The organism is Caulobacter sp. DWP3-1-3b2 (assembly GCF_049896325.1).
GTDB lineage: Bacteria > Pseudomonadota > Alphaproteobacteria > Caulobacterales > Caulobacteraceae > Caulobacter.
Genome location: NZ_JAFCUB010000034.1, coordinates 1 through 42813, shown reverse-complemented (window position 1 = coordinate 42813; position 42813 = coordinate 1). Strand labels below are relative to the sequence as shown.

General features: G+C 67.0%; 35 protein-coding genes, 1 tRNA gene and 2 pseudogenes. 13 read left to right on the top strand and 25 right to left on the bottom strand.

Annotated elements, in window-relative coordinates; all coding sequences use genetic code 11:
• Window positions 1-211 precede the first annotated feature (211 nt).
• From ACP7AG_RS17490 to ACP7AG_RS17460, 7 genes and pseudogenes are all read right to left on the bottom strand, one after another.
• Window positions 212-871 carry a hypothetical protein gene (locus ACP7AG_RS17490; RefSeq protein WP_426032389.1) on the bottom strand — a complete coding sequence of 220 codons (660 nt, stop codon included), beginning with the start codon at window positions 869-871 and terminating at the stop codon, window positions 212-214.
• A complete protein-coding gene (locus tag ACP7AG_RS17485; protein WP_426032387.1) occupies window positions 864-2330 on the bottom strand; it encodes an NCS1 family nucleobase:cation symporter-1 in 1467 nt (488 codons plus the stop codon). The genes ACP7AG_RS17490 and ACP7AG_RS17485 overlap by 8 nt, the downstream gene beginning before the upstream one ends.
• A gap of 95 nt (window positions 2331-2425) precedes the next feature.
• Complete coding sequence (locus tag ACP7AG_RS17480) at window positions 2426-2620, bottom strand: hypothetical protein (protein WP_426032385.1); 195 nt, start codon at window positions 2618-2620, stop codon at window positions 2426-2428.
• 178 nt (window positions 2621-2798) lie between these two features.
• A pseudogene (locus ACP7AG_RS17475) lies at window positions 2799-4729 on the bottom strand (M1 family metallopeptidase).
• A 211-nt stretch (window positions 4730-4940) separates the two neighbouring features.
• Window positions 4941-6056 (bottom strand): hypothetical protein, encoded by a 1116-nt coding sequence (locus ACP7AG_RS17470; protein ID WP_426032393.1) that lies wholly within the window; start codon window positions 6054-6056, stop codon window positions 4941-4943.
• Window positions 6057-6168: 112 nt separating this feature from the next.
• Window positions 6169-6480, bottom strand: coding sequence for an EthD family reductase (locus ACP7AG_RS17465; protein WP_426032383.1), 312 nt, complete (start codon window positions 6478-6480; stop codon window positions 6169-6171).
• Window positions 6481-6586: 106 nt separating this feature from the next.
• The gene (locus ACP7AG_RS17460) at window positions 6587-7189 is read right to left on the bottom strand and encodes a hypothetical protein (protein WP_426012883.1); all 603 of its coding nucleotides are present in this window, start codon (window positions 7187-7189) and stop codon (window positions 6587-6589) included.
• A gap of 141 nt (window positions 7190-7330) precedes the next feature.
• Between ACP7AG_RS17460 and ACP7AG_RS17455 the strand changes: the two genes are divergently transcribed.
• Entirely contained in the window at window positions 7331-7648 is a 318-nt protein-coding gene (locus ACP7AG_RS17455; protein WP_426032381.1) for a HigA family addiction module antitoxin, read from the top strand.
• Window positions 7649-7665: 17 nt separating this feature from the next.
• Here ACP7AG_RS17455 and ACP7AG_RS17450 read toward each other — a convergent pair whose 3' ends face one another.
• From ACP7AG_RS17450 to ACP7AG_RS17435, 4 genes are all read right to left on the bottom strand, one after another.
• Window positions 7666-7962: a hypothetical protein gene (locus ACP7AG_RS17450; protein ID WP_426032379.1), complete on the bottom strand. Its 297-nt coding sequence runs from the start codon at window positions 7960-7962 to the stop codon at window positions 7666-7668.
• 53 nt (window positions 7963-8015) lie between these two features.
• Window positions 8016-8450 (bottom strand): DUF2948 family protein, encoded by a 435-nt coding sequence (locus ACP7AG_RS17445; protein ID WP_426032377.1) that lies wholly within the window; start codon window positions 8448-8450, stop codon window positions 8016-8018.
• Complete coding sequence (gene murA, locus ACP7AG_RS17440) at window positions 8443-9738, bottom strand: UDP-N-acetylglucosamine 1-carboxyvinyltransferase (protein WP_426032375.1); 1296 nt, start codon at window positions 9736-9738, stop codon at window positions 8443-8445. Before murA ends, ACP7AG_RS17445 begins: the two co-directional genes overlap by 8 nt.
• Before the next feature lie 121 nt (window positions 9739-9859).
• Complete coding sequence (locus ACP7AG_RS17435) at window positions 9860-10027, bottom strand: hypothetical protein (RefSeq protein WP_426012890.1); 168 nt, start codon at window positions 10025-10027, stop codon at window positions 9860-9862.
• Window positions 10028-10116: 89 nt separating this feature from the next.
• Here ACP7AG_RS17435 and ACP7AG_RS17430 point away from each other — a divergent pair.
• Window positions 10117-10191 (top strand) — tRNA-Thr (locus ACP7AG_RS17430).
• Window positions 10192-10265: 74 nt separating this feature from the next.
• Here the strand turns inward: ACP7AG_RS17430 and ACP7AG_RS17425 are convergent.
• Window positions 10266-11243, bottom strand: a complete 978-nt coding sequence (locus ACP7AG_RS17425) for a S1C family serine protease (RefSeq protein ID WP_426032373.1) — start codon at window positions 11241-11243, stop codon at window positions 10266-10268.
• Between the two features lie 185 nt (window positions 11244-11428).
• Here ACP7AG_RS17425 and ACP7AG_RS17420 point away from each other — a divergent pair, with 185 nt between their 5' ends.
• Together ACP7AG_RS17420 and ACP7AG_RS17415 are read left to right on the top strand one after the other, a co-directional pair.
• Window positions 11429-13702, top strand: a complete 2274-nt coding sequence (locus ACP7AG_RS17420; RefSeq protein WP_426032371.1) for a transglycosylase domain-containing protein — start codon at window positions 11429-11431, stop codon at window positions 13700-13702.
• A 73-nt stretch (window positions 13703-13775) separates the two neighbouring features.
• Window positions 13776-15011 (top strand): acetyl-CoA C-acetyltransferase, encoded by a 1236-nt coding sequence (locus tag ACP7AG_RS17415; RefSeq protein WP_426032369.1) that lies wholly within the window; start codon window positions 13776-13778, stop codon window positions 15009-15011.
• A 42-nt stretch (window positions 15012-15053) separates the two neighbouring features.
• On the opposite strand, the gene ACP7AG_RS17410 is transcribed toward ACP7AG_RS17415, so the two are convergent.
• Together ACP7AG_RS17410 and ACP7AG_RS17405 are read right to left on the bottom strand one after the other, a co-directional pair.
• Window positions 15054-16595, bottom strand: a complete 1542-nt coding sequence (locus tag ACP7AG_RS17410; RefSeq protein WP_426032367.1) for a tryptophan halogenase family protein — start codon at window positions 16593-16595, stop codon at window positions 15054-15056.
• Window positions 16596-16783: 188 nt separating this feature from the next.
• The gene (locus ACP7AG_RS17405; protein ID WP_426032365.1) at window positions 16784-19156 is read right to left on the bottom strand and encodes a TonB-dependent receptor; all 2373 of its coding nucleotides are present in this window, start codon (window positions 19154-19156) and stop codon (window positions 16784-16786) included.
• 212 nt (window positions 19157-19368) lie between these two features.
• Here ACP7AG_RS17405 and ACP7AG_RS17400 point away from each other — a divergent pair, with 212 nt between their 5' ends.
• Window positions 19369-21624, top strand: a complete 2256-nt coding sequence (locus ACP7AG_RS17400; protein ID WP_426032363.1) for a beta-glucosidase — start codon at window positions 19369-19371, stop codon at window positions 21622-21624.
• 49 nt (window positions 21625-21673) lie between these two features.
• On the opposite strand, the gene ACP7AG_RS17395 is transcribed toward ACP7AG_RS17400, so the two are convergent.
• The 5 genes from ACP7AG_RS17395 to ACP7AG_RS17375 form a co-directional block, all read right to left on the bottom strand.
• Complete coding sequence (locus tag ACP7AG_RS17395; RefSeq protein ID WP_426012902.1) at window positions 21674-22732, bottom strand: LacI family DNA-binding transcriptional regulator; 1059 nt, start codon at window positions 22730-22732, stop codon at window positions 21674-21676.
• A gap of 49 nt (window positions 22733-22781) precedes the next feature.
• On the bottom strand, window positions 22782-26426 hold the full coding sequence (locus ACP7AG_RS17390; protein WP_426032361.1) for a hydantoinase B/oxoprolinase family protein: 3645 nt from the start codon (window positions 26424-26426) through the stop codon (window positions 22782-22784).
• A 96-nt stretch (window positions 26427-26522) separates the two neighbouring features.
• On the bottom strand, window positions 26523-27089 hold the full coding sequence (locus ACP7AG_RS17385) for a TMEM165/GDT1 family protein (protein WP_426012905.1): 567 nt from the start codon (window positions 27087-27089) through the stop codon (window positions 26523-26525).
• A gap of 504 nt (window positions 27090-27593) precedes the next feature.
• A complete protein-coding gene (locus tag ACP7AG_RS17380) occupies window positions 27594-28334 on the bottom strand; it encodes a DUF2793 domain-containing protein (protein WP_426032359.1) in 741 nt (246 codons plus the stop codon).
• Window positions 28335-28425: 91 nt separating this feature from the next.
• Window positions 28426-29433, bottom strand: a complete 1008-nt coding sequence (locus ACP7AG_RS17375) for an NAD(P)H-dependent flavin oxidoreductase (protein WP_426012908.1) — start codon at window positions 29431-29433, stop codon at window positions 28426-28428.
• Between the two features lie 183 nt (window positions 29434-29616).
• Here ACP7AG_RS17375 and ACP7AG_RS17370 point away from each other — a divergent pair, with 183 nt between their 5' ends.
• Window positions 29617-31062 (top strand): methylmalonyl-CoA mutase subunit beta, encoded by a 1446-nt coding sequence (locus ACP7AG_RS17370; RefSeq protein ID WP_426032391.1) that lies wholly within the window; start codon window positions 29617-29619, stop codon window positions 31060-31062.
• A complete protein-coding gene (gene scpA / locus ACP7AG_RS17365) occupies window positions 31059-33212 on the top strand; it encodes a methylmalonyl-CoA mutase (RefSeq protein ID WP_426032357.1) in 2154 nt (717 codons plus the stop codon). The genes ACP7AG_RS17370 and scpA overlap by 4 nt, the downstream gene beginning before the upstream one ends.
• 274 nt (window positions 33213-33486) lie before the next feature.
• Here scpA and ACP7AG_RS17360 read toward each other — a convergent pair whose 3' ends face one another.
• Window positions 33487-33951 (bottom strand): DUF4112 domain-containing protein, encoded by a 465-nt coding sequence (locus ACP7AG_RS17360; RefSeq protein WP_426032355.1) that lies wholly within the window; start codon window positions 33949-33951, stop codon window positions 33487-33489.
• A gap of 45 nt (window positions 33952-33996) precedes the next feature.
• Entirely contained in the window at window positions 33997-34458 is a 462-nt protein-coding gene (locus tag ACP7AG_RS17355; protein WP_426013261.1) for a DUF4112 domain-containing protein, read from the bottom strand.
• A gap of 195 nt (window positions 34459-34653) precedes the next feature.
• Between ACP7AG_RS17355 and ACP7AG_RS17350 the strand changes: the two genes are divergently transcribed.
• Window positions 34654-34971, top strand: a complete 318-nt coding sequence (locus ACP7AG_RS17350) for a heavy metal-binding domain-containing protein (protein ID WP_426012914.1) — start codon at window positions 34654-34656, stop codon at window positions 34969-34971.
• A gap of 62 nt (window positions 34972-35033) precedes the next feature.
• Here the strand turns inward: ACP7AG_RS17350 and ACP7AG_RS17345 are convergent, their stop codons facing one another.
• The 3 genes from ACP7AG_RS17345 to rlmJ all read right to left on the bottom strand — a co-directional run bounded on the left by ACP7AG_RS17345 (window position 35034) and on the right by rlmJ (window position 37846).
• Window positions 35034-35654, bottom strand: a complete 621-nt coding sequence (locus tag ACP7AG_RS17345; protein ID WP_426032353.1) for a hypothetical protein — start codon at window positions 35652-35654, stop codon at window positions 35034-35036.
• 78 nt (window positions 35655-35732) lie between these two features.
• Window positions 35733-37028 carry a chromate efflux transporter gene (gene chrA / locus ACP7AG_RS17340; protein ID WP_426032351.1) on the bottom strand — a complete coding sequence of 432 codons (1296 nt, stop codon included), beginning with the start codon at window positions 37026-37028 and terminating at the stop codon, window positions 35733-35735.
• Complete coding sequence (gene rlmJ / locus ACP7AG_RS17335; protein ID WP_426032349.1) at window positions 37025-37846, bottom strand: 23S rRNA (adenine(2030)-N(6))-methyltransferase RlmJ; 822 nt, start codon at window positions 37844-37846, stop codon at window positions 37025-37027. The genes chrA and rlmJ overlap by 4 nt, the downstream gene beginning before the upstream one ends.
• A gap of 81 nt (window positions 37847-37927) precedes the next feature.
• On the opposite strand from rlmJ, the gene ACP7AG_RS17330 reads away from it, so the two are divergent.
• Window positions 37928-38155, top strand: a complete 228-nt coding sequence (locus ACP7AG_RS17330; protein WP_426012920.1) for a DUF2945 domain-containing protein — start codon at window positions 37928-37930, stop codon at window positions 38153-38155.
• A gap of 2 nt (window positions 38156-38157) precedes the next feature.
• A complete protein-coding gene (locus tag ACP7AG_RS17325) occupies window positions 38158-39216 on the top strand; it encodes a DNA topoisomerase IB (protein WP_426032347.1) in 1059 nt (352 codons plus the stop codon).
• A 116-nt stretch (window positions 39217-39332) separates the two neighbouring features.
• Here the strand turns inward: ACP7AG_RS17325 and ACP7AG_RS17320 are convergent.
• Window positions 39333-40304: pseudogene (locus ACP7AG_RS17320) on the bottom strand (helix-turn-helix transcriptional regulator); the annotation flags it as partial.
• A gap of 83 nt (window positions 40305-40387) precedes the next feature.
• On the opposite strand from ACP7AG_RS17320, the gene ACP7AG_RS17315 reads away from it, so the two are divergent.
• The 3 genes from ACP7AG_RS17315 to ACP7AG_RS17305 form a co-directional block, all read left to right on the top strand.
• Complete coding sequence (locus tag ACP7AG_RS17315; protein ID WP_426032345.1) at window positions 40388-40732, top strand: hypothetical protein; 345 nt, start codon at window positions 40388-40390, stop codon at window positions 40730-40732.
• A 317-nt stretch (window positions 40733-41049) separates the two neighbouring features.
• Window positions 41050-41871: a flagellin gene (locus ACP7AG_RS17310; RefSeq protein WP_426012109.1), complete on the top strand. Its 822-nt coding sequence runs from the start codon at window positions 41050-41052 to the stop codon at window positions 41869-41871.
• Window positions 41872-42262: 391 nt separating this feature from the next.
• Window positions 42263-42813 (top strand): flagellin (locus ACP7AG_RS17305; protein ID WP_426032343.1); only part of this gene is annotated, 551 nt, incomplete at its 3' end.

Here is a 42813-nt window from a genome sequence, read left to right as displayed (position 1 = left end):
GGGCGGCGGCGCCTTCAAACCTTGTTGGCGTGCTGGGTGGGGGGTTTGACGGTGTCAAGGACGGCGCGGAGCGCCGCCGCCACGCGGCCGCCAGAGGCGGTCCTTGACATCGTCAGACGCCAGAGCGCCGATCCACCAAGGCTTAAAGGCGTGGCCGCATCCGGGGCGGATGCGGGCCATACCGAAGGCTTCCCGTTCGCCCATCGGGTCTCTAATTATCTTGCGGATTCAAGACCTCGATCAGCTCTATTCCCTGAAGCCCGCCACTCCACGTTTCGTGGAGCTCGATCTCTGCCGCTTTCAGGAGCCCATTCCAAATTAAGTCGATGTCCTCGTATGCAGCGTTCGCGAAATCCCAAGTCAGCCGCTGTTCATACTCAGGCTTAAAGTCGCGAAGCATCTGCTTCAGTTCGCCGTCCGTACCGACGAGTATCTTTTCACGCTCCTTAGCTCTATGTGCCTTTGGGTGAGCAAACATATTGCGAAGTTCGAACAAATCCCCGATCGTGCTGTAAGGACGCTTGTTCCAGTCAATATCGATGTCGATCATCTTCTTGATCGCCTTGATCTTGCAAACAACAGATTTGCGCTCAAAAACAGCCCAGACTTCCTGAGCCTTTTCCTTACCGGTTTGCCTTTCGATAACCCGCTGACCAATGAAGTTGGCGTAACCCTCTAAGGCGAATGCGATCATCGTCACTAATGCCATCATATCAACGAAGATGCCGTCGCTGTGTTCTTTGCTTTCAAAGGCTTTTGTCAATCGCTCGCGGAAAAACCACGCAGCGTTCGCCAAGTCGTTGTGCGGGTAGTCAACGAAGTCATTTGTCACCTTCGCGCGGATAAGAGGTTGGGCCTGCTTATCATCCATCGACCTTCGCCCCACCACCAACCCGCATCGCCGCCCAGTAAACCCCCGCCGCGATCCCCGCCCCGACGAACCACGCATAGTCGTAGAGCCCCGTCCAAAGCCCCCCGACTCCCGCCGCCGCCGGCAAACCGGCCGCCTTCAGGAAGCCCGGCAGGTTCGGCAAGACACCGAGCACGAAGCCCGCCACCGCCGCCAGGTTCCAGCCTTTGAAATAGGTATAGCGCCCCGTCCGGTCGTACAGCGCCGCGATGTCGAGCTTGGTAGCCCGCAGCAGCCAGTAGTCGACGATCAGGATCCCCGCGATCGGCCCCAGCAGCGCGCCATAGCCGGTCAGCCACACGAAGATGTAGCCCTGCGTGCTCTCCAGCAGTTTCCACGGCATGATCAGGGCGCCGATGGCGGCGGTGATGTAGCCGCCGGTGCGGTAGCTGATCCTGCTCGGCCACAGGGTCGAGAAGTCATAGGCCGGGCCGACCAGATTGGCGGCGATGTTGCAGGAGACGGTGTCGAGGCTGATGATCAGCAGGCCGACCAGCACCGCGACGCCGCCGATGTCGCCGGCCAGGGCCACCGGGTCCCAGATCGCCTTGCCGAAGATCAGCACCGTGGCCGAGGTGACCACCACGCTCATCGTCGCCATCAGGGCCATGGGCCCGGGCAGGCCAGCGACCTGGCCGACCACCTGATCGCGCTGCGTGCGGGCGAAGCGGGTGAAGTCGGGGATGTTCAGGGCCAGGGTGCCCCAATAGCCGCTCATGGCGGTGACGATGGGGCCAAAGTCACGCCAGAACCGGCCGGCTTTCGCGCCGCCGGGATCGTATGCGCTGGGTTCGTGCAGGATCGGCCCCAGGCCGCCGGCCTTGCTCAGCGCCCACCAGACCAGCAGGCCGCAGACCACGACCTTGACCGGGGCGGTCCAGGTTTCCAGCTTGCGCACCGCTTCCAGCCCCTTGGTGACGAACAAGAGCTGCATCAGCCAGAAGGCGGCGAAGGCCAGCAGCTGGCCCAGGCCGATGCCCAGGACGGGGACAATCGGCCCGACCAGGCTCTTGCCGACCATCACACCCAGCAGGGTCAACAGCGCCCCGCCGCCGATCCAGGTCTGGATGCCGTACCAGCCGCAGGCGACAATCGCCCGCGCCAGGGCTGGGACCCGCGCGCCGCCCCAGCCGAACGAGGCCCTCGCCAGCACCGCATAGGGCACGCCCCAGCGCGCCCCGGCATGGCCGATCAGCAGCATCGGCGCCAGCACCACCAGATTACCCAGCAGCACGGCCCACACCGCCTGGACGGCCGACAAACCCTGCTCGATCAGGCCTCCGGCCAGCATGTAGGCCGGCACGGCGATGACCATGCCCAGCCACAGGGCCGCGAAGTGCCGCGCGCGCCAGGTGCGTTGCTCCGGCGTGGTCGGCGCCAGGTCGGCATTCCACAGGCTGTTGTCCGTGCTCTGATCCAATGTCGCCCCCGCGATCAGGTCGAAGGGGCGAGCATGGGTCAGGGGACGATGGGCGTCACGCGCAAACTCAAATCGTGGTAAGGATTCGGAGGAGCTCAGGCCATGCCCGCATAGGCCAGGGTCGCCAGTCCGGCCCCGAACATCAGGACCATGGCGACCAGCCCCATCCGGCCCCACTGGATGCAGGGGCCGGCATGCCGAAGCTCGGCGGCCTCGGGCTTGTTGATATCGCACTTGTTGAAGAACACTGGACGCGCACGGACGCGCGTCGCGAACACGGCGTCAGCCATGGCGTTAACTCCCTAAGTTTCCCGCCCCTCTGACGGAAGCGCGAAAACCGGATTAACACGAAAACTCGCCAAAAGCGCGAGTTTTCGTGTGCATTCCGCCTAAAGCGGCGCAGAAATGCGCGTTTTTGTCGTCGAAATGACGCCTAACGATCGAAAACGCGCGAATTTCTGAAACGACCTATTTGACGATGGTGTCCACCGTCTGCCGAGTGACGGCGTGATAGAGCGGCCGGGTCTTGGCGTAGAGCGCCTTGGCGATGGGCTGGCCCCAGTCGCCCTGGGCCATCAGGTCCTTAACAGAGGCGCCACGAACTTGCGGCGGCCCTGCTCGGTGAGGAAGGTCTGCAGCGACGGCACGGCCGGGTCGTAGCGGTTGGCGACGGCCAGCTCCAGCCAGACAAAGCGGATCTCGCTGTTACCCTGGGCCGATAGACCGAAGGCCTTGTCCAGATCGGCCAGGCGTTCCTTCGACAAGGCGCGCGGCAGGCTGGTGATGAAGCGGGTGCGCTCGGGCGTGCTCCAGCCCTTCCATTTGTCGAGCGGCGCGGGGCCGCCGGTGGCGTAGGCGGCGGCCAGGGCGTCGACCGCCGGGAAGGCCGCCGACTTGATGTGCACGGCGTTGTCCGGCAGACCCACCTGATAGACCCACTGGTCGATGCCGATCGCGGCTTCCAGCTTGGGATCGCCCTTGATCAGGCTGGCGCGCAGGTCGGCGACGAAGCCGGCCGTGGTCTGCGACTGGAAGGCGTGGCGGGCGAAATAGTTCTTGAGATAGGCGTCCCATCGCGCGCGGCCGACGGCCTTTTCGATGGTCCGCAGGAAGGTCGCGCCCTTCTGGTAGGCGATGTCGGTCATGCCGTCGTCGGGATCGCGACCGGCCAGGTCGAGGTGCAGGCGGGTGTCGGCGCCGGTCAGGCCGCCGGCGTCCTTGATCGCGCCCTGCAGGTCGCTCCAGCCCAGGTCGGCCAGCATATTGGCGCGCTCCGGACCGTAGAGCTTCTCCATGATCCGGTTCTCGAAATAGTCGGTGAAGCCTTCGTTGAGCCAGAAGTCCGACCAAGTGGCGTTGTTCACCAAGTTGCCCGACCATGAATGGGCCAGTTCGTGGGCCACCAGGCTGACCAGCGAGCGGTCGCCGGCGATGATCGTGGGCGTGGCGAAGGTCAGGCGGGGGTTTTCCATGCCGCCGAACGGGAACGACGGCGGCAGCACCAGCAGGTCGTAGCGACCCCAGGCATAGGGGCCGTAGAGGCTCTCGGCCGCCTCGACCATCTTCTCGACATCGACCAGTTCGTAGGCGGTCTTCTTCATCACCGACGGCTCGGTATAGACGCCGGTGCGCTGGCCCAGCGGTGTGAAGGCGATGTCGCCGACCGCCAGGGCGATCAGGTAGGAGGCGACAGGTTTGTCCATCCGGAAGCGGTAGGCGCGGCCGCCGCCGGCGCCAAGTTTGCCGGCTAGGGGCTCACCGTTCGGAGTCAGCATCTGCGCGCTCATCACCGCCTTTAGGCCGGCCGGCGCCACGATGCGGGCAGTCCAGGTCTGGCGGACGCCGGGGCTGTCCTGGGTGGGAATCCAGGTGCGGTTGAGGATCGCCTCGCCCTGGCTGAACAGATAGGGCTTGGCCTTGCCCGCCGTCTGGGCCGGGGTCAGCCACTGCAATGCCGCGCCGCCGGGGGCGCTGTCGTAAGCGATGACGATGCGCTTGGCGCCGTTCAGTTGGACGGTCAGCGGCGCGCCGAGGATGGGGTCGGTCTTTCCCAGGGTGAAAGGCAAGGCCGCGCCCTTGGCGTCGGTGACGCCCTTGATCACCAGGCCCTTGCTGTCGAGCACGACTTCCTTCGCGCCTGGCGCGGCGGCGATGTCGAGGGCGGCCGTGCCGGTCATCTTCTGGTTGGCGAAGTCGGCGGTCAGGTCCAGGTCGATGTGGGTGACGCGGGCGACCAGGGGCTGTGCGTAGGAGTGGACGTCGCGCGCCTCGGGCGACTTGAGGACCGCCGGGATGGGCGGCTGAACGGCGGGCGTGGCGGCCATGACAGCGGTCGCGGCGGCGCCGGACAGGAGCAGCGCCAACAGGGCGGCGCGACTGGTTATGTTGATCGAGGGCATGATAGGGCGATTTCCGTGTTCGGAAGGGCGTTGGGATTGTTCTAGCCCACCGCCACGGCGGGTCTAAGGCCAATTGCTCAACTCCTCCCCCTCTGGGGCGGTGTCGGCGACGGTGGGGGGAGCAGGATGAGAAAAGATGCCACGCGTCGAGCACCGCCGGCCACTCCCCCCTCCGGCCCTTCGGGCCTCCTCCCCCACAGGGGGGAGGAGCTTAGAGATAATCCAGCAAACTCGTCCCGCCCGTATTCACGCTGCCGTCGGGATTGAACAGCGAGGCCAGCTTGTCCGACAGGTTCTGCAGCGCGACCATCTTGTCATAAAGCGCCGGAGTCCAACCCGCCGCCTGCCGCTCCTCGTCGCTCATCGCCGTGTATTGGGTGATCAGGCTCTTGCCGAAGGCCGAGTTGTCGGAGCCCTTGGTGCTCTTGTAGCTGCTGGAGATGCTGTCGCGGTTGCGGGTCTTCACCTCGGCGGCGGCCTGGGCGACCTCGTGCTCGGAGAACTGGGCGCCCTTGTTCAGCGCCACGGCGGCCAGGGAGCGGTTGTCGAACTTGGAGAAGTCGATCGTTCCGTCGTCGGGATCGGTCGCCATGCCGTCGCCCGTCGCCGCGGCATATTGCTTGTCGAGCACCGAGCGGACGTCGGAGGCGACCGCCTTGATGTCGCGGGTGCGGGGGCTGGCGACCACGCCGCCGGTGTCCTTCAGATAGGCCGCGACGGGGTCGCCGTCGATGCCGCTGGGGGCCACGCCCGGCTTGTCGGTCGCCTGCTGGAGCCCCTCGGTGAGGGCGGCCTTGTCCTTGGCCCACTGTCCCATGGCCTTTTCCTCGGGCCCGGCGGCCTCGAGATTGGCCAGGGCCGCCTTGTAGAGCCCGGCATGGTCTCCGGTCACCCGCATGGCCGAGGCCGGGGCCGACAGCGACGCGTCCCGCGTGGCCTTCATCTGCAGGGTCGCCACCACCTGCTCCTCGATCGGGAACTTACCGCCCTTGTTGCTGGCGATGGCGTAGAGGCTGCGGCGGTCCAGGCCCGCCAGGCTGATCGTCGCCTTGCCGTCCTTCAGGGCGCTGGTCGCCTTGGCGTCGGACAGCAGCTTGTCGAGCGCCGTGCGGGCCGAGGCAACCACGGTGTCGATGGTGCGGCTGTCGGTTTGGGCGGCCAAGGCGGCCTGGGCTTCCGCCGACAGGGTGACATTGACGCTGGAGCCGCTGGTCTTGGCTGCGGATGTGCTGGCGGTGTCGGCGGCGGTTGCCTTAGTGGCTGTCGTCCCGGCAGCGGCCGCAGCGTAGGGATTGGTCGCGTAGCCGGTGGTGATGCTGCTGACCATGACGCCCTCGAACCGATCGCCGCGCAATCACGAAGCACGGCGCTCCTGAACCCAAGGTCAAAGGGCGCGATCATGGTTAAGGCTGCGTTAACCATGATCGCGCCGGGCCATCTCAATCCCGTGTGCTGACCTGGGCGATCGGCGCGATCGTGGTGAAGTTGGCGACGTCGGCCATGACCTCGCCGCCGCGCGGACCGGCCAGCGAGGCCTGCATCGCGGCGGCGTCCTCGAAGGCAAGGTGCGCCATGGCCACGAAGGGCGCGGGACCACCGTCGGGCGCCGAGACGCCGACGAACACCTGAACGTCCTTCAGACCGGAGGATCCGAAGGCGTCCTTCACCAGTGGGATGTGGGTGGCGTCATAATAGGCCTGGTCGAAGCTGGCGCCGGGCGTCGCCGGATAGAGCACGCTGAAGATGACCATGTCGGCTTCCTTGATGGCGGCGCTCGCGCATCGCGGGCCGCTCCCTGACGCGATTTAAGCACGCGCCTGGCCGGGCGCCATGCGGGGCGCGGCGCCAATTACGAGGTTAGCGCGCTGACCAGAGACTGCCAGCGGCCGCTTGCAGATCTCCAGAGACGTTGCGCCGAGCCAGCGAGAGCCCTTCCAGCTCCACCTTGTCGGCGCGCAGGGTGCGGTCGTGCAGGCTGTAGCCCAGTTGATAGACGGCGCGGTCGGTCTTGGTCTGGCCATCCTCGATGAACACCGTCAGCACGCCGACCGGCACGCGACCGGTCCTGGCCTTGCCGGCATGCTTGCGCAGGCCGTTCTCGATCCAGCCGGCCTCCAGGCGCGGATTGCCGGTGGTCTCGACGCTATCGCTGCGCAGCTCGGCGGGAAACCAGATCGTCTGGGTCTGGATCACCTGCTCGGAATTGACCGAGTTCAGACGCACCGTCTCGCCCTTGTCGGCCACCGCGCCGGTCATCACGAAGGTCAGCTTCCGAGCCTGGGCCTTGGCCTCGGCCCGCCGCTCGCTGACGGCGGCGACCCGGTCGCGCTCATCGCGTTCGCGTTCGCGGTGCGAGTCCCAGAAGCCCAGGCCGGCGATCACCAAGGCCCCCACGCCGACGATCTCGGCCAGGGTCAGCCAACGCAGCTGGATGCGCTTGCGGGAGGTCTCTTCGGTCAAGTCGGTCTCCGTCGAAACAAGCGCGAATCCATGGCACGTTCCCACTCTCTAGGGGAAGTTCGCTTGGGAGGCACGGGAGACTGGACCTGACCTGTCGGCTATCTTGGTGAGCAAACCTTCGTCAGATTGGCCAAAGCCGCCATGCGCACACTTGATTTCGAGGACTTCGTCAGCCCGGCGCCCCATCCGGGTGAGCATCTGCGCGAAGACTATCTGCCGGCTTTCAAACTGACGGCCGGCGCCTTGGCTCGCGCCATGGGCCTGAAGGACCGCACCCGGATCGAGCGGCTGATCCGCGAGAAGCAGCCCGTCACCGCCGATACGGCGCTGCGCCTGGGCAAGGTGTTCGGCACGTCCGCCCAGTTCTGGATCAACCTCCAAAACGCCCACGACCTGTCCAAGGCCGCGATCGAGACGCGCGATGCGTTGAAGGCGATCAAGCCGCTGGCGGCGGCTTAGTCAGGCGAAGCAGTAGTTTAGTCACCCACCCTTCGCGCGTGCTCCCGCGCTTGTGTGTCCAGCTTGGCCTGCAAATGAGCGTCAAGCAGAGGGTCGGGATTCTGGCCAAAAAGGCTCCAGATCCCCAAGCCGACGACGGCCGCCGTGGATCCGATCGTTACGACCTCCCAGAGGCGATAATGGAAGGGCTCGTAGGCAAGTCGGCCACGCATCGCGAAGGCGTCCAAGATCTTGACCGCCGGTTCCAGGACCGGCCGCCACGTCTCCATGGCCCAAACCAATCCCGCCGCCGCGACCACCAGGATCGCGCACAAGCCGATCTTCCGAATTCGCCAAGCGGTATCGCGATCAACTCGCACGGTGATTCCTACTCCGCGTGCCCCGGCTTCCGAGACGTCGCCCAAGGCTCGGACACATCCGCCAACACCACGTCCAGGCAATCGACGGTGACGCGCAGGTCGCCGCCGCCGGCGAAGGTCAGCAGCACGGTGCCACCCGGCGCTTCGCCCGCCTCGAAGGCGATGGACAGCAGTTCGACCACCGCCGACTTGGCGTCGCGGCGCAGCTTGCGGGCCTGGACGCCAGTGACGTCGCCAAGCTGGAGGGCGGAACGCACGCGCTCACCCTTCTTGGCGCTCGATTCCCAGCGAAAGCGGTTGCAGGCCAGGGTCAGCGTCCGCGCCGAAGCGTCCCAGCGGATGTCGCCGATCTTGGCGATGGCGTCCTGCAGGGCGGCGGAGATCACCGCCAGATCGTCGGCGTCCTGGGCCAGCAGGCGTAACGGCGTAACGGCGTCACTCATGGTCATCGCCCTCGGCATCGCCCGTGATGCGGCGCACCTGAGCCCCGCAGGCGCCCAACTTTTCTTCCAGCCGCTCGAAGCCGCGATCCAGATGGTAGATGCGGCTGACCGTGGTCTCGCCGCGCGCCACAAGGCCGGCGATCACCAGGCTGACCGAGGCGCGCAGGTCGGTGGCCATGACCTCGGCGCCTTCCAGCTGGGCCACGCCGCGCACCCGGGCCTCGCCCCCGGCCACCGAGATGTCGGCCCCCAGGCGCATCAGTTCGGGGGCGTGCATGAAGCGGTTCTCGAAGATGGTCTCGCGGATCCGGCTCTCGCCCTTGGCCGTGGTCATCAGGGCCATGAACTGGGCCTGCAGGTCGGTGGCGAAGCCCGGATAGGGCTGGGTTTCCAGGTCGACGGCTTCCAGGCGGTGGCCGTTGCGCTTGATGATCACCCCGTCCTCGGTGCGAACGACGCCGCAGCCGGCCTCTTCCAGCTTGACCAGCAGGCTGTCGATCAGTTCGGGGCGAGCGCGAGTCAGCTGAACCTCGCCGCCGGCCATGGCCGCCGCCACGGCATAGGTGCCCATCTCGATGCGATCGGGGATCACCGAGTGGGTCGCGCCGTGCAGCTTGGCGACCCCGGTGATGGTGATGGTCGGGGTCCCCCCGCCCTCCACCTTGGCGCCCATGGCGTTGAGGCAGATCTGCAGGTCCAGCAGTTCGGGCTCGCAGGCGGCGTTCCTGATGGTGGTGACGCCGTCGGCCAGCACGGCGGCCAGCATGGCGTGCTCGGTGGCGCCCACCGAGACGAACGGGAAGGTGATCTCGGCGCCCTTCAGGCCGCGCGGGGCCTGGGCATAGACATAGCCTTCATGCAGGTCGATCTTGGCGCCCAGGGCCTCAAGCGCCTGCAGGTGCAGGTCGACGGGACGCGCGCCGATGGTGCAACCGCCGGGCAGGCTGACCTTGGCCTGGCCGGTGCGGGCGATCAGCGGGCCCAGCACATTGAACGAGGCGCGCATCTGCCGGACCAGCTCATAGGGCGCGAAACCGCTGGTGATCTCGGGCGCTTGCAGCACCGTCTCCGAACCATCAGGCCCTTCGCGCTCTTCGACCTGGGCGCCCAGGCGGGTCAGCAGCTTGCCCAGGAACCTGGTGTCGGCCAGGCGCGGCATGTTGGTCAGGCGCAGCGGCTCGGACGTGAGCAGGCTGGCCGCCATCAGCTTGATGGCCGAGTTCTTGGCGCCGCTGACCGGGATGATCCCGTTCAGCTGCGCGCCGCCGATGATGGCGATACGATCCAATGAAAGTCCCTCATCGCGCGGCTATTCGAGGGGGAGCGCCGCGCGGTCATCTGTGAAGAAGAGGTTCTAGCGGTTGCAAAGCCCCGCGCAAGGGGCGGCGCCGATTCCTCACCGTTCCCCCTCAGTCGGACGGCTCGCCGGTCTGTTCAAGAGCTGGTTCCGGCTTGGCGGCCGGCGCGGGGGCGACCTTCCTGCGGCGAAGATTGGTCCGTAGCGCCTGAGCCAGCCGCGCCTCGCGCGCCGCCTTTTCCCCAATGGGCTTGGTGTGAGGCTTGGGGTTGTGGCTCATGTTTCCACAGGTGAAAGCGCCGCGACGATTGGTCAACACGATTTTGGCTTTGCCAACCGCGTTTGGTTCGCTATACGCCGCTCCTCTTCGCCGCGGTAGCTCAGTGGTAGAGCGCATCCTTGGTAAGGCTGAGGTCCTGGGTTCGAGTCCCAGTCGTGGCACCATCGGGGTCCAGACCTCTCAGGTCTGGACCCCGACCACACCAGATCCCTACAGATCCTCAACACATCGCCAGCCGCTAGTTGAACCGGCGCTTCTTCAGCAGGGCGCTGCGATCGGCCGAGCGGATCTCGACCTCGAAGACGTCCTGCTCGCGCAGGATGCGCAGAGGGATCACGGCGCCCGGCGGGCCTTGCGCCCAGAGCTGCGTGTAAAATTCGGCCAGGTCGTCGACCGGCTCGCCCGCCACCGCCAGAATGAGATCGCCCGCCCGCAGCTCGGCGCGCGAGGCCGGACCGCCGGGAACGACGCCCACCAGCACGACATGCGCGCCAGACTCCTGGGCCAGCACACCCAGCCACGGACGCGGCGGATGGCCCGGCTTGCCCCGCGCCAGATCGTCGAGGATGGGCGGCAGCAACTCGGCCGGCACGAACATGTTCATGGGCCGGGGCGCGCCGCTGGACGTGCGGCCTTCCAGGCTCAACGAGCCGAGCCCCACCAGCTTTCCGGCGGCGTCGATCAGGGCCGCGCCACTCCAGTGCGGGTGGGCCGGCTCGGTCATGATGGCGTCGTCGAGCAGATATTCCCAATAGCCCGCGAACGGCATGCGGGCGAGCACGCGTCCCGCTGCGGCATGGGCGCGTCCGCCGGCCCCGGCCACCACGACGGCGCTGCCGGCCTTCAGCCCCTGCGACGAGCCGAGCGGCAGCACCGGCAGGTCTAGCGGCTCCAGCGCCTGGACGAGGCCCAGTCCCGTCTGGTTGTCGAGACCCAGGACGTGGGCCGCGACGCGCCGGCCGTCGTTGAGCGTAAGGGTGACAGTCTCGGCCTCGGTGATCAGATAGGCCATGGTCAGCACCAGGCCGCTGGGTCCAACCACCACGCCATTGCCCAGGCGCTCCGTGCCCAGAATGCCGGCGGTGAAGGCGTCGGCCGGCACGCGCGCCTCCAGCGCCACGACGGCGGACAGCGCGCTATCCAGGTCGAACGCATGGCCGTCGGCGGTGGGACGCAGCCGGGCCTCGACCTCGTAACCTTGGAATGGTGAGCTCAACTCGATCTCCTTTAGGACTCCAGATCTGGGATCGACCGGCGCGCGCGACAAGGGATACCGCCAGGCGACGGCACGTTTGCCTCAAACAGAACGCGAGACGTTCCGCGCGGCGTTGGCTCCGCCCGCGCCTGTGCTAAGGACCAGCATCCTCACGCGGGCCCCTGGCCCGCCAGCCTGCGAATCGCATGTCCGATCCTTCCGACGAGCCCAAGATCGCCCCGCGAGCCGTCTCGCCCGAGGGCGCCACGCCGAAGCCGAAACGCGTGCGCAAACCCACGGCCGCGCCCGCGCCGGTGACCGCAGCCGAGCCGGCTCCGGAGACCATCAAGGCCGCCCCCGCCAAGCCCAGGCGCCTCCGCAAGCCAAGGCCCGTCGCCGCGCCCATCTCCGCGGTCGAACCGGAGACGCTGGACACCGTCCAACTCGCGCCGGCGGTTGTTGAACCTGAGCCGGCGCCCGCTGACCCGGAAACCGCCGAAGCGCCGCAAGCCTCCGTCACTTCCGATACCGCCCCGGCGCCAGTCCCCCGCAAGCCGGCGCTGTGGCGGCGCCGCGCCTGGCAGGTCGGAGCTGGCGCCGTCGTGCTGCTGGTGATCTCGGTGATCGCCTCGCTGCTGTGGTCCCTGCCCCTGGGCCGCGCCCTCGAGCCGCTGGCCAACCCTACCCTGATCCTGGAAGCCACCGACGGCACGGCCATCGCCCGGCGCGGGTCCTACAAGGAAGCCCCCGTAGTGGTCGCCAATCTGCCGGCCTATGTGCCCGGGGCCTTTGTCTCGATCGAGGACCGGCGCTTCTACAAGCACATAGGCGTCGATCCCAAGGGCATCGCCCGCGCCATGCGCTCCAACGCCAAGGCGGGCGGCGTGTCCGAAGGCGGCTCGACCATCACCCAGCAGCTGGCCAAGAACGCCTTCCTGTCCAACCAGCGCAGCCTGCGCCGCAAGGCCCAGGAGGTGCTGATCGCGCTCTATCTGGAAGCCCGGTTATCTAAGAATGAGATCTTGTCGCGCTACCTGTCGTCGATCTATTTCGGCGACGGCGCCTTTGGCCTGCGCGCCGCGGCCCGGCACTATTTCGACAAGACACCCGAGACCCTGTCGGTCGGCGAGGCGGCGATGCTGGCCGGCATGGTCAAGGCCCCCTCGCGCCTGGCCCCGACCGAGAATTTCGACGGCGCCAAGGCCCGGATGCGCGTGGTGCTGGCCGCCATGGTCGACACCGGGACCATCACCCCCGCCCAGGCCGCCCAGGCCGTCCGCGACATCCATGTGGACGGCGGCCGCCCCAAGCTGCCTACGGGCTCCTACTTCGCCGACTGGGTGTTCCCCCAGGCCAAGGCGGTGTTCGAAAACACCTATGGCGAGACCGTGGTGCGCACCACCCTGGACCGCGACCTGCAGGCCAAGGCCGAGAAGGTGCTGCGCTCCGCGCTGGACCGCGACGGCAAGGGGCTGAACGTCAGCCAAGGGGCGATCGTCGCCATGCGCACCGACGGCCGGGTGGTCGCCATGGTCGGCGGCCGCGACTACAAGGCCAGCCAGTTCAACCGCGCCGACGGCGATCGTCCGCCCGGCTCGGCCTTCAAGCTGTTCGTCTACCTGACCGCCCTGCGCCAGGGCATGACCCCGACCAGCCCGATCCTCGACGCGCCTGTCATCGTCAGCGGCTGGACGCCCAAGAACCACGAGAGCAAGTACGCCGGCCGCGAGGTGCCGCTGATCACCGCCTTCGCCGCGTCTTCCAACGTCGCCGCAGTGCGTCTGGCCAAGCAGGTTGGTCGAGACAGCATCGTCCGCACCGCCCGCGACCTCGGCGTCACCGACCCGATCCCCGACGACCTGACCCTGGCCCTGGGCACCGGCCCGATGAGCCTGGTGCGGCTGACGGCGGCCTATGCGGCCATCGCGGCCGGCGAGACGCCGGTGGTTCCGCACGGTCTGGCCGACTGGCGCAAGCCGGCCAAGGTTCATCCCCTGACCAAGGCCGAGCTGGTTGGTATGCGTGACCTGCTGCGCTCGGCCACCCAGCGCGGCACCGGCATCGAGGCGGCGATCCCCGGCGCGTTCGGCAAGACCGGCACCAGCCAGAGCTATCGCGACGCCCTGTTCGTCGGCTATGTCGGCGACCTGGTGATCGGCGTTTGGGTCGGCAATGACGACAACAGCCCGATGAACGGCGTGGTCGGCGGCGGCATGCCGGCCAAGATCTGGAAGGAACTGGCCAGCTACGCCGTGGGTCGCGGCGTTCGCGCGGCGCCGGTGATCGACGAAAGCCTGGTGCCACTCAATCCCGAGGACCCGACCCTGGAGATCGCGCCCGAGGTTACGCTCGACCCGGCCGTCCCTGGCGAGCCCGCGCCCGCCGATCCTGCCAGCCCCGCCGCGCCGGCCGACCCCTCGCCTCCGATCGCGCCCGTTCCGGTCGCCCCGGCCGCGCCTCCACCGAGCGAAAACCGCTAGACTGACCCAAGGGCGCCGGCGCTCAGGTCGGTTCAATGCCGTTTTAGGCAACCGTTCTGGGAGGAACGCCGCTATGCCCGAGGCCCTGATCATCGACGCCTGCCGCACGCCGCGCGGCATCGGCAAGGTTGGCAAGGGAGCGTTGGCCGACCACCATCCCCAGCACCTGGCCGCCACTGTGCTGAAGGCCCTGGCCGAGCGGAACGCGCTGAACACCGCTGAGGTCGATGACATCATCTGGGGCACGAGCACCCAGCGCGGCAAGCAGGGCGGCGACATGGGCCGGATGGCCGCTCTGGACGCCGGCTACGACGTGCGGGCCAGCGGCATGACCCTGGACCGGTTCTGCGGCTCGGGCATCACCACGGTGAACCTGGCCGCGGCCTCGATCATGTCGGGCATGGAAGACCTGGTGATCGCTGGCGGCACGGAAATGATGTCCTACACCGCCACTGCGGATCGGACCTCGGTGGGCCTGCTGGACTCCGGCAATCTGCGCCTGCGGGCCCGCCATCCCCAGACCCACCAGGGGGTCTGCGCCGACGCCATCGCCACCCTGGAAGGCATCGACCGCCGGGCGCTGGACGAGTTGGCCCTGCTGAGCCAGCAGCGCGCCGACCACGCGATCCGCCACGGCCATTTCGACAAGTCGCTGGTGCCGGTCTATCGCGACGACGGCTCGGTGGCCCTGGACCGTGAGGAGTTCCCTCGCCCCGAGACCACGATCGAGGGCCTGTCATCGCTGAAGGCCTCGTTCGAGATGATGGCCGGCGTGCCGATCGACGAGGCGGGGACCACCCTGGGCGGGCTGATCCACCAGGTCTATCCGGACCTCAAGATCAACCATGTGCACCACGCCGGCAATTCCTCGGGTGTGGTCGATGGCGCGGCGGCGGTGCTGCTGGCCTCGCCGTCCTATGCCGCCGCCCACGGCCTGAAGCCGCGCGGCCGCGTGATCGCCATGGCCAATATCGGCGACAGCCCGACCCTGATGCTCAACGCCCCGGTTCCCGCCGCCCGCAAGGTGCTGGCCAAGGCCGGACTGACGGTTGACGACATCGACCTGTGGGAGATCAACGAGGCCTTCGCCGTGGTGGCCGAGAAGTTTATCCGCGACCTGCGGCTCGACCGCGACAAGGTCAATGTCAATGGCGGGGCGATGGCGCTGGGCCATCCGATCGGCGCGACCGGGTCGATCCTGATCGGCACGATGCTGGACGAGCTGGAGCGGCGGGGCCTGAAGCGCGGCCTGGTGACGATGTGCGCGGCGGGCGGCATGGCCCCGGCGATCATCATCGAGCGGGTATAGCGCATGGGGACAGGCGCATACGCCTGTCCCCAGCCGGACCAGTCATCGCGCGTAGTAAGCCTCGACCAGCTTGCGATGGACCGGCAGGTGCTTCAGCGCCTCGGTCGAGGCCGCCGCCACCTTTTCGAAGGTCTGCCGCGCCAGCACGCCATCCGGATATCGCCCGTCGACCGGCGAGAAATCGGTCGCGGCGTTCATGCCGTAGAGGATGAACTGGTAGCTGGCCGGCAGGAAGGTCTCCAGATCGACAACGAAGTCGAAGCGCGAGACGGGCCGGTGCGCCCACTGGGCCAGCATGTCGCGCAGACCTTGAGGCCACGAGGCCGGGTCGGCGTTGTCGCGCCAATAGGGCTCTTCGCGCTTGGACAGACAGTAGTGCAGCTTGAGGAAGGCGACGATCCGCTCGAAGCGGCCACTCATGGCGCTGCTGAAGTTGCGCGCCGCGCCTTCCATCGCCGCCCTGCCCTTCAGCGGGAAGGTGTCGGCGATCATCATCGCGGCGGCCTCGATCAGCATGATGCCGGTGGATTCCAGCGGCTCGAAGAAGCCCGCCGACAGGCCCACGGCCACGCAGTTGCCGACCCACTGGGTCTCGCGATAGCCGGTCTGGAACTTCAGCAACCGCACCGGCAGAGGGTCGGCCTCTTTGCCGACATAGGCCCGCAGCACCTCTTCGGCCCGCGCCTCGTCGCTGTGCCGGCTGGAAAACACGTAGCCGACGCCCCGGCGGTTCTCCAGGCCGATGTCCCAGGTCCAACCCGCCTCGTGAGCGGCGGCCAGGGTGTAGGGCGCGATCGGCGCGTCCGGCGTGGCGTAGGGGACCTGCACGGCCAGGGCGCGATCGTTGAACAGCACGTCGTCGCAGCGCTTGAACGGCACGCCCAGGGTCTCGCCGATCAGCAGGGCGCGGAAGCCCGAACAGTCGATGAACAGGTCGCCCTCGATGACGCCCAGTTCGCCGGCCGTGACCGAGGCGATGTCGCCGGTCTCGCCGTCGCGTTGCACCGTCTCGACCTTGCCGGTCAGGTGGACGACGCCCAGGTCCTTGGCCACACCGCGCAGGAAGTCGGCAAAGCGGACGGCGTCGAAATGGTAGGCGTAGTTCATCGGACCCTGGAAGTCGGGGTCCTCCAGCCGCTTGGGGCCCAGGCCATGGGCGACGACCTGGATCTGATTGGTCACCGCCTCAGCGAAGGGGACGGTCGATCCCGCCCGGCGGTCCAGCAGCCAGTAGGGCGACAGATCACGCCCGCCCGGTTGGACCGGCACGTTGAACGGGTGAAAGTATTCGGAAGCCTTGCCGTCCGATGAACGCCGTTCCCAGTCGCGGAATAGTACCCCCTGCTTGAAGGTGGCCGAGCTTTCTCGCAGGAACCGCGCCTCGCTGACCCCCAGCGTGGCGAGCGTCGCGCGGATGGTGGGAAACGTGCCCTCGCCCACGCCGATGATGCCGATGTCCGGCGACTCGACCAGGGTGATGCTGGCGCCGCCTGGACGGTTCGCGCCCAGCGCCTTGGCCAGGAAGGCGGCCGTCAGCCAGCCCGCCGTGCCGCCGCCGACGATGACGATGCGGTTGCCTGCCATGAAGGGATGATCCCTCAAAGATTGCTCAGGGAGGGACTGGACCCCGAGTCGGGAAAACAAAGAAAAGCCCGGGCGGCGTCAGGGGAATAGCCGCCACCCGGGAGAGCGTCAGTCTGGGAGGTGGAACGCTCAAGAAACTTCGATGGACCGGCCCACCGCCGGAGGCGGCGGGCCGGTCCCATGCGAGCCTAGAACTTCGCGCGGACGCGGAAGCCCCAGGTGCGCGGGGGTTGATAAACCGACAGCCATACCGGGGTGGACGGCCCCCCGAAGGCGCCGGCCCCGGACTTGATGTTCTTGTCCTCAATGTTCTGGACAAACCCTTCGAGCGACCACGGATCTTCCGGCGGCTCGTAGCGCACCACCAGGTCGGAGCGCGTATAGCCCTTCTGCTGGTCGGCGGCGCCCTGATTGAAGTAGGACAGCCAGCTCTTGCTTTCGATGTGGGTGCTCAGGCGCGGGGTGATCCGCCCGCCGTTGCTCAGCTCGAACACATGCTCGTACGAGACCGTGCCCGAGAAGCGCGGCGCGTGGGCAAGTTCGTTGCCCTTCACATTGACCAGCTTGGTGGGGTCGTTGTTGGCATAGAGGCGGGCGTCGATGCTCTGCAGGTCGTCCATCTCGGTCTTTTGGAGCGAGGCGGAAAACTGCAGGCGGTCGACGGCGGTCAGGTTGGCGGTTAGTTCGGCTTCGAAGCCGTACGCCGTCGCGCCCTTGGCGTTTTGGGTCACCAGTTGCGAGGACTTCACTGAGCCGTCCGGGTTGCGGGTCGTGACCGCCTGGTTGACCTGATAGCCTTTGAAGTCCGCGTAGTAGGCTGCGAGATTCAGCGTGGCTCGGCCGTCCAGGAAGCGGATCTTCGAACCCACTTCGTAGTTGGTCAGGGTTTCCGGGTTGGTCAGCTTGCCGCCGTCCTGGATGTTGCCCGACTTGAAGCCGGTGCCGACCGAGGCATAGACCAGCACGTCGTCGGTCAGATCGGCGTCGGCGCGGGCCAGCCAGGTCAGCTTGCTCCAGCTGCCCTTCACATCGTTGGGCGAGATCGCGTAGCCCGGCAGCAGCGTCAGCAGCTGGGCGGCGGTCAGACTGCGGCCGACGGCGAAGATGCCGTGGCCATAGGTCCCGAAGGTGCACGAGAAGCTGCCGGCCGGGTCGGGGCAGCCGTCGAACATCACGTTGCGGCCGCCGACGTCTTGCTTGGTGTCCTTGGTATAGCGAAGGCCGCCGGTGACGCGGATGCGGTCGGTGGCGTGCCAGACAGCCTGAGTGAAGGCGGCCTTGGACTCGATGGTGCGGGCGGCCTGGATGAAGCTGCCGGCCCAGGCGAAGGTGCCGTCGCGATAGCCGTTGCGCTGGTCGATGTCGAAGCGGATCGAGTTGTCTTCGTGGCTGTAATAGCCGCCCAGGATCCAGTCGACGGCCCGATCGTCGCCGGTCGACTTCAACTGGACTTCGTGGCTGTAGGCGTCGTTGCGCGACCAGACGGTGCGGTTCTCGTTGAAGGCGCCGCCCGGAGTGGTGGCGCTGGTCGGCGGCAAGGCGCCGGCGTCGGCGTCGCTGTTGGCGCCGCCACCCACCCGTTGCCAGCCGGTGATGTAGGTCAGGCCGATGTCGTCGGTGACCGCATAGTCCAGCTGGCTACGGATGCCGTAGGAATAGCGATCGCTCTCGGGGGCGGTGTCACTGAGCGTCGACCACTTCTTCTGGCCAGCGCGCGGGGTCTGCATCAGGCCGATGACCGGCGCGCCGGTGTCCTGATAGCCCTCGACATTGACGCTCCACGTCAGCTTGTCGGTGGCCTTCCACAGGGCGCTGACGCGCAGCGAGCGCTGGTCCTGGGCGTAATACTTCTTGCCGGTGGTGACGAAGGCGGCGGGGTTGATGCCGTTGCCGGCCGGGGGCTGCTGGTAGTCGGCATAGCCGTCGTGGCGCTCGGTGATGCCGGCGATGCGGATGGCGAAGGTGTCCGACAACGGCATGTTGACCGAGAAGCGGGCGCCCAGGCGGTTGTACGAACCGGCCACCAGTTCGGCGCTGCCGTAATAGTCGTCCGTCGTCGGCCTGGCCGTGCGTAGGCTGATCGCGCCGACCGTGGCGTTGCGGCCAAACAGCGTGCCTTGCGGGCCGCGCAGCACTTCGACGGCGTCCATGTCGTACATCAGCACCGCGGCGCCCTGGGCGCGCGGCGAATAGATGCCGTCCACATAGATGGCGACCTCGGGGTCGGCAACTTCGGTGTAGGCGTTATCGTTGCCGATGCCGCGCATGGTCACCAGGATCGCGCCCTGGTCGCCTTGCTGGTTGATGGCCATGCTGGGCACGAACTTGGCCAGATCGGTGACATCCTTTACCTGCTGGCGGTCGAGCGAGCCTTGGCCAAACGCCGTAATGGCGATCGGGGTGTCCTGCAGGTTGGTCTCACGCTTGGTGGCGGTGACCGTGATTTCCTCGATTTGGATGTTGTCTGCCGGGGCCTGAGCGGTCTGGGCCTGCACGGCGGTGGCGGCGATCAAGGCCGTTACGGCCGAGGTCCCGGCCAAGAGCGTATTGCGGAGTTTCATTCTTCATCCCTCCCTGTGTGCGATCCTTTTTGGTCGCGACTTGCATGCCGTGAATAGCTACAGTAGGACAACGTTGTCAATCACACTTATATTCAGTGTTTAGTTCAAACCTCGGCTTTTAGTGATATGTTTAGCTAAAAGTAGAAGCCGTGCTATAAGCAAACAGCGATCGAATGCCTTGAATAGGGCAAGCTTTCTAAGGAAGGAAAAGAATGAAACGACAGCAGATGCGTGGCTTGGCCATGGCCCTGATGCTCTCTACGGCGTTGCCGGCCGCCGCTGCTCACGCCCAGGCCGCCCCCGCGATCTCGGCGAAACCTTGGATGAACACCGGGCTGAGCGCCGATCAACGCGCCGACCTGGTCGTTGCCCAAATGACGCAGGACGAGAAATTGACCCTGGTGTTCGGGTTCTTTGGCTCGAACCAGAAGAAGCCGCAGTTCACGCCTTCGCCGGAAGCCCGCATGGGCTCGGCCGGCTATATTCCCGGCATTCCCCGCCTGGGTGTGCCCGCCCTGTGGGAAACCGACGCCGGCGTCGGTGTCGCCACCCAGCGCGAGACCAGCGATCCCTACCGCGAGCGCACCTCCCTGCCCTCCGGCCTGGCCACCGCCGCCACCTGGAATCCCGAGGTCGCCTACAAGGGCGGCGCGATGATCGGTTCGGAGGCACGGTCGTCGGGCTTCAACGTGCAACTGGCCGGCGGCGTCAACCTGGCGCGCGAACCGCGCAACGGCCGCAACTTCGAATATGGCGGCGAGGATCCGCTACTGGCCGGCGTGATCGTCGGCGCGCAGATCCGCGGCATCCAGTCCAACAACATCATCTCGACCATCAAGCACTGGGCCCTGAACGCCCAGGAGACCGGCCGGATGACGGTCAGCTCCAATGTCGCGGACGACGCCGCCCGGGCTTCGGACTTCCTGGCCTTCGAATTCGCGATCGAACAGTCGAACCCAGGCTCGGTGATGTGCGCCTACAACCGCATCAATGGCGCCTATGCCTGCGAGAACAACTACCTGCTCAACGAGGTGCTGAAGACCGACTGGGCTTATCCGGGCTTCGTGATGTCCGACTGGGGCGGCGTGCACTCCACCGCCAAGGCCGCCAATGCGGGCCTGGACCAGGAGTCGGCCTACACCTTCGACAAACAGCCCTTCTTTGGCGCGCCGCTGAAGGCCGCCGTGGCCGACGGCTCGGTGCCACAGGCGCGCCTGGACGACATGGTCCGCCGCATCACCCGCTCGATGTTCGCCCACGGCCTGTTCGACCATCCGGTCACCCCGGGACCGATCGACTTCGCCGCCCACGCCAAGGTCACCCAGGCCGACGCCGAGGAAGCCATCGTTCTGCTGAAGAACGACGGCCTCCTCCCGCTCCTTTCTGGAAAGGGGGCCAAGACCGCCAAGACGATCGCCGTGATCGGCTCGCATTCCGACGTCGGGGTGCTGTCGGGCGGCGGCTCGTCCCAGGTGTTCCCGATCGGCGGCATGGCGGTGAAGGGCCTGGGCCCCACCGGCTTCCCCGGCCCGATCGTCTATCACCCCTCTTCGCCGTTGAAGGCGTTGCAGGCCAGAAACCCCGGCGCCCGGTTCACCTATAGCGACGGGACCGATCCAGCCGCCGCCGCCAAGCTGGCCGCGCAAAGCGACCTGGTCGTGGTCTTCGCCCACCAGTGGGCGGCCGAGTCGCAGGACTATTCCCTGACCCTGGCCGACGATCAGGACGGCCTGATCGCCGCCGTCGGTGCGGCCAATCGCAAGACCATCGTGGTGCTGGAAACCGGCGGTCCGGTGCTGATGCCTTGGCTCGACAAGGTCGGCGCCGTGGTCGAGGCCTGGTATCCGGGCACCAATGGCGGCGAGGCCATAGCCCGGGTGCTGACCGGCGAGGTCAATCCGTCGGGACGCCTGCCGATCACCTTCCCGCAAAGCGCCGCCCAATTGCCTCGCCAGACGATCGACTGCGACCCGGCCAAGCCGGAGGACTTCTGCGACGTATCCTATGTCGAGGGCGCGGCGGTGGGCTACAAGTGGTTCGACCAGAAGGGCCACCAGCCGCTGTTCGCCTTCGGCCACGGCCTGTCCTACTCGACCTTCGGCTACAGCGGCTTGAAGACCTCGGTGACCGGCGACAAGCTGACCGTCAGCTTCACCGTCAAGAACACCGGCAAGGTCGCTGGTAAGGACGTGCCACAGGTCTATGTCGGTCCCATGGCCGGAGGCTGGGAGTCGCAGCGCCGCCTCGGCGGTTTCAAGAAGGTCGCCCTGGCCCCTGGCGCCAGCACCAAGGTCAGCGTCACGGTCGATCCACGCCTGCTGGCCACCTTCGACTCCAAGGGCAAGACCTGGGAGATCGCGGGCGGATCGTATGAAGTGTCGCTGGGCTCCTCGTCCCGGGCGCTTTCGGCCAAGGCGAACGTGACGGTGGCGGCCAAGTCGCTGCCGGTGTCGTACGACGGAAAATAGAGCGAAAGGGCGGAGCGGCGGTGGCCGCTCCGCCCCCTTTCTCGCAATATTAGGACGCTTTCGGCGCCGGCCCCGTTGAGGCGCGGACCATCAGTTCGAAAGGCAGCATCTGACTGCCCGCCGTCAGCTTCTCGCCCGAGGCGCTGGCCATAATCAGCATGTCGGCGGCCTTCTCGGCCATCCGGGCCACCGGCTGGCGCACCGCCGTCAGCGACGGAACGCTCAGCCGCACCCCGATCGAATCGTCATAGCTGAGGATCGACAGGTCGCCCGGCACCGCCAGGCCACGCGCCTGGGCCACGCTGACCACGCCCAGCGCCATCTGGTCGTTGGAGGCCATGATTGCGGTCGGCGGCAAAGCCAAGTCCAGCAAGGCGTTGGCGCCGGCGACCCCGGCCTCGAACGTGAAGTCGCCCTTGTAGATCCAGTCGTCGGGAACAGCCTGGCCAGCCGCCTCCATGGTCGCCACGAAGGTCTCGACCCGCAGGATGGAGGACGAGAACTTGTAGTCCCCGGCGATCATGCCGATCCGCCTGTGACCCAAGCCCAGCAAATGCTTGGTCGCCTGCCGCGCGGCGGCCCGGTCGTCCATATAGACCCGCGGCCCCTGCCCCTTGACGGGGGTGTTGAGCCGCACGAACGGGATACTTCGCTTTTTTAGAGCCGCCAGCACCACCGGGTTCTCGCAGTTGGGCGGCGTCAGGATCACGCCGTCGGGCTGCAGCGACGACAGGACCGCAGTGATCTGTTTCTCCAACTGGTCGGACTCCCGATCGACCAGCTCGAACATCAGGTGATAGCCCGACTGCTCGCAGCGCAGCATGGCGCCATAAAGCATCTGGTCGATCCACTCGTTACCGCGTTCGCTGCGCCAGTTGTCCAGGGTCAGGCGGCGGTCGTTGAAGGCGACCAGCAGGTAGGAACGCGAACCGGCCATGGTGCGGGCGGCCTTGCTGGGGCTGTAGCCCAGCTTCTCGACGGCCGCGAGCACGCGTTCCTTCAGGTCCGGCGTGACGTTGGGCTCATTGTTGAGCACTCGCGACACCGTCTTGACCGACACGCGCGCCTTCTCGGCGACATGGATGATCGTGGCCGGCCGCTTCGCCATGCAGAATCCATTCCCCCGCTTCAGATTCGAGCCTAGCGACCGCGAAACCTTATGTCTGCCCCCGGACGTCAGACGATGGTGCGGCGCCACCAGTCGGCGCCGGTTCGCCGTACCCGCCGCCACCCGGCGTCTCGATGACGATCACATCGCCGGCCAGCATCTCGGCCGCATCGGTGGCCCCGAGGGCCAGCACGCTTCCGTTCGCCCGCTCGACCCGCGCCGCGCCCAACTGCCCCGCCCCGCCGCCAGCCAGACCGAACGGCGCCACGCGGCGTCGGTTGGATAGCAGGGTGGCGGTCATCGGCTCACGGAAACCGATCCTGCGCACCACGCCGTCGCCGCCATGATGCGCACCGACGCCGCCTGACCCCCGCCGGATCGAGAAAGCCTCGACCAGCACCGGATAGCGACTCTCCAGCACCTCGGGATCGGTGAGGCGGCTGTTGGTCATGTGGGTCTGGACCGCGTCGGCGCCGTCGAAGTCCGGACCGGCCCCAGCCCCCCCGCAGATAGTCTCGTAGTACTGCCGCCGGTCGTCGCCGAAGGTGAAATTGTTCATCGTGCCCTGGGCGGCGGCCATCACACCCAACGCGCCATAGAGGGCGTCGACCACCACCTGGCTAGTCTCGACATTGCCGGCCACCACCGCCGCCGGATAGCGCGGCTTGAGCATGGAGCCTTCCGGAATGACCAGCTCGACCGGCCGCAGGCAACCGTCGTTCATCGGGATCTCGTCATCGACCAGGGTCCGGAACACGTACAGCGCCGCCGCCCGGCAGATCGAGGCCGGGGCGTTGAAATTGGTTGGGACCTGATCGCTGGTGCCGGCAAAATCGACCCGCGCCGCGCGGGCCGCGCGATCGACGGTGATGGCCACCTGCACCACGCTGCCGTCGTCCAGCTCGTAGGCGAAGGCGCCGTCCGACAGGGTCGCCAATACTCGCCGCACGGCCTCCTCGGCATTGTCCTGCACGTGAGCCATATAGGCCTCGATCACATCCTGGCCGAACTCGGCGACCAACCCGGTCAGGCTCTCGGCCCCGCGCGCGCAGGCCGCGACCTGGGCCTTGAGGTCGCCGATGTTCTGGTCGGGATTGCGGGCCGGCCAACGGCCCGAGGCCAGCAAGGTCCGCACCTCGGCCTCCAGGAACCGTCCGCCCTCGACCAGCAGGACGTTCTCGATCAGCACCCCCTCCTCCTCGACCGTCCGGCTGTTGGGCGGCATCGAGCCCGGCGTGATGCCGCCGATGTCGCCCTGGTGGCCCCGGGCTGCGACGTAGAAGATCAGAACCCCGGCCGCGTCGAACACCGGCATCACCACCGTGACGTCCGGCAGGTGAGTGCCGCCGTTGTAGGGCGCGTTGAGCATGTAGACGTCGCCGGGTTTCATGCCCCGGCCATCGCCGTCGCGCGCCTCGCGGATGGCTCGAACGCTGTCGCCCATCGAGCCCAGATGCACCGGCATGTGCGGGGCGTTGGCGATCAGGTTGCCGTCCCGGTCGAACAGGGCGCAGGAAAAGTCCAGCCGCTCCTTGATATTGACCGAATAGGCGGTGTTCTGCAGAGCGAAACCCATCTCCTCGGCCACGGCCATGAACAGGTTGTTGAACACCTCCAGCATCACCGGATCGGCCGCCGTGCCCACCGCCTGGCGCTTGGCCAGGGCGACGACGCGGTCGAGGATCAGGTTGAGGTGCGCATCGACCGTGGCTTGCCAGCCGGGCTCGATCACGGTGGTCCCGGTGGCCTCGCGGATGATGGCCGGACCGGCGATCGTTGCGGCGATTGGCAAGGCGGCGCGGTCGAACACCGGCGTGGCGTGTTCCAAGCCGGCCATGCGGGTGAGCACCGTGGCCAAGGCCTCGACGTCGCCGGCCGGGGCAGCGCCCAGATCGGGCGCGGTCCCGGCGTCGGCGTGACCGATGGCCTCGACCGCCAAGGCCTCAACCATCAAGGCTGTACTGGGCGAGATAAAGCCAAAGCGCCGCTGATGCAGGGTCTCGAACGCGGTGCGCACGGCCGCTGCATCGCCCAGCGGTACGCGAAGGGGCGTATCGGTCCCAGCATATTTGACCAGCAGGCTGGAGATCGTCTCGACACGGATCAACGGCACATCTTGCCCGCGTAGGGCCACCTCGGCTTCGCTGGCCAAAACCGCAGCGCGCTCGACCAAGTCGCTGGCGTCGGACAGCGGTTGCTCGACGGTCGCCTCCCGCAGGATCCGCAGTTCGGCCAGGCCCATGCCGTAGGCGCTGAGCACGCCGGCGAACGGGTGGATCATCACCTTGGACATGCCAAGCGCGTCGGCCACCAGGCAGGCATGCTGTCCGCCGGCCCCGCCGAAACAGGCCAGCACATAGCGGGTGACATCGTAGCCGCGCTGGATCGAGATCTGCCGCACGGCCTTGGCCATGTTCTCCACGGCGATGGTCACGAAGCCCTCGGCGATCTGGGCGGGGCTCATATCTCGGCCGGTCGCGGTCAGGATCTCGCCGGCCATGGCCTCCAAGCGCGCCATGACGATGTCGCGGTCCAGCCGCTGATCGGCGTGCGGCCCAAACACCGCCGGGAAGAACTCGGGCGACAGCTTGCCCAGCATGACATTGCAATCGGTCACCGTCAGCGGCCCGCCGCGCCGGTAGCAGGCGGGACCGGGATTGGCGCCGGCCGAGGCCGGTCCCACCCGGAACCGCGCCCCGTCAAAGACGCAGATCGAGCCGCCGCCGGCCGCCACGGTGTGGATGTTCATCATCGGCGCGCGCATCCGCACGCCCGCCACCACGGTCTCGTAGGCCCGCTCATATTCGCCCGCGAAGTGGCAGACGTCGGTCGAGGTGCCGCCCATGTCGAAGCCGATGACGCGGTCGAAACCGGCTTGGGCGGCGGTCTTGGCCATGCCCACCACGCCGCCGGCCGGCCCCGACAGGATGGCGTCCTTGCCCCGGAAGGCGTGGGCGTCGGTCAGGCCGCCATTGCTCTGCATGAACAGCAGCCGGGTCTCGCGGCCCCCCTCTTTCGCCTTGAGGGCACTGGCGACCTTGTCGACATAGCGGCGCAGGACCGGCGATAGGTAGGCATCGACCACCGTGGTGTCGCCCCGCCCCACCAGCTTCATCAGCGGGCTGACCTCGTGGCTGACCGACACCTGGCTGAAGCCGATATCGCGCGCGATGGCGGCGACACGCGCCTCGTGGTCGGTAAAGCGAAAGCCATGCAGCAGCACGATGGCCACCGCGCGAAAGCCGGCGTCGAAGGCGGCCCGCAGACCGTCGCGCGCGGAGGCCTCGTCCAGCGGTCGCAGAACGGCGCCCTCGACGGTCATCCGTTCGTCGATCTCGACCACCCGGGTGTAGAGCGCCTCGGGTTTGACGATCTTGCGGTCGAACAGCTTGGGCCGCGCCTGGTAGCCGATCCGCAGGGCGTCGGCATGGCCCTTGGTGATCGCCAGCACCGTCGGCTCGCCCTGGCGCTCAAGCAGGGCGTTGGTGGCCACGGTGGTGCCCATCTTGACCGCGTCGACGGCGGTCTCGGCGCCCAGCAAGGCCCGCACGCCCGCCACGGCGGCGTCGTCATACTGCTCGGGGTTCTCGGACAGCAGCTTGTGGGTGACCAGGGTCCCGTCGGGACGCCGCGCGACGATGTCGGTGAAGGTGCCGCCGCGATCAATCCAGAACTCCCAGCCGCGTTCGGTCATTCATGGCCCCTTGGTCAGAGGTCCCTTTTCGCGCTGGGGAAGGTTCACATCAAGGGCGCCTCGCGATCCTTCTCCCCCTTGCGGGCGAAGGAGACGTCAACGCATCGCCTCGATCGCCGCCCAGATCCCCAGGCCCAGGAAAACCAGCGCCGCGCCCATGCGGACATATTTGAGCGGCACGACCTTGGTCACCGCCTCGCCGAAATAGACCGCCGGCACGTTGGCGACCATCATGCCCAGGGTGGTGCCGGCCGCGACCAGCAGCACGTTGTGGAAGCGCGCGCCCAGAGCGATGGTGGCGATCTGGGTCTTGTCGCCCATCTCGACCAGGAAGAAGGCGATGGTTGTGGTCAGGAACACGCCGTAGCGACCCTTGCCGCCGGGCATGTCGTCATCGACCTTGTCGGGGATCAGGGCCCAGGCGGCCATGGCGATGAACGAGACGGCGATCGCCCACTTGAACCAGGTTCCGCCGAAGAAGTCCGAGGCCAGCGAGCCGGCCAGCGCCGCCAGGGCGTGGTTGGCCAGGGTGGCGACCAGTATGCCCAGGATGATCGGCACGGGCTTTTTGAAGCGCGTGGCCAGGATGATGGCCAAGAGCTGGGTCTTGTCGCCGATCTCGGCGATGGCCACCACGAGGGCCGACACAAACAGGGATTCCATGGATCAGGTACCGTCAGGGCCGAGCGCATGCCAATAGCGTCGGAGACCCCGCCCAGCCCGGAACGGAAACCGACGCCATTGGTCTCGCCGCGGAAGCCTGTCGGCTTCCTCCACCCGCGCCATGATCTCACCCCTCTTGAAGAAGGAAGACCAAGTATGTTGACGACGGGCCCCGCTGATCGGTGCGGGCGGCTACTCCCCAAAGGTGAGCGGTTGGTAGCGGCGCGAGACGCGGCGGTCAATGCGCGTCTGCCGGTCGAAAGGTCGCGCCCGATGCCCAGGGACTTCGCAAGCCGGTCGCCAGTCTGACGCTGGCCAAGCCGTTCCCGTTAGACCTGTCGGCCATCGAGGGGGCCCCTCCGTTGTCATCCCGGACGAGCGCGCTGCGCGAAGATCCGGAACCGACGCGTGAAGGCAGGCGCTTCCGGCGGTCCCGGATCTGCCCCCGGCTTTCGCCGGGGTTGTCCGGGATGACGGCGGTGGGGGGTTGTGAGTTTGCCGCCTCTAGGGAACCACCCCCGCCCCATCGAAGCGCATGACGTGGATCGCCACCCGCACCTTGCCGCCGGTGAAGCTGCCGCCGGCCGCCGTGATCACCACCGCAGTGTCGGCGTAGTAGGCCGTCGGCCCCACCACCCCGACATTGTTGGTGTTCTTTGCGACGCCCAGGCCCGAGCCGAACTTCGCCGTGTCACCGCTGACGCCGCAGCTGTAGGAAGTCGCGCCCGTCACCGCGACGCTGGTGCGGGTCGAGACGCCCAGGACGATCGCGCGGTTGGGGATGACCACCGTGGTGGCGGTCGAAGCGCCCGACAGGGTGACTTCCTGTTCGACGATCTCGAACCGCGTATTGGCGCCGAACGGCGACTTGGCCGCTGTCACGGCCTTGAAGGTCGCGGCCAGGGGCGTCCAGGTCGCGCCGTCGGAGATTACCGCATGGCCCTCGTCCTTGACCCAGGCCAGCCAACCGGCCGCCGGGGTCAGCGCCTCCCAGGCCCCAGCCTCGAACCGGGTGAGCAATCCCGCCGCCTTGCCGGCCCAGAAGGCCCCGGTCGCGGCGGCGGGCAGGATATGGATCGCGCCGTCGGCTGGCGCGACGGGCTGGGCGACGATCGTGCGGCTCTCGACCGCGAGCTGAACGAGACCGTCCAGCCGGGCGAAGGCCTCGTTGACCGTGATGTGTTTCTGGGCCTGGCCTGCGGCTACATAGGGCAGCGACAGGCGGGGGGTGGCGTCGTCGGACATGAGCGGCTCCTGGAGGTTTCAAGGCCTCCATTCTCGCCCCGCCGCGAGTGACGGAGGACCGACGCGGGTCGATCCCCCTCTTCGTCCCCGTCTACTGGGCCGCGAAAGCCAGGCGGGCGCCCGATGTGAAGGCCGTCTTGGCCGCCAGCTCCGCCTTCGCATCCTCGTATTGCTCCGCGAACTTGGCCACCAGCTCGCCGGCGGTCAGCACCGCGTCGATCGCCCCGACGCCCTGGCCCGAACCCCAGATATCGCGCCAGGCCTTGGCGTCCTGGTTGCCACCCGAGCCAAAGTTCATGGCCGAAGGATCGCTGACCGGCAGGTTTTCCGGATCGAGACCGGCCCGGACGATCGACTGGCGCAGGTAATTGCCGTGCACCCCGGTGAAGAGGTTGGAATAGACGATGTCGTTGGCCGAGGCCTCGACGATGGTGTCCTTGTAGCCCTGCGGGGCATTCGCCTCGGCGGTGGCGATGAACGCCGAGCCGATATAGGCCAGGTCCGCGCCCATGGCCTGGGCGGCCAGGATCGATCGGCCGCACGCGATCGCGCCCGACAGCGCCACCGGCCCGTCGAACCAGGCGCGGATTTCCTGCACGAGGGCGAAGGGCGACAGGGTGCCGGCATGGCCGCCCGCCCCGGCCGCCACCGGGATCAGGCCGTCGGCGCCCTTCTCGATGGCCTTGTGGGCGTGGCGGTCGTTGATCACGTCATGCAGGGTGATGCCGCCGTAGGAGTGGATGGCCGCATTGAGGTCCTCGCGCGCGCCAAGCGAGGTGATGACCACGGGCGCCTTGTGCTTGACGCACATCTCGATGTCTTCCTCGAGCCGGTTATTGCTCTTGTGGACGATCTGATTGACCGCGAACGGCGCCGAGGGCGCTTCGGGATGGGCGCGGTCATAGGCGGCCAATTCTTCCGTGATCCGCGCCAACCACTCGTCCAGCTGCGAGATCGGTCGGGCATTGAGGGCCGGGAACGATCCGACGATCCCCGCCTTGCACTGGGCGATGACCAGGTCCGGGTTGCTGATGATGAACAGCGGAGACGCAATGACAGGCAGGCGCAGGCGGTCGCGCAGGATCGGCGGCAAGGCCATGGACGTCGTCTCCTCTTGGGTCTTCCGGGGGCGACCACTCCGGGCCGCTCATGTAATCAGCGTTAGCTTAAACGCTCGTTCGTGGCATGTGCAAGCGCTTGACCTACCCTAGGGCAGAGAGGCATCTGCTGGTCAAAACAAGAAAATGCTGCACTGCAGGAGAGAAACGACGTGACTGAGGCGATCACGCCGCTGGCCGAGGATTTCGGCCCCCCGGACGAAACTAAGTGGCTGGCCCTGGTCGAGAAGACCCTGAAGGGCCAGAGCTTCGACGACGCCCTGATCACCCAGACTTCCGATGGCATTGCGATTCGGCCCCTCTATACGGCCAAGGACGGCGCGGTCGTGGTGCGCGACCTGCGCGCCCGCGACGCCGATCGTCCGTGGGACCTGCGGATGCGCGCCGCCCATCCTGATCCCCGCCAGACCGCATCCGAGATCATGAAGGACCTGGAGAACGGCGCGGCTTCGGTTCTGCTGGCCATCGATCCGACGGGACAGAGCGGTGTCGCCGTCGGCGCCGTGCAGGACCTGGCCCTGGCGCTGAACGGCGTGATGCTGGACCTGGCGCCCGTCGCCCTGGACGCCGGGTTCCTGGGTCCCAAGGCCGCCGACTGGCTGGGGACGCTGGCCAAGTCGGCCCCCAACGCGCCCCTGGCCTTCCACATGGATCCGCTGACTGCCTTCGCCGAGGCGGGCGTCTCTCCCGGCCCGATCGAGGGCCACCTGATCGCTGCGGCGACGGTCGGCGCGCGGCTGTCGGAGACCTACGCCAAGGCCAGGCTGTTCCTGGCCACCGGCCGCGCGGCGCACGAGGCCGGCGGGTCCAATACCGAGGAGCTGGCGATGATGACCGCCAGCGCCGTGACCTACGCCAAGGCCTTGGTCCGTGCCGGCCTGTCGATGGAGGAGGCCTTCTCGCGTATCGTCTTGGGCGTCAGCCTCGACGCAGAATATTTCACCGGCGTCGCCAAGGTTCGCGCCGCTCGGGCCCTGTGGGCGAGGATCACCGACGCGTGCGGCGTTTGCGTTCCGGCCGTGATCGAGGCCCGCTCCTCCAACCGCATGCTGACGAAGGCCGACGCCTGGACCAACCTGCTGCGCCTGACCTCGGCGGCCTTCGCCGGCGCCGCCGGCGGAGCCGACGCCGTCGTGCTGGGCGCCTTCACCGACGCCCTCGGCCTGCCCACCGCCTTTGGCCGGCGCCAGGCGCGCAATACCCAGCTGGTGCTGATGGAAGAAAGCCACCTGGGCCGCGTCGCAGATCCGGCCGGCGGGGCGTGGTATCTCGACAACCTCACCGACCTGCTGGCCCGCGCCGCGTGGGGCGGTTTCCAGGCCATCGAGGCTGACGGCGGCATCGTAAAAGCCCTGGAAAGCGGCCTGATCGCCGATATCGTCGCCGACACCTGCGAGGCCCAGGCTGCCCAGTTCGCCGACAAGAGCCGCAAGATCCTGGGCGTCACCGCCTTCCCCAACGCCGCCGACAAGCCTGCCGAGGTGGCTACGCCTGATCTTTCCGACTTCGCGCTGGAAGGGCCCAGCACCCGCGTGCCGGGACCGGACTCCAAGTGCCGGCCCATGACCCCGATTCGTTTCGCCGCCGCCTTCGAGGGCGCTGTCGCATGAGCAAGTTCCCGAATTTCGCCGACATCGCCTTCGAGACCGGCGCCACCGCCGACGCGCCCGCTGATGGCCCCGTCTGGAACACGCCCGAAGGCGTCGGTGTCGCAGCGTCGTTCACGCAGGCCGATGTCGAGGGCCTGGACTTCACCGGCGGCTATCCCGGCGTCGCGCCCTATCTGCGCGGCCCCTACCCGACCATGTATGTCACCAATCCGTGGACGGTGCGGCAGTATGCCGGCTTCTCGACTGCCGAGGACAGCAACGCCTTTTACCGGCGCAACCTGGCGGCGGGTCAGATGGGTCTGTCCGTGGCCTTCGACTTGGCCACCCACCGCGGCTATGACAGCGACCATGAGCGGGTGAAGGGCGATGTCGGCATGGCCGGCGTGGCCATCGACTCCATCCTCGACATGCGCACGCTCTTCAGCGGCATCCCGCTCGACAAGATGAGCGTGTCGATGACCATGAACGGCGCGGTGTTGCCGATACTGGCGCTCTACATCGTCGCCGCCGAGGAGCAGGGCGTCAGCGCCGACAAGCTGTCGGGGACCATCCAGAACGACATCCTCAAGGAGTTCATGGTCCGCAACACCTACATCTATCCGCCCGCCCCCTCGATGCGGATCATCTCGGACATCTTCGCCTACACCTCGACGCACATGCCGAAGTTCAACTCGATCTCGATCAGCGGCTATCACATGCAGGAGGCCGGGGCCTCGGCCGACCTGGAGCTGGCCTATACCCTGGCCGACGGCGTCGAATACGCCCGCGCGGGGGTCGCGGCCGGCATGAGCATCGACACCTTTGCCCCGCGCCTGTCGTTCTTCTGGGCGATCGGCATGAACTACTTCATGGAGGTCGCGAAAATGCGCGCGGCCCGGCTGCTTTGGGCCGGGCTGATGAAGCGCGAGTTCGCGCCGAAGGACGAGCGCTCACTGTCCCTGCGCACCCACAGCCAGACCTCTGGCTGGTCGCTGGCGGCGCAGGACGTGTTCAACAACGTGCCGCGCACCTGCGTCGAGGCCATGGCGGCGGTCAACGGCCAGACCCAGAGCCTGCACACCAACGCCCTGGACGAGGCCCTGGCCCTGCCCACCGACTTTTCGGCCCGCATCGCCCGCAACACCCAGCTGTTCCTGCAGATGGAAAGCGGTACGACCCGTGTCGCCGACCCGTGGGGCGGGTCCTACTATGTCGAGCGCCTGACCCACGACCTGGCCGTCCGCGCCCTCGCCCATATCGAGGAGGTCGAGGCGGCCGGCGGCATGGCTCGCGCAATCGAGCAGGGCATCCCCAAGCTGCGCATCGAGGAAGCGGCCGCCAAGACCCAGGCCCGCATCGACGCCAATCGCCAGAGCGTGGTGGGCGTCAACCGCTACAAGCCGGAGGTGGAAGACGTCATCCCGATGCTGAAGGTCGACAACTCGTCGGTCCGCGCCCAGCAGCTGGAAAAACTGGCCCGCCTGAAGGCCGCGCGTGATCCTGCCAGGACGGCCGCCGCGCTGAAGGCCCTGGAAGACGGCGCGCGGGGCGCCGAGAACCTGCTGGCCCTGGCCGTCGATGCGGCCCGCGCCCACGCCACGGTCGGCGAGATCAGCCTGGCCATGGAGAACGTCTTCGGCCGTCATCGGGCCACCATCCAGTCGATCGAGGGCGTCTATGGCAAGGAGGCCGGCGCCGATCCCAAGGCCGCCCGGGCCCGCGCCATGGTCGCGGCCTTCCAGGAGGCCCACGGGGCCCCGCCTCGCATCCTGGTCGCCAAGATGGGCCAGGATGGCCACGATCGGGGCCAGAAGGTGATCGCCAGCGCCTTCTCCGACCTCGGCTTCGACGTCGACATCGGCCCGCTGTTCCAGACCCCGGCCGAGGCCGCGCAGCAGGCCGTGGCCCACGACGTCCACATCGTCGGGGCCTCGTCCCTGGCGGCCGGACACCTGACCCTGGCGCCTGAACTGAAGGCCGAACTGGCCAAGCAGGGACGCGGCGACATCATGATGGTGGTCGGCGGCGTGATCCCGCCCCAGGACTTCGACGCCTTGCGGCAAGCCGGCGCGGCGGCGATCTTCCCGCCGGGCACGGTGATCGCCGAGGCGGTCATCGAGCTGCTGGAAAAGCTGAACAAGCAGTTGGGGTATACGCAGGGGGAAGGGTGAACGAGGTGCGAGGCGGCGACGTCCTGCGTCTGATCGAAGTGGCTGACAGCTCGATCCTGCATGACCTCAGGGTCAAGGCCGAACTCGACGCTCGGCATGGCGTGACCGACTATTGGTGGTCGATGCTTATGGCCGCCGGATTTTCGTCCATCGCGATCCCGCGGCCAATGGATACGGCGAGATCAACGAGCTCAATCGCAACGGCGAGGTCGCGCCCCTGGCCTTTCCGGATTTGACGGTCAAGGTTCCGACCTGCCGACTGGCGACTGAAGCCCTACCGCTTGCCCACCTTGACCTTCCGCTTCTTGCGGGTCTTGATGTCGATGTCATCGGGCAGACCGTGCTTGGACTCGATGTCCTTCTGCAGAGCCTTGGCGGCCATCAGGTGGCCGGGGAACAGGGTATCGACCGCCCAGCCCAGCATCGGCACGGTGTCGGACAGGTTGTCGGCGGCCAGATAGGCGGCCATCCGGGCCATCGTGGCGGCAGAGGCTCTGGCTTGCATGGCGTGGTAGAGCAGCACCCCGCCCGCACCCAGGCCGTAGGCCAGACCCACGCCGGGCACCCAGGCCAGAACGCCGTCCAGGCCAATGCCGAAGGGGCCAATGCCGATCAAGCGATCGGACAGGCGCTTGATGGTCTCGGCGTGCCGCCAGGCCTGATGGGCCTTATGGCGGTGGGAGGAAGGGCCTTCGTCGACGACGTAGCCCTCAAGGGTTTCGGCGGTGCGCTCGGTCATGTCAGTTCAACGCGCCTCTACGAACTTGGTTGTCTGAACGCCAAACTAGCCCAGAAACACGACACGGCGTTTTTCCTTGCCGGCCCGAATTCGCTCCAGAAGGTCACGATATTCGGCCGTGCCCTGGACATCCTTGCGCGTGCCCTCGAAATAGATCGTGTCGTCCATGTGCTTGGTCAGCATGTCGGCCGACCACTTGTGGCCGGTGAACAGCATGTCGGCGATCTTGCCGGCCACCGGCACCGCGCCGGCGACGGTGTCGATCAGGATGATGGCGACGATCTGCACCACGATCATCGGCGCGGCGCGCGCTCGCACGGCGTCGATGACGATCAGCCCCCCGGCTCCCAAGCTGTAGAGCTCGCCCGCCCCCGGGATCCAGGTCAGCAGGCCGTCCAGGCCGATGCCCAGCGGCCCAATCCCGACCACGTTGTCGGACAGCTTCTTCACCCGCTCGACGTTGTTGCGGATATTGTGAAGATCCAAATGCGATTTGGCGAAGATCACCCGGCGGCCCCCAGCAGCGGAAGCGGTCAATCTGCCTTAACCACGGGCGCGCAGGAAGTGGTCAAAGCGCAGTTTCCCGCGTCAGGCGAAACCCCGACGCAAATACTTCGCGCCGGAAGGGAGCCCCTCGCGGATCAGCGGGTTTATGCTTAAGTTAACGGCGACGCGCCGATGGCGGCTGAGGGGGACTTACCGATGCTGATCTCGACCACCCCCTTTATCGAGGGCCGGCCGGTCCAGGATTACAAGGGCGCGATCTACGCCCAGTCGATCCTCGGCGCCAACGTGGTGCTGGATCTGATGGCGGCAATCCGCGACTTTATCGGCGGCCACTCGAAATCCTATGAGCGCGTGTTGGCCAGGGCCCGCGAAGACGCCATGAAGGCCCTCGTCAAAGAGGCCGAAAAACTGGGCGCAAACGCCATACTGGCTGTCGATCTCGACTACAACACCGTCGGACCGAACGGCTCGATGATGATGGTTTCGGTATCCGGGACGGCTGTCGTGCTTTAGCTAGCGCGGCAACGACAGGCCAAACCAACCGCTCACCCCGGCGGATGCCGGGATGAGCGGTATTAAAGAGCGGCCAGCCGCTTGGCCCGAGCTACCCAGGCGTCGCGCTCGGCGCGGCCCTTCAAGTTCAGCTGGGTATCGAACTTGGCCAAGTCCTTGGCGCTCCAGGCGGCGATCTCGGCGAAGCGGGTCACGCCCAGCTCGGCCAGCGCCACCGCCAGCTTGGGGCCGATGCCGACCAGCAGCGTCAGATCGTCGGCGGTCGCCTCTACGGTCTCGACGGCGGCTTCGACCACGGGTTTGGCTATAGCCTTTGCGGTTTCCACAGCTTCGGTCGTAGCGACTTCGGCGGTATCGAGCGTCTCCTCGATCGCTTCAGCGACGGCCTCGATCACGGGCGCGGGTTCGACGGGCTCCGCCATCTCGACCGGGGCGAGGTCAAGCGCGGGCGCCTCGATGACTGGGGCAATGAAAGGTTCGGACCCCGGCGCCTTGAGCGAGGGCGCCATCAACGCCTCGACATTGACCGCCTCGCGCCAGCGCGCCGACCACCACCACCAGGTTGCGCCCGCCATGGCGGCGCTACCGAACATCAGCCACAGGGGCGAGACGGCGCCGGCCAACAGATAGGAGCCTTTTTCAGGGTCGAGCTTGGCGGGTTCGGGCAGGAGTGAGAGGGTCATGGCGCGGGCTCCAACAACCGTTTTGTTGCAGCGCAGCATAACACGGTTTCCAATATCGCAAGCGCGAAAATCTTGACCCTAGGTCAAGCCCGCAGCGCCCAGCGCCAATCCAGCGGCCACCATCACGGCGACCACCGCCAACACCGGCATGCGCGACGCCAGCACCAGCCCGCAGGCCAGGCCTGTCAAGCCGAGCGCCCCGAGATTGAGGCTGGCCAGGTCCGGAAGTTCAGTGCGCAGCGGTCCCCAGGTCTTCACCCCGCCGACCCTGAACAGCAGGTGGATGGCAAACCACACCGCCAGGTTCGCGATCACGCCGACAGCGGCGGCCGAGACCAGGGCCAGGGCCCGTGCTGGCCTGGGCTTGGTCCTCAGCCGCTCGACGAACGGACCGCCGGCGAAGATCCATAGGAACGATGGGGCGAATGTGGTCCAGGCGGCCATCAAACCCCCGGCCAAGGCGGCGAGCCAGGCCCATCCTTCCGGCGCGGTTTGGTAGCCGCCGACGAAGCCGACGAACACGAAGACCAGCACCAGCGGCCCCGGCGTGGTCTCGGCCAGGCCCAGGCCGTCGAGCATCTGGGTTGGGGTCAGCCAGCCATAGGACCCCGCCGCCTGGCCGACATAGGCCAGCGCCGCATAGGCTCCGCCGAAACTGACCACCGCCAGCGTGCTGAACACCCCGCCGATCCGGGCCAGGGGCGATCCCGGCGCGACAGCCAGCGCCAGCGCCACCGGCGCGAGCCAGACGGCAAGGCAGATCACGGCCGTGCGCCAGGTGGGCTGCGCGTCCACCGCGTTGGGCTCAGCCTCGACGACCGGGCCGCCGCCCAGGGTCCAACCGGCCACGCCGGCGGCCAGGATGATCAGCGGGAACGGCAGGGCTGTCGCGGTCAGGGCCAGGAAGGCCAGGCCGGCCGCCCACCATCCCGCCGCGCCCTTGATCGCCCGGCCGCCCATGCGGATCACGGCCTGCAGCACCAAGGCCACCACGGCCGCCTTCAATCCCAGCAGAGCCGGTCCGGCCCAGGCTTCGCGGCCATGGGAGACGTACAGGGCCGACAGCCCGAGCATCACCAGCAGGCCCGGCAGCACGAACAGCAGCCCCGCCGCGATCCCGCCGCGCACGCCATGCAGCCGCCAGCCGAGCCAGGTCGCCAATTGCTGCGCCTCGGGTCCGGGCAGCAGCATGCAGAAGCTGAGGGCGTGGGCGAAACGCGCCTCGTCGATCCAGCCGCGCTGCTCGACCACCTCCTTGTGCAGCAGGGCGATCTGGCCGGCGGGGCCGCCAAAGCCGAGACACCCAACCTTTAGCCAAACCCAGAACGCTTCACGGAAGGTGGGGCGGAAACTGGGGCGGGCCGATGGCGTCACGCGCGCCAGATCCTCGCCTTGGCGCCGACGTCGCCGAGATTCCCGGCCAACCAGGTCGTGGCCTCGGTGATCGCCGCTTCCGTGGACTTCGGCGCGCCGACCATGACCATCGCGCAACCGTTCATCTTCATCGGGTCCGTCAGTGGGCGAAGGCGCAGTTCGGCAGCTAGCGCGTCGTTGGTGACGGTTTCCATGGCGCGCATGAAGGCGTCGAAGGTTTCCAGGTCCTTGAGCGGCATCCAGGCGGCGATCACCGCGTGCCGGTCCTTGGCCAGCACCGCCTTGGTCGTGGCGACGATCTGGGCGTAGTCGTCGCTGCGCTCGAACGGCGGGTCGATCAGCACGAAGGTCCGGCCGCCCTTCCCCGCCAAGGCCGCGGCGGTGGCATAGCCGTCACCCTTGATCGCCTCGGCGAAGGCGTAGGGCTTCACGGTGCGGCGCAAGCTGTCGAACTCGTCGGGCCGCAGCTCGCAGGCGGTGTAGCGGTCGGTCCTGCGCAGGCCGCCGGCGATGAGCAGCGGCGAGCCAGGATAGAGCGAACCGTCGCCGCCGCCGTTCAGCGCCTTCACCGCCGCGACCAGAGGCGCCAACACCGCCGGGACGTTCTTCATCGCCAACAGCCGACCAATCCCCGCCGCCGCCTCGCCCGACCGCAGGGCCATCTCGCCGCCCAGGTCGTAGGCCCCGGCCCCGGCATGGGTGTCGATCACCGACAGCGGACCGTCCTTGGCGGTCAGGGCCGCCAGCAGCGCCAGCAGGATCGCGTGCTTCTGCAGGTCAGCGAAATTGCCGGCGTGGAAGGCGTGTCGGTAGTTCATATCTGGCGCGTCGCTCCCGGAACCGACGATCCGTCTATCACGTTGGCGAATAAACAAGACCGCACGATATGGGAGCACGCCATGGCGTCGCATTTTTCGAAGGGCGACAAGGTCACCTGGACCTGGGGCGCGCACAAGGCTCACGGCCAGGTCGCCGAACGCTTCGAGCGCCGGGTCCAGCGCACCATCCAAGGCGAAAAGATCGTCCGCAATGGCAGCCGCGCCGCGCCGGCCTATCTGGTCACCCAGGAGGACGGCGGCCAGGCGTTGAAATCCCAATCCGAACTGCATCCTTCAAGGAGCGAGTGACCATGGCCCGCGACATTGCGGAGACGACCCCCGCCGAACGCACCCTGCTGGCCTATGTCAACGACCAGGAGCAGGGCCTGCGCCGCGTCGCCGACGGCAAGGGCTTTTCCTATGTCGATGAGGACGGCAAGACGGTGACGGACGAGGCGACCCTCGACCGCATCAAGGCCCTGGCCATCCCGCCGGCCTGGACCAGCGTCTGGATCTGTCCCGACGCCAACGGTCACATCCAGGCAATCGGCCGCGACCAGAAGAACCGCAAGCAGTACCGCTACCACACCGAATGGCGGGCCGACCGCGACGCGCGCAAGTACGACCGCATGTCCGACTTCGGCCGCTCCTTGCCCAAGCTGCGCAAACGGGTCGAGCGCGATCTGGCGCGTCGCGGCCTGCCGCGCGAGAAGGTGCTGGCCGCCGTGGTCAGCCTGCTGGAACTGACCCTCATTCGGGTCGGCAACGACGTCTACGCCAAGCAGAACAACAGCTTTGGCCTGACCACCATGCGCAAGCGGCACCTGAAGCTGAACGGCGGCGGGGCAGTCTTTGAATTTGTCGGCAAGAGCGGCAAGAAGCACAAGACCGGCTTTCGCGACCGCCGTCTGGCCCGGATCGTCGCCGCCTGCCAGGAGCTGCGCGGCCAACGGTTGTTCCAGTATTTGGATGACGACGGTCAACGCCGGGCGATCGAGAGCAGCGACGTCAACGACTACATCCGGTCCGCGTGCGGCGACGAATTCTCGGCCAAGGACTTCCGCACCTGGTACGGCTCGCTGGCGGCGATGGAGGCCCTGGGCACCAGCCCGGCGCCGGCGACCCAGACCGAGGCCAAGCGCACGCTCAACACCTGCGTCAAGGCCGTCGCCGGCCTGCTGGGCAATACCCCGGCGGTGTGCCGCGCGGCCTATATCCACCCCAAGGTGCTGGAAGCTTTCCAGACCAGCCAACTGCCGAAGCGAAAGGCCTCGTCGCCGAGGGCAATGGAGCTCGCGCTGCTGCGGCTGGTGGCGTCACAAAATCCTTCTCCCCTTGCGGGAGAGGGTGGCGGCTCAGCCGTTGAATGAGGGGTCGTACCGACCCCGAAACCGCGATCGGCGCCTCAGTCTGCAGCGGAGTCGGTTTTCGACCCCTCCGTCGGCCTTAGGCCGCCACCTTTTCCCGCAGGGGGAGAAGGAAGATCGTGCGCCATCAGCGCCGCCTTCAACTCTTCGACCATCAAGGCCTTCAACCCCGCCGGCGAGACGATCTCCACCGCGTCGCCCCAGGTGAAAAGGTGCCAGGCGAGCTCCCGCATGCCGCTTGCCCGGAAGGCCACGCTCACGGATCCGTCCGGCTCGCGCGACACCACCTGGCTAGGGTGGAAGCGCCAGCGCACGGCGTCGTCGGCGCGGCTGGGGCCGATGCGCAGGACCACGTCCTCGATGTCGCCGTGATAGATCCCGAAGCTCTCGGCGGCGAAGACCGGCAGCGAGAAGTCGGCCGGCGGGGGCGCCGGCTCGTCGAGCACGCCCACGGCCTCCATGCGGTCCAGCCGGAAGGTGCGCGGACGGGGGTCCTTGCCCTCCACCGCCACCAGATAGTTGCTGTGACCGAAAAGGATGCCCAGCGGCGTGACCTTGCGGGTCCGGCCCGGCGCGCTGCCGCCCTCGTAGCGGAAGGACAGGGCCTGCAGCGCCTTGACGGCCGTGCGGATGGCCCCCAGGACCTGGGCGTCCTCGAACGGACGGGGGCCCGGATGGATGGCGATGGTCTCGGCCTGGATCAGGGCTTCGAGATCCGGAGCCACCCGGCGGCGGGCCGAGCCGCGCAAGGCAGACATCAGCTTGCGCTCCAGAGCCTGCAACGACGCGGCCCGCCCGGCCGCTCCCCCCGCAGCGTAGCTGTCGGCGGCGGTGCGCAGTGCGGCCAGTTCCTCGGCGGTCGGTGTCTGAAACAGGCTGTCCAGACCAGATGGGATGCGGAAACGCTTGGTGGGCGGATCGTCGATGGCTTCCATCTGCGGAAAGGCGGCCCAGACCGCGTCGCGCATCCGTTCGGCGGTGCGTCGCCCCACCTCCATCGCGCGGGCCATCTCGTCCAGGGTCATGCCCTCGGACGAGCCAGCCAGCATCCGGGCGAGGTCCAGCAGTTTGGTCGCCTTGTCGTGCCGCATGGCGAAACCAATACGACCGTTTTTGTCGCAACGCATCCTTAAAAGCAGAGTCCAGCAACTCGCGCCGTCTCGGAGCCTCGATCATGAACCGTCTCGCCTGCCAGGACTGGCACACCGCCCCGGTCAGCGCCGCGATGATCTCGGCCGTGCTCGACTTCGCTGACATCCATCGCGATCTCGGCGGCGGCCGCACCCTACTGAGGCTGAGCCCCGAGCGGGTGTTGCGGGCCGACATCATTCTGCTGCTGGGCCGCGACGCCGAGCGCGCCGCCGACGTCGGCCTTGTCTGGAACGACCGCGAGGACCAGATCGTCCGGATCATCGACGACGCAGCCCTCCGCGTCACTCGCCAAGCCGCGTGGGAAGACGCCTTCGACCTTTTCGACCACGACGACCGCGACCAGACGCCGCATCGCCTGAGCGCCTGAGCGCCTGAGCGCCTGAGCGCCTGAGCGGAACGTCTGGACGTTTGGCCGCAGCGAAAAACAACCCGAGGCGGCGGCCGAAAGATAAGGTCGAGAAAATACCCCAGTTTTGTATCAAATCTTTCGACAACGCGACAGATCGACACGTGTACCTTAGGTTTTATATATATTGACCCGACACAAATACCCGCGACGACAGATCTTGCCGGTTCCAACAATTCCTCTTCATAGCTCGTAAACCGACATCGACCATTCTGGTGGCGAGCAAAACGCTCCCGGCAGTCAAAATGACGTCGGATGCCTTGAATAGGACGACGACCATGGGTCTCAATAGCATCAACACGAACTCGGGCGCGATGATCGCCCTGCAAAACCTGAACACCACGAACTCGGAACTGCAGGTTACGCAACAACGCATCAACACCGGCAAGAAGGTCGGTAGCGCCAAGGACAACGGCGCGATCTGGGCGACCGCCAAGGTCCAATCCTCGTCCGCCTCCTCATTGAACGCCGTCAAGGACTCGCTGCAACGCGGTCAATCGACGATCGACGTGGCCCTGGCCGCCGGCGACACCGTCACCGACCTGTTGGGCAAGATGAAGGAAAAGGCCCTCGCCGCGTCCGACACCTCGCTGAACACCGCCTCATTCAACGCCCTGGCCGCCGACTTCACCTCGCTGCGCGACCAGATCACCAAGGCTGTCACCAACGCCAAGTTCAATGGCGTGAGCATCGCCGATGGTTCGACCACAAAGCTGACCTTCCTGGCCAACTCGGACGGTTCGGGCTTCACCGTGTCGGCCAAGACCATCTCGCTGGCCGGTCTGGGCATGAGCGCGACGTCGACCTTCACCACCGCCGCGGCCGCCAAGACCATGATCGCTACGGTCACCAACGCCCTGGGCACCGCGGCCAACAAGCTGGCCTCCTTGGGCACCAGCTCCACCGGCCTCGACACCCATCTGACCTTTGTCGGCAAGCTGCAAGACAGCCTGGACGCCGGCGTCGGCAACTTGGTGGACGCCGACCTGGCCAAGGAAAGCGCCAAGCTGCAGTCGCTGCAAACCAAGCAGCAACTGGGCGTGCAGGCGCTGTCTATCGCCAACCAGTCGTCCTCGTCGATCCTGAGCCTGTTCCGTTAATCGACGGCCTTTTGCGTTCATCATACCTTTGGGGGCGGGTCTTCGGACCCGCCCCCTTTTTCGTGCCCCAGAGTCTAAATTTCAACAACGACAGCCTGGCCGCTACAGGATTTAGTCCACTCGTGGCGATGCGCCACCAGGGATCGATTTTGAGTCTCTCGTGTAAAGTGTAGAGATTTATAGTTATCTCTTGACCGAGAGTTCGCCAAGGCTGCTCGAAAGAATAGAATCGATCGGCAAGTGTTAATGCCTAACGCGGCGTTAGCTACATCCCAAAACTAGCTGCGACATTTTTACAATATCGAAAGCATGACCGTGGAGAGTGGGCCCCGAGCAAAACGCTCCTGACTGTCAAAATGACGTCAGACACCTTGAATGGGAACTTGCCGAAATGGCTTTGAACAGCATCAACACGAACTCGGGCGCGATGATCGCCCTGCAAAACCTGAACACCACGAACTCGGAACTGCAGGTTACGCAACAACGTATCAATACCGGCAAGAAGATCGGTAGCGCCAAGGACAATGGCGCGATCTGGGCGACGGCCAAGACCCAGTCGAGCACGGCCAGCTCGCTGAACTCCGTCAAGGACTCGCTGCAACGCGGTCAATCGACGATCGACGTGGCCCTGGCCGCTGGCGACACCGTCACCGACCTGCTGGGCAAGATGAAGGAAAAGGCCCTCGCCGCTTCCGACACCTCGCTGAACACCTCGTCGTTCAACGCCCTGGCCGCCGACTTCAACTCGTTGCGCGACCAGATCACCAAGGCCGTGACCAACGCCAAGTTCAATGGCGTGAGCATCGCTGATGGTTCGACCACCAAGCTGACCTTCCTGGCCAACTCGGACGGTTCGGGCTTCACCGTGTCGGCCAAGACCATCTCGCTGGCCGGTCTGGGCATGAGCGCGACGTCGACCTTCACCACCGCCGCGGCCGCCAA

What these genes read in the sequence shown, in the direction of transcription:
- ACP7AG_RS17490 (WP_426032389.1), bottom strand. Translation starts at nt 871, where the DNA reads ATGGATGATAAGCAGGCCCAACCTCTTATCCGCGCGAAGGTGACAAAT.
- ACP7AG_RS17480 (WP_426032385.1), bottom strand. Translation starts at nt 2,620, where the DNA reads ATGGCTGACGCCGTGTTCGCGACGCGCGTCCGTGCGCGTCCAGTGTTC.
- ACP7AG_RS17470 (WP_426032393.1), bottom strand. Translation starts at nt 6,056, where the DNA reads ATGGTCAGCAGCATCACCACCGGCTACGCGACCAATCCCTACGCTGCG.
- ACP7AG_RS17465 (WP_426032383.1), bottom strand. Translation starts at nt 6,480, where the DNA reads ATGGTCATCTTCAGCGTGCTCTATCCGGCGACGCCCGGCGCCAGCTTC.
- ACP7AG_RS17455 (WP_426032381.1), top strand. Translation starts at nt 7,331, where the DNA reads ATGCGCACACTTGATTTCGAGGACTTCGTCAGCCCGGCGCCCCATCCG.
- ACP7AG_RS17445 (WP_426032377.1), bottom strand. Translation starts at nt 8,450, where the DNA reads ATGAGTGACGCCGTTACGCCGTTACGCCTGCTGGCCCAGGACGCCGAC.
- ACP7AG_RS17435 (WP_426012890.1), bottom strand. Translation starts at nt 10,027, where the DNA reads ATGAGCCACAACCCCAAGCCTCACACCAAGCCCATTGGGGAAAAGGCG.
- ACP7AG_RS17420 (WP_426032371.1), top strand. Translation starts at nt 11,429, where the DNA reads ATGTCCGATCCTTCCGACGAGCCCAAGATCGCCCCGCGAGCCGTCTCG.
- ACP7AG_RS17415 (WP_426032369.1), top strand. Translation starts at nt 13,776, where the DNA reads ATGCCCGAGGCCCTGATCATCGACGCCTGCCGCACGCCGCGCGGCATC.
- ACP7AG_RS17410 (WP_426032367.1), bottom strand. Translation starts at nt 16,595, where the DNA reads ATGGCAGGCAACCGCATCGTCATCGTCGGCGGCGGCACGGCGGGCTGG.
- ACP7AG_RS17405 (WP_426032365.1), bottom strand. Translation starts at nt 19,156, where the DNA reads ATGAAACTCCGCAATACGCTCTTGGCCGGGACCTCGGCCGTAACGGCC.
- ACP7AG_RS17400 (WP_426032363.1), top strand. Translation starts at nt 19,369, where the DNA reads ATGAAACGACAGCAGATGCGTGGCTTGGCCATGGCCCTGATGCTCTCT.
- ACP7AG_RS17395 (WP_426012902.1), bottom strand. Translation starts at nt 22,732, where the DNA reads ATGGCGAAGCGGCCGGCCACGATCATCCATGTCGCCGAGAAGGCGCGC.
- ACP7AG_RS17390 (WP_426032361.1), bottom strand. Translation starts at nt 26,426, where the DNA reads ATGACCGAACGCGGCTGGGAGTTCTGGATTGATCGCGGCGGCACCTTC.
- ACP7AG_RS17385 (WP_426012905.1), bottom strand. Translation starts at nt 27,089, where the DNA reads ATGGAATCCCTGTTTGTGTCGGCCCTCGTGGTGGCCATCGCCGAGATC.
- ACP7AG_RS17380 (WP_426032359.1), bottom strand. Translation starts at nt 28,334, where the DNA reads ATGTCCGACGACGCCACCCCCCGCCTGTCGCTGCCCTATGTAGCCGCA.
- ACP7AG_RS17375 (WP_426012908.1), bottom strand. Translation starts at nt 29,433, where the DNA reads ATGGCCTTGCCGCCGATCCTGCGCGACCGCCTGCGCCTGCCTGTCATT.
- scpA (WP_426032357.1), top strand. Translation starts at nt 31,059, where the DNA reads ATGAGCAAGTTCCCGAATTTCGCCGACATCGCCTTCGAGACCGGCGCC.
- ACP7AG_RS17360 (WP_426032355.1), bottom strand. Translation starts at nt 33,951, where the DNA reads ATGACCGAGCGCACCGCCGAAACCCTTGAGGGCTACGTCGTCGACGAA.
- ACP7AG_RS17350 (WP_426012914.1), top strand. Translation starts at nt 34,654, where the DNA reads ATGCTGATCTCGACCACCCCCTTTATCGAGGGCCGGCCGGTCCAGGAT.
- ACP7AG_RS17345 (WP_426032353.1), bottom strand. Translation starts at nt 35,654, where the DNA reads ATGACCCTCTCACTCCTGCCCGAACCCGCCAAGCTCGACCCTGAAAAA.
- rlmJ (WP_426032349.1), bottom strand. Translation starts at nt 37,846, where the DNA reads ATGAACTACCGACACGCCTTCCACGCCGGCAATTTCGCTGACCTGCAG.
- ACP7AG_RS17330 (WP_426012920.1), top strand. Translation starts at nt 37,928, where the DNA reads ATGGCGTCGCATTTTTCGAAGGGCGACAAGGTCACCTGGACCTGGGGC.
- ACP7AG_RS17325 (WP_426032347.1), top strand. Translation starts at nt 38,158, where the DNA reads ATGGCCCGCGACATTGCGGAGACGACCCCCGCCGAACGCACCCTGCTG.
- ACP7AG_RS17315 (WP_426032345.1), top strand. Translation starts at nt 40,388, where the DNA reads ATGAACCGTCTCGCCTGCCAGGACTGGCACACCGCCCCGGTCAGCGCC.
- ACP7AG_RS17310 (WP_426012109.1), top strand. Translation starts at nt 41,050, where the DNA reads ATGGGTCTCAATAGCATCAACACGAACTCGGGCGCGATGATCGCCCTG.